General features: G+C 68.3%; 55 protein-coding genes, 3 pseudogenes and 1 riboswitch (2 of these 59 running past the window's edge). Of the genes and pseudogenes, 26 read left to right on the forward strand and 32 right to left on the reverse strand.

Features of this window, described 5'->3' with window-relative positions; translation table 11 throughout:
* On the reverse strand, positions 1-961 hold the 5' portion of the coding sequence (locus AC5WS7_RS16295) for a cytochrome P450 (protein ID WP_495955335.1). It extends 272 nt beyond the left edge of the window; 961 of the gene's 1233 nt are visible here — the first part of the coding sequence; the start codon lies at positions 959-961; its stop codon lies off the left edge, out of view.
* A gap of 129 nt (positions 962-1090) precedes the next feature.
* On the opposite strand from AC5WS7_RS16295, the gene AC5WS7_RS16300 reads away from it, so the two are divergent.
* From AC5WS7_RS16300 to AC5WS7_RS16320, 5 genes are all read left to right on the forward strand, one after another.
* Entirely contained in the window at positions 1091-1864 is a 774-nt protein-coding gene (locus AC5WS7_RS16300) for an SDR family NAD(P)-dependent oxidoreductase (RefSeq protein WP_495955336.1), read from the forward strand.
* Complete coding sequence (locus AC5WS7_RS16305; protein WP_495955337.1) at positions 1861-2742, forward strand: DUF6282 family protein; 882 nt, start codon at positions 1861-1863, stop codon at positions 2740-2742. Before AC5WS7_RS16300 ends, AC5WS7_RS16305 begins: the two co-directional genes overlap by 4 nt.
* Before the next feature lie 19 nt (positions 2743-2761).
* A complete protein-coding gene (locus AC5WS7_RS16310) occupies positions 2762-3592 on the forward strand; it encodes a mycofactocin-coupled SDR family oxidoreductase (RefSeq protein ID WP_495955338.1) in 831 nt (276 codons plus the stop codon).
* Between the two features lie 12 nt (positions 3593-3604).
* On the forward strand, positions 3605-4357 hold the full coding sequence (locus AC5WS7_RS16315) for an SDR family NAD(P)-dependent oxidoreductase (RefSeq protein WP_495955339.1): 753 nt from the start codon (positions 3605-3607) through the stop codon (positions 4355-4357).
* Positions 4358-4444: 87 nt separating this feature from the next.
* On the forward strand, positions 4445-5227 hold the full coding sequence (locus AC5WS7_RS16320; protein WP_495955340.1) for a crotonase/enoyl-CoA hydratase family protein: 783 nt from the start codon (positions 4445-4447) through the stop codon (positions 5225-5227).
* A 48-nt stretch (positions 5228-5275) separates the two neighbouring features.
* Here AC5WS7_RS16320 and AC5WS7_RS16325 read toward each other — a convergent pair whose 3' ends face one another.
* The 3 genes from AC5WS7_RS16325 to AC5WS7_RS16335 all read right to left on the reverse strand — a co-directional run bounded on the left by AC5WS7_RS16325 (position 5276) and on the right by AC5WS7_RS16335 (position 8422).
* Positions 5276-6010 carry an SDR family oxidoreductase gene (locus tag AC5WS7_RS16325; RefSeq protein ID WP_495955341.1) on the reverse strand — a complete coding sequence of 245 codons (735 nt, stop codon included), beginning with the start codon at positions 6008-6010 and terminating at the stop codon, positions 5276-5278.
* A gap of 62 nt (positions 6011-6072) precedes the next feature.
* The gene (locus AC5WS7_RS16330; protein WP_495955342.1) at positions 6073-7281 is read right to left on the reverse strand and encodes a GNAT family N-acetyltransferase; all 1209 of its coding nucleotides are present in this window, start codon (positions 7279-7281) and stop codon (positions 6073-6075) included.
* A 307-nt stretch (positions 7282-7588) separates the two neighbouring features.
* Positions 7589-8422 (reverse strand): sigma-70 family RNA polymerase sigma factor, encoded by an 834-nt coding sequence (locus AC5WS7_RS16335; RefSeq protein ID WP_495955343.1) that lies wholly within the window; start codon positions 8420-8422, stop codon positions 7589-7591.
* 183 nt (positions 8423-8605) lie between these two features.
* Here AC5WS7_RS16335 and AC5WS7_RS16340 point away from each other — a divergent pair, with 183 nt between their 5' ends.
* A complete protein-coding gene (locus AC5WS7_RS16340) occupies positions 8606-8962 on the forward strand; it encodes a DoxX family protein (RefSeq protein WP_495955344.1) in 357 nt (118 codons plus the stop codon).
* A gap of 138 nt (positions 8963-9100) precedes the next feature.
* On the opposite strand, the gene AC5WS7_RS16345 is transcribed toward AC5WS7_RS16340, so the two are convergent.
* Positions 9101-9682 (reverse strand): TetR/AcrR family transcriptional regulator, encoded by a 582-nt coding sequence (locus AC5WS7_RS16345; protein ID WP_495955345.1) that lies wholly within the window; start codon positions 9680-9682, stop codon positions 9101-9103.
* A gap of 149 nt (positions 9683-9831) precedes the next feature.
* Here AC5WS7_RS16345 and AC5WS7_RS16350 point away from each other — a divergent pair, with 149 nt between their 5' ends.
* Entirely contained in the window at positions 9832-10869 is a 1038-nt protein-coding gene (locus AC5WS7_RS16350) for an SDR family oxidoreductase (RefSeq protein WP_495955346.1), read from the forward strand.
* Here AC5WS7_RS16350 and AC5WS7_RS16355 read toward each other — a convergent pair.
* From AC5WS7_RS16355 to AC5WS7_RS16395, 9 genes and pseudogenes are all read right to left on the reverse strand, one after another.
* Positions 10853-11407, reverse strand: a complete 555-nt coding sequence (locus AC5WS7_RS16355) for a DsbA family protein (RefSeq protein WP_495955347.1) — start codon at positions 11405-11407, stop codon at positions 10853-10855. The two genes, AC5WS7_RS16350 and AC5WS7_RS16355, sit on opposite strands and share 17 nt — an antisense overlap.
* A 130-nt stretch (positions 11408-11537) precedes the next feature.
* The gene (locus AC5WS7_RS16360; RefSeq protein WP_495955348.1) at positions 11538-12668 is read right to left on the reverse strand and encodes an FAD-dependent oxidoreductase; all 1131 of its coding nucleotides are present in this window, start codon (positions 12666-12668) and stop codon (positions 11538-11540) included.
* 36 nt (positions 12669-12704) lie between these two features.
* The gene (locus AC5WS7_RS16365; RefSeq protein ID WP_495955349.1) at positions 12705-12887 is read right to left on the reverse strand and encodes a hypothetical protein; all 183 of its coding nucleotides are present in this window, start codon (positions 12885-12887) and stop codon (positions 12705-12707) included.
* A gap of 32 nt (positions 12888-12919) precedes the next feature.
* Positions 12920-13351, reverse strand: a complete 432-nt coding sequence (locus tag AC5WS7_RS16370; protein WP_495955350.1) for a hypothetical protein — start codon at positions 13349-13351, stop codon at positions 12920-12922.
* Entirely contained in the window at positions 13348-14064 is a 717-nt protein-coding gene (locus AC5WS7_RS16375; protein WP_495955351.1) for a helix-turn-helix transcriptional regulator, read from the reverse strand. Before AC5WS7_RS16375 ends, AC5WS7_RS16370 begins: the two co-directional genes overlap by 4 nt.
* A 341-nt stretch (positions 14065-14405) precedes the next feature.
* A complete protein-coding gene (locus AC5WS7_RS16380) occupies positions 14406-14915 on the reverse strand; it encodes a thioesterase family protein (RefSeq protein ID WP_495955352.1) in 510 nt (169 codons plus the stop codon).
* A 20-nt stretch (positions 14916-14935) separates the two neighbouring features.
* Positions 14936-15109, reverse strand: a complete 174-nt coding sequence (locus tag AC5WS7_RS16385) for a hypothetical protein (protein WP_495955353.1) — start codon at positions 15107-15109, stop codon at positions 14936-14938.
* Positions 15110-15628: 519 nt separating this feature from the next.
* Complete coding sequence (locus AC5WS7_RS16390; protein WP_495955354.1) at positions 15629-15979, reverse strand: hypothetical protein; 351 nt, start codon at positions 15977-15979, stop codon at positions 15629-15631.
* Between the two features lie 170 nt (positions 15980-16149).
* Positions 16150-16299, reverse strand: a pseudogene (locus AC5WS7_RS16395) (helix-turn-helix domain-containing protein); the annotation flags it as partial.
* A gap of 328 nt (positions 16300-16627) precedes the next feature.
* Between AC5WS7_RS16395 and AC5WS7_RS16400 the strand changes: the two are divergent.
* From AC5WS7_RS16400 to AC5WS7_RS16410, 3 genes and pseudogenes are all read left to right on the forward strand, one after another.
* Complete coding sequence (locus AC5WS7_RS16400) at positions 16628-17209, forward strand: dioxygenase family protein (RefSeq protein WP_495955355.1); 582 nt, start codon at positions 16628-16630, stop codon at positions 17207-17209.
* A gap of 42 nt (positions 17210-17251) precedes the next feature.
* A pseudogene (locus AC5WS7_RS16405) lies at positions 17252-17386 on the forward strand (muconolactone Delta-isomerase family protein); the annotation flags it as partial.
* Positions 17387-17434: 48 nt separating this feature from the next.
* Positions 17435-18271, forward strand: a complete 837-nt coding sequence (locus AC5WS7_RS16410; RefSeq protein ID WP_495955356.1) for an alpha/beta fold hydrolase — start codon at positions 17435-17437, stop codon at positions 18269-18271.
* 294 nt (positions 18272-18565) lie between these two features.
* Here the strand turns inward: AC5WS7_RS16410 and AC5WS7_RS16415 are convergent, their stop codons facing one another.
* Together AC5WS7_RS16415 and AC5WS7_RS16420 are read right to left on the reverse strand one after the other, a co-directional pair.
* Positions 18566-18883: a hypothetical protein gene (locus AC5WS7_RS16415; RefSeq protein ID WP_495955357.1), complete on the reverse strand. Its 318-nt coding sequence runs from the start codon at positions 18881-18883 to the stop codon at positions 18566-18568.
* 222 nt (positions 18884-19105) lie between these two features.
* Entirely contained in the window at positions 19106-20149 is a 1044-nt protein-coding gene (locus tag AC5WS7_RS16420; RefSeq protein WP_495955358.1) for an Lrp/AsnC family transcriptional regulator, read from the reverse strand.
* A gap of 157 nt (positions 20150-20306) precedes the next feature.
* Here AC5WS7_RS16420 and AC5WS7_RS16425 point away from each other — a divergent pair, with 157 nt between their 5' ends.
* From AC5WS7_RS16425 to AC5WS7_RS16450, 6 genes and pseudogenes are all read left to right on the forward strand, one after another.
* Positions 20307-21038: an MmgE/PrpD family protein gene (locus AC5WS7_RS16425; protein WP_495955359.1), complete on the forward strand. Its 732-nt coding sequence runs from the start codon at positions 20307-20309 to the stop codon at positions 21036-21038.
* Positions 21035-21922 carry an isocitrate lyase/PEP mutase family protein gene (locus AC5WS7_RS16430; RefSeq protein ID WP_495955360.1) on the forward strand — a complete coding sequence of 296 codons (888 nt, stop codon included), beginning with the start codon at positions 21035-21037 and terminating at the stop codon, positions 21920-21922. The genes AC5WS7_RS16425 and AC5WS7_RS16430 overlap by 4 nt, the downstream gene beginning before the upstream one ends.
* Positions 21913-23160, forward strand: coding sequence for a 3-isopropylmalate dehydratase large subunit (locus tag AC5WS7_RS16435; protein ID WP_495955361.1), 1248 nt, complete (start codon positions 21913-21915; stop codon positions 23158-23160). Before AC5WS7_RS16430 ends, AC5WS7_RS16435 begins: the two co-directional genes overlap by 10 nt.
* Entirely contained in the window at positions 23157-23723 is a 567-nt protein-coding gene (locus tag AC5WS7_RS16440; RefSeq protein WP_495955362.1) for a LeuD/DmdB family oxidoreductase small subunit, read from the forward strand. The genes AC5WS7_RS16435 and AC5WS7_RS16440 overlap by 4 nt, the downstream gene beginning before the upstream one ends.
* A 69-nt stretch (positions 23724-23792) precedes the next feature.
* Positions 23793-25192, forward strand: a pseudogene (gene sthA, locus AC5WS7_RS16445) (Si-specific NAD(P)(+) transhydrogenase).
* Between the two features lie 64 nt (positions 25193-25256).
* A complete protein-coding gene (locus AC5WS7_RS16450) occupies positions 25257-25553 on the forward strand; it encodes a hypothetical protein (protein WP_495955363.1) in 297 nt (98 codons plus the stop codon).
* Between the two features lie 100 nt (positions 25554-25653).
* Here AC5WS7_RS16450 and metE read toward each other — a convergent pair whose 3' ends face one another.
* Positions 25654-27924 carry a 5-methyltetrahydropteroyltriglutamate--homocysteine S-methyltransferase gene (gene metE, locus AC5WS7_RS16455; RefSeq protein ID WP_495955364.1) on the reverse strand — a complete coding sequence of 757 codons (2271 nt, stop codon included), beginning with the start codon at positions 27922-27924 and terminating at the stop codon, positions 25654-25656.
* Between the two features lie 132 nt (positions 27925-28056).
* Positions 28057-28286: riboswitch (cobalamin riboswitch) on the reverse strand.
* Positions 28287-28785: 499 nt separating this feature from the next.
* Between metE and AC5WS7_RS16460 the strand changes: the two genes are divergently transcribed.
* The gene (locus AC5WS7_RS16460; RefSeq protein WP_495955365.1) at positions 28786-29304 is read left to right on the forward strand and encodes a sigma-70 family RNA polymerase sigma factor; all 519 of its coding nucleotides are present in this window, start codon (positions 28786-28788) and stop codon (positions 29302-29304) included.
* Between the two features lie 43 nt (positions 29305-29347).
* Here the strand turns inward: AC5WS7_RS16460 and efeB are convergent, their stop codons facing one another.
* From efeB to curA, 4 genes are all read right to left on the reverse strand, one after another.
* Positions 29348-30583 (reverse strand): iron uptake transporter deferrochelatase/peroxidase subunit, encoded by a 1236-nt coding sequence (efeB, locus tag AC5WS7_RS16465; protein ID WP_495955366.1) that lies wholly within the window; start codon positions 30581-30583, stop codon positions 29348-29350.
* Positions 30584-30630: 47 nt separating this feature from the next.
* Positions 30631-32715, reverse strand: a complete 2085-nt coding sequence (efeU, locus tag AC5WS7_RS16470) for an iron uptake transporter permease EfeU (RefSeq protein WP_495955367.1) — start codon at positions 32713-32715, stop codon at positions 30631-30633.
* 385 nt (positions 32716-33100) lie between these two features.
* Positions 33101-33301 (reverse strand): hypothetical protein, encoded by a 201-nt coding sequence (locus AC5WS7_RS16475; RefSeq protein ID WP_495955368.1) that lies wholly within the window; start codon positions 33299-33301, stop codon positions 33101-33103.
* A 129-nt stretch (positions 33302-33430) separates the two neighbouring features.
* A complete protein-coding gene (gene curA, locus AC5WS7_RS16480; protein ID WP_495955369.1) occupies positions 33431-34447 on the reverse strand; it encodes an NADPH-dependent curcumin/dihydrocurcumin reductase in 1017 nt (338 codons plus the stop codon).
* A gap of 195 nt (positions 34448-34642) precedes the next feature.
* Here curA and AC5WS7_RS16485 point away from each other — a divergent pair, with 195 nt between their 5' ends.
* Both AC5WS7_RS16485 and AC5WS7_RS16490 read left to right on the forward strand, forming a co-directional pair.
* Entirely contained in the window at positions 34643-35665 is a 1023-nt protein-coding gene (locus AC5WS7_RS16485; protein WP_495955370.1) for an NAD(P)/FAD-dependent oxidoreductase, read from the forward strand.
* Between the two features lie 51 nt (positions 35666-35716).
* Complete coding sequence (locus tag AC5WS7_RS16490; RefSeq protein WP_495955371.1) at positions 35717-36484, forward strand: LysR family substrate-binding domain-containing protein; 768 nt, start codon at positions 35717-35719, stop codon at positions 36482-36484.
* Positions 36485-36569: 85 nt separating this feature from the next.
* On the opposite strand, the gene AC5WS7_RS16495 is transcribed toward AC5WS7_RS16490, so the two are convergent.
* On the reverse strand, positions 36570-36848 hold the full coding sequence (locus tag AC5WS7_RS16495) for a DUF2631 domain-containing protein (protein ID WP_495955372.1): 279 nt from the start codon (positions 36846-36848) through the stop codon (positions 36570-36572).
* A 116-nt stretch (positions 36849-36964) separates the two neighbouring features.
* Here AC5WS7_RS16495 and dxr point away from each other — a divergent pair, with 116 nt between their 5' ends.
* Complete coding sequence (gene dxr, locus AC5WS7_RS16500; RefSeq protein ID WP_495955373.1) at positions 36965-38104, forward strand: 1-deoxy-D-xylulose-5-phosphate reductoisomerase; 1140 nt, start codon at positions 36965-36967, stop codon at positions 38102-38104.
* A 21-nt stretch (positions 38105-38125) separates the two neighbouring features.
* Complete coding sequence (locus tag AC5WS7_RS16505) at positions 38126-39340, forward strand: M50 family metallopeptidase (protein ID WP_495955374.1); 1215 nt, start codon at positions 38126-38128, stop codon at positions 39338-39340.
* A gap of 43 nt (positions 39341-39383) precedes the next feature.
* On the opposite strand, the gene nfi is transcribed toward AC5WS7_RS16505, so the two are convergent.
* Together nfi and AC5WS7_RS16515 are read right to left on the reverse strand one after the other, a co-directional pair.
* Complete coding sequence (gene nfi, locus AC5WS7_RS16510) at positions 39384-40073, reverse strand: deoxyribonuclease V (RefSeq protein WP_495955375.1); 690 nt, start codon at positions 40071-40073, stop codon at positions 39384-39386.
* A 26-nt stretch (positions 40074-40099) separates the two neighbouring features.
* The gene (locus tag AC5WS7_RS16515; protein ID WP_495955376.1) at positions 40100-40975 is read right to left on the reverse strand and encodes a polysaccharide deacetylase family protein; all 876 of its coding nucleotides are present in this window, start codon (positions 40973-40975) and stop codon (positions 40100-40102) included.
* A 65-nt stretch (positions 40976-41040) separates the two neighbouring features.
* On the opposite strand from AC5WS7_RS16515, the gene AC5WS7_RS16520 reads away from it, so the two are divergent.
* Both AC5WS7_RS16520 and AC5WS7_RS16525 read left to right on the forward strand, forming a co-directional pair.
* Positions 41041-41418 carry a MerR family transcriptional regulator gene (locus AC5WS7_RS16520; protein ID WP_495955377.1) on the forward strand — a complete coding sequence of 126 codons (378 nt, stop codon included), beginning with the start codon at positions 41041-41043 and terminating at the stop codon, positions 41416-41418.
* A gap of 119 nt (positions 41419-41537) precedes the next feature.
* Positions 41538-41942: a hypothetical protein gene (locus AC5WS7_RS16525; protein WP_495955378.1), complete on the forward strand. Its 405-nt coding sequence runs from the start codon at positions 41538-41540 to the stop codon at positions 41940-41942.
* Positions 41943-41987: 45 nt separating this feature from the next.
* Here the strand turns inward: AC5WS7_RS16525 and AC5WS7_RS16530 are convergent, their stop codons facing one another.
* The 3 genes from AC5WS7_RS16530 to AC5WS7_RS16540 form a co-directional block, all read right to left on the reverse strand.
* The gene (locus AC5WS7_RS16530; protein ID WP_495955379.1) at positions 41988-43325 is read right to left on the reverse strand and encodes an MFS transporter; all 1338 of its coding nucleotides are present in this window, start codon (positions 43323-43325) and stop codon (positions 41988-41990) included.
* A gap of 315 nt (positions 43326-43640) precedes the next feature.
* Positions 43641-43859 carry a hypothetical protein gene (locus tag AC5WS7_RS16535; protein ID WP_495955380.1) on the reverse strand — a complete coding sequence of 73 codons (219 nt, stop codon included), beginning with the start codon at positions 43857-43859 and terminating at the stop codon, positions 43641-43643.
* Between the two features lie 205 nt (positions 43860-44064).
* Positions 44065-44727: a nitroreductase gene (locus tag AC5WS7_RS16540; RefSeq protein ID WP_495955381.1), complete on the reverse strand. Its 663-nt coding sequence runs from the start codon at positions 44725-44727 to the stop codon at positions 44065-44067.
* Between the two features lie 249 nt (positions 44728-44976).
* Between AC5WS7_RS16540 and AC5WS7_RS16545 the strand changes: the two genes are divergently transcribed.
* Positions 44977-48258, forward strand: coding sequence for a protein kinase domain-containing protein (locus tag AC5WS7_RS16545; RefSeq protein ID WP_495955382.1), 3282 nt, complete (start codon positions 44977-44979; stop codon positions 48256-48258).
* Positions 48259-48280: 22 nt separating this feature from the next.
* On the opposite strand, the gene AC5WS7_RS16550 is transcribed toward AC5WS7_RS16545, so the two are convergent.
* The 5 genes from AC5WS7_RS16550 to AC5WS7_RS16570 all read right to left on the reverse strand — a co-directional run bounded on the left by AC5WS7_RS16550 (position 48281) and on the right by AC5WS7_RS16570 (position 54318).
* Positions 48281-48736, reverse strand: coding sequence for a pyridoxamine 5'-phosphate oxidase family protein (locus AC5WS7_RS16550; RefSeq protein ID WP_495955383.1), 456 nt, complete (start codon positions 48734-48736; stop codon positions 48281-48283).
* Between the two features lie 179 nt (positions 48737-48915).
* A complete protein-coding gene (locus tag AC5WS7_RS16555; protein ID WP_495955384.1) occupies positions 48916-49818 on the reverse strand; it encodes an aminoglycoside phosphotransferase family protein in 903 nt (300 codons plus the stop codon).
* Positions 49819-50019: 201 nt separating this feature from the next.
* Positions 50020-51966 carry a glycoside hydrolase family 15 protein gene (locus AC5WS7_RS16560; protein ID WP_495955385.1) on the reverse strand — a complete coding sequence of 649 codons (1947 nt, stop codon included), beginning with the start codon at positions 51964-51966 and terminating at the stop codon, positions 50020-50022.
* A gap of 111 nt (positions 51967-52077) precedes the next feature.
* Positions 52078-52884 (reverse strand): methyltransferase domain-containing protein, encoded by an 807-nt coding sequence (locus AC5WS7_RS16565; RefSeq protein WP_495955386.1) that lies wholly within the window; start codon positions 52882-52884, stop codon positions 52078-52080.
* Positions 52885-52923: 39 nt separating this feature from the next.
* A complete protein-coding gene (locus AC5WS7_RS16570; RefSeq protein WP_495955387.1) occupies positions 52924-54318 on the reverse strand; it encodes a type I glutamate--ammonia ligase in 1395 nt (464 codons plus the stop codon).
* Positions 54319-54866: 548 nt separating this feature from the next.
* Here AC5WS7_RS16570 and AC5WS7_RS16575 point away from each other — a divergent pair.
* Positions 54867-55994 carry a polyprenyl synthetase family protein gene (locus tag AC5WS7_RS16575; protein ID WP_495955388.1) on the forward strand — a complete coding sequence of 376 codons (1128 nt, stop codon included), beginning with the start codon at positions 54867-54869 and terminating at the stop codon, positions 55992-55994.
* Between the two features lie 11 nt (positions 55995-56005).
* Positions 56006-56317 carry the start of a phytoene desaturase family protein gene (gene crtI, locus AC5WS7_RS16580; RefSeq protein WP_495955389.1) on the forward strand. 1227 nt of this gene lie beyond the right edge of the window, so the window shows 312 of its 1539 coding nt (coding positions 1-312); it begins with the start codon at positions 56006-56008; its stop codon lies off the right edge, out of view.

Below are 56317 nucleotides of genomic sequence, written 5' to 3' on the forward strand. Positions count from 1 at the left end.
CCAGATCGCCCTTGCGGATCGGCAGACCGTGGAAATCCATGTCGTGTGCGGCTTCCCGGCCGTCCTGGATGATCAGGCCGTAGAGCCGGATGATCTCCTCGATCGCGTTCGGCCACAACTCGGGCTCGTCGAGCAGCCGCTGCCGGTCCTGCGGATGGGTGGCCATGTGCAGGAACGTGTAGCCCAGGGCGCTGCGGGTGGTGTCGAGTCCGGCCGCCATGATCGTCATGCAGATGGTCAGGATCATCTCGTCGGGGATCGGGGCGCCCTGGTACTCCGCAGTGACCAGCCGGGTCACCAGATCGGTCGTGGGGTCGCCCGGATTCGCCCGGCGGCCGGCGATCGCCGCGGCGAAGTACGCGTCGAGTTCGCGGCGGGTCCGCGCGGCGATCTGCTGTGCCTCGGGGGACTTGTCGAAGAATCCGGTGAACTGGCCCTCCACCCAGGGCTGGAACTTCGGGCCGTCCTCGACGGGCAGGCCGAGCAGTGCCAGGAACAGTTCGGTCGGATAGGTCATGCCGAAGCCGGTCGCCATATCCTCGGACTTGCGCGGCGCGATGTGTTCGACCAGTGCGACGGCGCGCTCCTGCGCCAGATCCGCGATGCGCCGGACCAGCTTCGGCGCGAAGAACGGGTTGAGGATCCGCCGCATTTCGGCGTGCTGGGGCTGATTCAGGTTCTCCGGCAACAGAATTCCCGGTGGCGACCGGTGCAGGGAGCTGACCTGGTCGTTGGTGAAGTCGGCGTCCCGTTGCAGCGCTTCGCGCACGTCGTCGAATCGGTTGAGGACCCAGAAACCCTCCTCGGTCGAATCGTTCCAGGCGAATCGTGCGGCTTCCCGGTCGGCGTTGAGCAACCGGTGCGTTTCCAGCGCGGGGCGTTCCACGCGGTAGTCGGTGTGGAACACCGGACATCCGCCGAGATCGCGTACACCGGCGGAATTGTCGGCCACCTCGGTCATGGCATCTCCTCGTCGAGTCCTGATTTCACTGCGAATTATTAGCATGAATGTGATCTACGTCAACGATTGACATTCAAGCTAATGATGTGCATGATTCGGATGAAATCGAACGATGACAGGAGGCCGGCCATGCGCAGGCTCGAGGACACCATCGCGCTGGTGACCGGCGGAGGTTCGGGAATCGGGGCCGCGTCGGCGCGTCGGCTGGCCGCGGAAGGGGCGGCCGTGGCCGTCGTCGATCTGCACTCCGACGCCGCAGAGGAGACGGCCGAGGATATCCGGCGGGCCGGTGGGCGAGCGGCCGCCTTCGAGGCCGACGTGCGCGACCGGGTGCGGATGCAGGCGATCGTGGCCGAGGTCGTCGCGCAGTTCGGCGAGGTCGGCGTGGTGTTCACCGGAGCCGGGGTCTCGGGCGCGCGGATCGACAGTCATGAACTGTCCGAACAGGATTGGCGCGGCGTGCTCGACATCAACCTGAGCGGCACGTTCTTCACCATCCAGGCCGCGCTGCCGTCGCTGCTGCGGCGCGGTGGCGGTTCGATCGTCACCTGCGGGTCGACGTCCTCCTTCATCGCGACACAGGGCGGCCTCGCGCCGTACCGGGCGTCCAAGGGCGGAGTCAAGATGCTCACCCGGACCCTCGCGATCGAGTATGCGCCGCACGGAATTCGGGTCAACAGCGTGTGCCCGGGCGCGGTCAAGACGAACCTGAGCAGCAATACCGCCGCGATCGTCCCGACCGTCGGCGCGGTGCGCAAACCCTCCAAGCCCCTGAACGTCCCGCTGGGCCGGTACGGCGAGCCCGAGGAGATCGCCGCGGTGGTCGCATTCCTCGCGTCCACGGACGCCTCGTACGTCACGGGCCAGGCGGTCCTCGCCGACGGCGGTGTCACCGCCGAATGACGCGCGAATCCGGCCGGGCCCCGATACTTTTCGACGGCGCCATCGATATGCATTGCCATTTCGGCCCGGAGCCGCTGGTCGAGAAGCTCGCGAAACATCCGCATGCGGTGGACCCGATCCAGGCCGCCCGGGAGGCCGCGGCCGGTGGGATGCGTGCGATCGTGTTGAAGGCGCACGAGTTTCCTTCGACCGCGGTCGCCGATCTGGCGAACAAGGCCGTGCCGCAAGTCCTTTCGATCGCCGGGATGTGCTGTGACCACCCGGTCGGCGGGCTCAACTCGCGGGCGGTGGAGACCGCGCTGCGCGCGGGCGCTCGGGTGATCTGGCTGCCGACGTTGTCCTCGGCGTCGAACAGTCCGCGGGCGGTCGAGGCGGCATTCGGTGTGCGGCAGGGGATTCCGGTGCTGCGTTCGGACGGCGGACTGACCCCCGAGGTGCGCGAGATCATGGATCTGGTCGCCGCGAGCGGTGCGGTGCTGGCCACCGGGCACATCACCACCGACGAGCACTACGCGGTGGCCCGTGCGTTCTGCGGGCGCGGGAAGCTGGTCGTCACGCACGCGATGCACGCGAGCGCGGGGCCGGGGTTGTCCGTCGATCAGGTCGTGGAGCTGGCCGATCTGGGCGCGGTCATCGAGTTCGCCGCGCACACCTGTATGGGAAAGCCGTCGACATTCGGCCAGGTCGTCGCCGCGATCGGCCGGATCGGCCCGGAACGGGCGATCGTGTCCACCGATTACGGCTGGACCGACACTCTGCCGCATCCGGCGGCGGGTTTGCAGGGGTACGTGAACGCCCTGTGGGACGAAGGCGTCGACGAGCGCGATCTGCGGCTGATGGCCGGCACGGTCCCGGCGCGGCTGTTGAGTTTGGACTGAGCACATGGAGGTTGTACGGATGGGACGGGTTGCCGGGAAGGTCGCGCTCATCACCGGCGCGGCGCGGGGGCAGGGCAGAGCGCACGCGTTGCGCCTGGCGCAAGAGGGCGCGGATATCGTCGCGGTCGACTCCTGTTCGGACGTGCCCTCGCTGGAATATCCGATGGCCACGGTGGCGGATCTGCGCGAAACCGAGCAGCTGGTGCGCGCTCTGGGCCGCCGGGTGCTGGCCCGACAGGTGGACGTGCGCGATCAAGCCGGTCTCGACCGGGTGGCCGCCGACGCGGTCGAAACCCTGGGCGGCATCGACATCGTCAGCGCCAACGCGGGCGTCTGCGGCTGCCGGCCGACGTTCGACCTGTCCGAGGCCGAATGGCAGGACATGCTCGACATCAACCTGACCGGAGTTTGGCGCACGGTGAAAGCAGCTGTGCCGCATATGATCTCGGCTGGCCGGGGTGGTTCGGTGATTCTGACCAGTTCGGTGGTGACATTCGTGGGCGCGGCGAACGTCGCGCACTACAACGCATCCAAGAGCGGCGTGGTCGGGCTGATGAAAACCTTGTCGGCGGAACTGGGGAAGCACGGAATCCGCGTCAACGCGGTGCATCCCGGCAATGTCGCCACCGCCATGCTGTTCAGCGATTCCACGCTGCGGGTCTTCTGCCCCGACCTGGAGAACCCGACACCCGACGATCTGCGCGAACGTGCCCGCACGGGAGACGTTCTCGGGCAGGGCTGGGTCGAAGCGGTGGATATCAGCAACGCCGTGCTCTACCTGGCATCCGAGGAGGCGCGATTCGTGACCGGGGTATCCCTGCCGGTGGACTGCGGCCGCCGGATCGGCTGAACGGAGATGACGATGGATTACGGAAAACGGCTGAGCGACAGGCGAATTCTGATCACCGGGGGAGCGGGCGGGATCGGCGCCGCGGCGGCGCGACGACTGTCCGCCGAAGGAGCCGCGGTCGCGATTCTGGACACCGCTGTCGACGCGGCGCGGCAGCTGGCCTCCGAACTGGGTGACGCGACGTCGTTCGAATGCGATGTCACCCAGGAACAATCCCTCGACGCGGCGGTGACGGCGGCAGCGAGAGAACTCGGCGGATTGGACGGCGTGCTGACCTGCGCGGGCATCGCCCGTTCGGGGCTGCCGCACGAAATGACCTTGGACGACTGGTTTTCGGTGATCGCGGTCAATCTCAACGGCACGTTCCTCGCGATCCGGGCCGCACTGCCGTATCTGCTGGATGCGGGGACATCGAGTGTGGTGACCATCGGTTCGGTCGCCTCGCTGGTGTCCGCGAACACCAATACCCCCAGCTACGACGCGTCGAAGAGCGGGGTATTGGGGCTTACGCGTTCGATCGCGGTCGGATATGCCGATCGCGGTGTGCGCGCGAACTGCCTGTGTCCCGGAGTGGTCGACACCCCGCTCGCCCGCCGCGCCCGCGAGGTGGAGGGCGTGACGAGCAATGCGGTCGCCTCGACGCCGCTGGCCCGTCGCGCCGACCCGCAGGAGATGGCGGCCGTGATCGCCTTCCTGCTGTCCGCGGAATCGTCGTACATGACCGGTTCGGTCGTCGCCGCGGACGGCGGCCTCACCGCACGCTGATCCGGCCTGCCTGTGCGGCAACAGGATGCCATCTCATTTCAGTCTTCGAATGACAAGCGATAGAAGCGTTCCCCGGAGGTCTCGGCCATGAAAGAAGGTAGTGCTGTCAGCGATGAGGTGCTGGTGGACGTCCACGACGACGTCCTCGTCGTCACGCTCAACCGCCCGTCGGCGCGCAATGCGGTGAATCGCGCTGTGGCCGAGGCGGTCTCCGCGGCGTTGACCGAACTCGACGCCCGCGCGGATCTCACGGTCGGCGTGCTCACCGGTGCGGGCGGGACATTCTGTGCCGGAATGGATCTGAAGGCGTTCGTGCGCGGCGAATCGCCGGTGATCCCGGGACGCGGATTCCTCGGCTTGGTGGAGGCCCCGCCGGGGAAACCGCTGATCGCCGCCGTGGAGGGGTACGCACTGGCGGGCGGCTGCGAGGCGGTTCTCGCCGCGGATCTCGTAGTGGCCTCGCGCACAGCGAGTTTCGGCATTCCCGAGGTCAAGCGCGGGCTGGTGGCCGCGGCCGGCGGGCTGATGCGGCTGCCGCGGCGGATCCCGCAGGCCGTGGCGATGGAACTGGCGCTGACCGGCGAGTTGATCGGCGCCGAGCGAGCTTTCGAACTCGGCCTGGTCAATCGGCTCGCCGAGGAAGGGCATGCCCTCGACACCGCCCTCGAGCTGGCCCGCTCGATCTCGGCGAACGCCCCGCTCGCCGTGCGGGCCTCCAAACAGATCATTCAGCAGAGCGCGCAGTGGCCGCCGGACACGATGTTCGAACGGCAGCGGGCGATCACGGGTCCGGTGTTCGCCTCGGCCGACGCCCGGGAAGGCGCCCGCGCCTTCGCCGAGAAGCGACCGCCGCGCTGGCGGGGAGCGTGAAGGCCTCGTCGGGTTCGCCGGCTGCCGAGAGCAGCCGGCCGAGCCGGGTCAGTGCGACCGCAACCAGTCGCGGTAATGGGTGCCGGACAGGCGCGCGCCTGCCGGTGCGGTGAGAACATCGCCCTGGACCACGGCGAACAGGCCGGCGGTCGGGTCGGTGACGATGTGCCGGGGGTCGTCCGTGGCTTCCAGGGTGATGCGGCCCAATTCGTCGAGGGTGAAGACGTCCGGCCCGGCGATGTTGCGGATACCGCGCAGCGGTTCGCCGACGGCGACCTGTGCGATCGCGGCGGCGACGTCGGCGGAGCTGATGGGTTGTATCGGGGTTGCGGGCAGGCGCACGACATCGCCGTTGGTGGTCCATTCCATCGTCGGCGCGATGAACTCCATGAACTGGGTGGCACGCACGATCGAGTACGGGACCGGTCCGGCCTCGACGAGCTTCTCCTGAAGCGTCTTGGCCCGGTAGTAGGCCATATCGGGGACCTGGTCGACGCCGACGATCGACAGCGTCACCAGATGCGCGATACCCGCCGCCTGCGCGGCGGTCAGCAGGTTCGTCACCGAGGTGCGGAAGAAGTCCAGGGACTCCTCGTCGAAGGTGGGCGAGTTGGTCAGGTTCACCGCGACCTCCGCCCCGCGCAGCGCGTCGTCGAGGCCATCGCCGGTGAGCAGGTCGACGCCGGTGGAGCGGGAGTGTCCGGTCGCTTCGTGCCCGGCCGCGGTCAGATCGCTGACCACCTGGGAGCCGATGAGTCCGGTGCCGATAACCGAGATCTTCACGAGATTCTCCTTCGATCGACGGGATTCGAGGTGGTGCCCTACATGTGCCGATATCCAGCGGTTCAGAAATATGTGCCCGCGAACGGGGCCTCCTTCGTGCCGAACAGGTTGTCCGCGTCTTCCGATGCGCCGCTTCGCATTTCGGTCACCCGACCGGCAAGGGACAGAGCGCGCCAGCTGGTGCCCCCGAGGTATGCGGCGGACAGGGCGGAGACGTCGGTGGTGAGGTCGGCCGGGGCGTCGACGCGGGCGGCTCCCTCGGCGTGGATGCGGTAGCTGCCGGTGTTGGCTGGCAGCAGCGGATCGGTGACCGCCAGCACCACCGGGGCCGCGTCGCGGTATCCGCGCCGGGACAGAGCGGTCTGCACGTCCACCAGACGCAGCCAGGTCTCGTCGTGGACGCCGGTCACCTCGACCACCCGCTCGTTGGTGAACAGGTGTCGCAGCGGGGCGTCCAGCGGCGTGAAGGGGAATACGATCCGGTCGACGATGTCCAGCGACAGCAGGTGCCGCAGCAGACCGACGTAGGCGGCGGAGGTGGTGGCCACCCAGTCGTCGACCACGATGGTGCGCTGCGGGTTTCGCGGCCAGGCCGCGGAGTCGGCCGCGCGGTAGCGCAGGAAACCGTCTTCCTCGCCCGGCTCGCCGTGCACCACGGTCCAGCCCGCATCGCCCGCGGCCAATTCCTGCAGCCGCCACCAGTACGACGGCCGGTCGATCGCGCCGATCCACGAAACTCGGCCCAGCGCATAGATTTTCGCCAGTTTCTCCCAGCGTTCGCCGGGGGCGGGGTAGTGCACCGGCCCCGCCTGCGGCACGGTATCGCGCAGGCGAGCGCGCCGGTTGTCCAACTCCACACCGGCGTACGAACTCGCGACCCCGTAGCCGAAACGTTCGTAGATGCCGCCCTGGGTGGCGCGCAGCGTCGCGACGATCTCCCCGCGGTCGGCGATATCGGACAGTTGCCGTCGCAGCAACGCGCTCACCACACCGCGGCGCGTGTGCGTCGGCAGGACGCCGACGTGGGTGACCGCGGCGTGCGGCAGCCGCTGCCCGCCCGGCGCCACCAGCCAACTGGTGTAGGAGTCGGCGGCGCCGACCAACCGGCCGTCGAGCCGGGCGCCCAGCGTGCGGCCGGGTTCGACCAATCCGTCCGCGTCCCGCGGCAGCGGTGGCAGACCGACCATCGCGGTCCGGAAAATCGCTCCGGCGGCGCGCACATCCTCCGTGCGCGTCACCGTCTCCAGTTCGAGGGCGGGGTCGGTCGTCATTGCGTCCCTCCGGATAGCGGCTGTGGTTCGAGTTCACGGACGCCGGGTCGGCGATTCGACATTACCGGTGGTCCGGCCGGTCGGCCGGTGCGGTGCCGCGACCCGAGGTGGGCGCCGCCGGTCCGAACCGGTGCCGCATCGCGGACTGGCGAATAATGGAATCTGTTCGGGGACAACCGTTTCGGTGGCACCGTGCGGAGCCGGAGCGCGGACAGTATCCGGATCGAGAATACTGGACCCGACGATCCGGAAGTCCCCCGTCGGGTTGCGGGCTGGTGGCTCGCGAGACGAGCCGCGCAACTGCGGCTCATGAGGCCACCGTGTGCGGGCGCGCACGACCGATCTCGATCCGGCTGACGCGACCGTCCCGGGTGATGACGTCGACAACCGCGAGCAGGTGGCCGCCGGGTGCGATGACGTGGGTCGAGCGTCCGGCGACCAGCATCGCGGTGGCGGCCCGGATCCGGTCGGCGAACAGTCTCGTCTCCTCGGCGACCGCGCGGGCGCCGGTGACGACGGCCGGCGTGCCCGGCGGTACGAGGGCCGGGTCGGCGGTGCGCACACAGTCCTCGGTCATCAGCGCGAGCATGCGGTCGATGTCGCCACCGGCGGCCGCGTCGAGGAATGCGTCGACGACCGCGTTCTTCTCGACGGTGGTCGCGAGGGCCGGATCAGCCCCTTCGATCCGGCGGCGCGCCCGGCTGGCGTGCTTCTTCGCGTTGTCGGCGCTGGTGGCGAGAGTGCGCGCCACCTCCTGGAACGGGATGTCGAACAGGTCGTGCAGGACGTAGGCGACGCGTTGCGGTGGGGTCAGGCGAGCCAGGATCACCATCAGGGCCCGGGAAACGTTCTCGCGTCGCAGATAGTCCTCGTCCGCCGCGAGCGCCTCGGCGGGGAGCATGTCCGCGAGCAGCGGCTCCTCGCGGCGACGGTGTCGGGTGCGCAGCTGGTCGAGGCAGACGTGGGTGAGCACCGTGGTCAACCATGCCGCCGGGTTGCGGACCTCGGTCGCGTCGCCGGTCGATGCCCTGATCCAGGTGGTCTGCACGGCGTCCTCGGCGTCGTGCACCGACCCGAGCAACCGGAAGGCCACCGCGGTCAATCGCGGTCGGGCCGCTTCGAATTCCACATCGGATACCACCGGGTGTCACCTTTCCGAGCTGTGAGACGTCGGGATGAACGAGACCACCGAATCTCTGTTCCGAAGTTCACCACTACTGAAGGAAGCGACCTGTCGATGAGCGTATCCGAGGTCCCGTCCCGGACCCTGTTTCGTGCAATTCTCGCGGACGGTCATGTTTCACGCCGAGAGCTGGTGTGAGGCATGACCGCCCTGTTCGTCGTCACGCTCGTGTGCATCGTGGCGAATGCGGCAATCGCGCTCGCCGATTACGGCCGGGCCGGTTTCGTGCTGCGGAATTCGGCCGAGGTGCACGTTCCCGCGCGCGCCGTGCCCTACCTCGCGACATTGAAACTGGCCGGGGCCGCGGGCCTCGTCGTCGGACTGCTCGCACCGCCCTGGCTCGGTGTGGCGGCGGGCATCGGCCTGACGCTGTTCTTCGTCGGTGCGATCGCCGCCCACATCAGAGCCCGCGTTTTCCACAACATCGCCTTCCCCGGTCTCTACCTGCTTCTCGCTCTGGGCTCCGCCGCCTATCTGCTCGACGCCGCGGTTGGGTAGCGGGCATCCTCGCCGTTCGAACATGCACTGCGACAAGGCTTCTCGATGCCCGGATCGGAGGAGGTGCATGGCAGGCGGGGTGTCGCGAGCCGCCGGGCCGTTACCGGTCGGCGGGCTCGCGTCGTGCTGCGCGAATGTTCACCGACGGCGTGGGGCGCCCGCGCGGCTGCCGTCGAGGAAGAGGCCGGCAGCGGCGGCGCTGGCTTCTTCCAGGCCGAGGCGGCCCTGCCGGGTCAGTTTGACCGCGCTGAGCGCCGCGCCGCTGAGGAATTCGTCGAGGATTTCGATCGAAAGGTCGCCGCGCAGCACACCCTCCTGGATGCCGCGACCGAGCACCTCGTGGACCGGGGCGGCGAGGGTGGGCAGCACCGTTCTGACCCGCTCGTGGTCGCTGAGCAGGACGGCGTAGCGATCACCGACCGCGACCACCGCACGCAGGATGCGCTCGAGCGCCTCGACGACACCGGCGCGGGCGAGACCGGCGTCATCGAGGCGGCGGCCGAGATCGGCGGCCGCGTCGGCGACGAGGGCGTCGAGCAGGGCGTCCCGGTTCGCGTAGTACCGGTAGAGCGTGGCACGGCTGATACCTGCGGCCGACGCCACGGCGGAGAGTCCGGCGCTCGAACCCTCCTCGGAGAACACGCGGGCGGCGGCGTCCAGGATCGCGGCGGATGTGCGGTCGAAACGCGGGGATCCGCTGCCCGGGGAAGGGGCGGTCATTATCTCATCGTAGGTGGCCGTGTCGCAGATCTGGACATCGCTGTCTGCACAGTGCTGTGTACTGGTGATACATTTATGTCTCAATAGTAGACGTAAATGTCGCTCGAAGTTCTCGTTGCGAGTGGCGATCACAGTGAAGGAGTCCCGAGATGGCGCGTGTTCTGGTGACCGGTGGGAGCGGGTTTCTCGGCGCTCACTGCCTGGTTCGACTGCTGGCGGCCGGGTACGAAACGCGCACCACTGTCCGGAGTCCGGCGCGTGCGGAGGATGTGCGGGCAATGGTGCGCGCGGGCGGCGCGGGTGAGCCGGGTGGTCGCCTGGCGGTGTCCGTCGCCGACTTGACCACCGATCCGGGCTGGGCCGAGGCGGTCGAAGGCTGCGATTACGTCCTGCACGTCGCCTCGCCCTTTCCGGCCACGGTGCCGAAGGACGAGAACGAGCTGATCGTGCCGGCCCGCGACGGAGCACTGCGCGTGCTGCGAGCCGCCCGCGACGCGGGTGTCCGACGGGTGGTGCTCACCTCTTCGTTCGCCGCGATCGGTTACGGCCATGCGGAGCGGAGCACCGCGTTCACCGAAGCGGACTGGACCGACCCCGACGCGCCGGGTGTGCAGCCGTATCAGCGATCCAAGACCCTTGCCGAACGGGCGGCCTGGGACTTCATCGCGCGCGAAGCCGGCGGACTGGAACTGGCCGTGGTCAACCCGGTCGGCATCATGGGCCCGGTGCTGAGTGCCGACTACTCCACCTCGATCCAGTTGATCAAGCGCATGCTCGACGGTGCGCTTCCCGGCTGCCCCGACGTCCGCTTCGGCATCGTCGACGTACGCGATGTGGCAGACCTACATGTGCGGGCCATGACCTCCCCGGCCGCCGCGGGCGAGCGTTTCCTGGCTACCAGCGGCGACTTCATGACCAGCCGGGAGATCGCCCGAACTCTCCGGGACGGCTGCGGTGACCTGGCCCGCAAGGTGCCCACGAGAGCGATCCCGAACTGGCTCGTGCGAGCGGTGGCGCTGTTCGACCCCGCCGCGCGGCAGTTGCTACCCGAACTCGGCAAATACAAGAACGCGACCAACGACAAGGCCCGCCGCCTGCTCGGCTGGGACCCGGCAACCCCGGCGGAGGCGCTCGTCGCCACCTGCCGCAGCCTGCACGATCAGGGGCTGCTCAGCCCGCCGCGATGATCGGGGCCAGGCCGCCCGGGGACATCAGGGCGCTGCTCGCGGTGACCTGTTTGCCGTTGACGGTGACGGTGGGGGTGGAGTCCACCCCGCCGGCCAGTACCGCCTTGGTCTTCGCGCGCAGGTACCTGTCGTAGCTGCGGTTGGTGATGCATTGGGCCACAGCGTTTTCCGTATAACCGGCCGTTTCGGCGATGTCGATCAGCCGATCGTCGGCGAGGCCGTCGCTGCCTTCTTCGGGCTGCTGCGCGAACATCGCGGCCAGCCATGACTGGTAGTGGTCCAAGCCGGAATTCGTGACGCAGAACGAGGCGTTTCCGGCGCGGGAGGAGTACTGCGTGGTGCTCGCCCGGTCGAGGAAGGTTATGACGCTGTACTCGACCGCGGCGGTGTGATCGCGCACCGCGTTCTCGAGCACCGACCCGTTGTTCGCCTCGAACATCTTGCAGTACGGGCACTGCAGATCCATGACGACCCGGACCGTCACCCTCGCGTGCGGATCGCCGATCCGGACCGCGCCGTCGGCCAGTACATGCGCCACCGACGACGCCCCCGGGAACCGCGACGGCGTTTCCCGGAATCTCCTTGGCGAATGCGTTGCGGGCCAACAGTCCCGCGCCGATCGCGACGGCCAGCACCAGTTCGCATTCCCGGACGTATTCGGTTGGCTTTCAGTCCGGTTGGAAGAAGGCGAGCACTCTGCGACTGGCATCGGGTGCCATCAACATTTCCTGCAAGCGTGCGGATCGTTCCGCCACCGCGCTGGTCCGGTCGAACATCTCGCGTTCGTATTCCGCTACGGCGGTGGGGAAATCGTCCGGGTGCACGGCCAGTGCGCGGCCGAGCACAGCGCCGTCGAGCAGTGCCATGTTGGCGCCCTCGCCTACCGCCGGCATCAGGTGCGCGGCGTCGCCGACCAGCGTCACGTCCGGGGTGGTCGGCCAGGTCAGGCCGATGGGGAGGGTGGTCATCGACCGCGGCGTGATCATGTCGTCGCAGGCCGCGATCAGCGCGGTGAACTGTGGGTGCCAGCCGGGGAGCAGCTCGATCAGGCGCGCCCGGGCGGCGACCGGATCGCCGAATGGGATTCTGCTGGTCGCGAACCAGTCCTCGGCAGTGTGGTAGAAGCTGATGCCGATGCGCACGCGACCGTCGCCATTGCGTTGCGCCGCAAGCGAAATCCCGTCGCCGAGCACCCAGTAGTTGCCGCGCCCGACCATCGCCGCGAGGTCCGGGTGCGTGCGGTCGATGTCGGGAATGCCGATCTCGACGACGTTCTGGCCGATAGGCACCGGGCGCGCGTCGGTGAGCAGCGCGCGGACCCGGGACTGTGCGCCGTCCGCGCCGACAAGCAGGTCGTACGCGGCACTGCTGCCGTCGGCGAAATGCAGCCGGCCGCCGGCTCCCGGGTCCGATGTTCGCTCCGCGAAGGCGAACGCGTGCCCCCAGCGCACCATGTCCTCGGGGATGGAATTCAGTAGCAGATCGCGCAGATCGGCGCGGTCGACCTCGGGCCGCAGCAGCGGGGCGTCGTCCGGCGTGTCCTCCTGGAGCAGCAGGGTGCCGTCCGGTTCGAGCAGGCGCATGTCCTGGCCCTCGCCACGAGCGATCGCGTAGAACCCGTCGATCAGCCCGGCCTCGCGCAGCGCCGGCTGTCCGGAGTGGATGTCGAGCATGCCGCCCTGGCCGCGCGCGCCGCGCGAGGAATCACGTTCGTACACAACAGCTTCGATGCCGTTGAGGTACAGCATCCGGGCCAGCAGCAAGCCGCCCGGCCCGGCTCCGACGATGGCGATGGTCACGACTTCCTCCGATACGCCTGATAAGTACTGGACTAGTCAGTCCTTGCGACATCCCGATGTGATGAGTGCGATGAAGAGCTTGCCGTTCAGCGCGCTGGTGCGGAAGCAGACGTCGGTGTTTCCGCTATCAGCAGAAGCCGGCGTGCTGTTGGAAAGACGAGATGCCGAGAACATGGTCCGCCGGTGGCCGCGCGGCTCGGGCTTGGTGTGGTGGAACATGGTGCACTGCGGGGCAACCGGCCGGTTTCGCGTCAGGCGACGGCGTCGGTCAGCACGAGGATTCCGCCGGCCAGCAGCGCGATCGCCTTGATCACCTCCAGGGCGACGTACGCGTAGTGGGCGTTCGAGCGGGGAGCGTCCGCACCGGCCAGAACGGCGTCGCTGCGGCGGCTCAGGCCGGGACGGACGAACAGGAGTTGGCCCGCGAGCATCACCACGGCGATCACCGCCGCGACCGAGACGGCGCCGAACGGCGCGAACAGCGATGCCACCACTGTGACCACGGCGAAGACGACCTCGATCGTATTGAGCGCGCGAAACACCATGCGGCCGATGCCGAGTCCGATCGGCAGCGTCACCTGCGGTGCGCGGAATTTCAACGGCGCTTCCAGGAACGAGATCGCCAAGACCATGCCCAGCCAGACGAAAAGGACGGCGGTGATGACGGCCTCGGCGGAACTCATGGGGTGTGTCCTGTCTGTTCGGCGGCGGCGTGCTGCCCGCCGGTGGTGGCGTGCTGCCCGCCGGTGGTGGTCAGATGTGCCAGGCACAGATCGGGCCGGGCGAACGCGTCGAGCCGGTCGACGGTGACGGTTGCGCGCCGGGCGTCCAGCACGCCGCGCATCAGGCCGAGGTGCACCGCGCACACCAGTGCCGGACCTTCTTCGACCAGATCCAGAAATGGGCAGTGCCGCAGCAGGATTCGTTCCCGATCGGCCGGGTCCGGCCGTGGGTCGAAGCCGAGTTCGGCCAACGTGCCCAGCAGAGCATCGACGGCGGATTCCCCGGTATCCGGGGGCGTGAGTCCGCGGCCCCAGGCGCGCCCGGCCCGAAGCGCGTGTGCGGCCGGATCGGGTGCGGTCGCGAGGTCGGCGAGCAGAATCTGCGCGAGCAGTCGATAGTTGCGCGGGCCGGTCGGGTCCATCCCGCGATGGGCGCGAAACATCTGTGCGGGCCGCCCCGGGCCGGTGCGTTCCGGCCGTACTCGCTCGGCCTGCCCGGCCGATACCAGCGCGTCGAGATGGAAGCGCACGGTGTTGGCGTGCAGTCCCAGCCGAGCGGCCAGGTCGAGGATGCTCAACGGTTCGCGGACCGCGCGCAGCGCCGACAGTACGTCGGCGCGCCGGCCGTCCGTACGGGCCGCTCGGACGACGGGATCGGCGCGCGGCGGACTCATCGGCGGACTTCCGTCGCTGCGATGTCCCGGCAGCGCCCCGCCGCGCGCCGTCTCTGGCTCGCATATCCCATGCCTTATTTATACAACTTCGCATTGGATAAATCCGAGTGTGTCGGTCGCGGCAGGCGGGCTGATTCGACGTCTGATCGGACCGACGAAACCGGCCGCGCGGCAGACTCCCGCGGTGGACGACCGAGCAGTGCGTCCGCGGTGCGGGTGACTCCGCGCGGCGACTACTGCGGTGCGAATCGCGAAGTCTCCCTCTGCCGCTGGGGCCGAGGGAGACTTCGCGTGTCGCAGACCTCTCCGACTTCGTCTGCGTTCGCAAGTGATTCGAGCTGTCAGGCGGTTGCACAGGCCGAGGCCAGCGCGGCGCGCTTGGGCTCCAGGCGGCGGGCCTCGTAGTGGGGACGGTGGACTGCGACGAAGTCCATCCGGCCCTCACCGACGATTTCGTGCGAATCACGCACCGTCACTCGCCAACTGCTGAACCGACCACGAGCGCGGACGCATCGGGCGGTGATGGTGATCTCCGCGCCCACCGCGATCGGGCCGAGATGGCCGAGATGCTGGCGAGTGCCCAACGAGCAGAAACCCTCCGGCATCGTCTCGAGGAGTGCGACCATGCACAGTTCCTCGCAGAGCCGGATGACCGCATAGGAGGCCACGACCGGTGGTTTGTTCGACCATTCGGGGCCGGGGCCCGCCGCTTGGACGCAATCCTGTGGGCCGGTGCGGTAGCCGACGGCGCGTTCGTCGCCGACCCGGGCGAGCGTCGGGGTGCTGCGGGAACGGCGGAATCCGTTGGGGGACAGTCGCTGTCGGACAGCACTGGCGGTGGTGGGCATCATATTCACAGCGGTCCGGCCGTTCATGCCGCAACGGCCGAGGCCGGTGCGAGAGCGTCGCGCACATCGTCCAGGCTGCGGAAGTAGTCGTGGACCTGAGCCGCGTCCAGACCGGCCGTGGCCGCGATCTCGTCCATGGTGGCATCGGTGTGGGCGCTGTAGAGATCTCGGGCGATACCCAGAATATATTCGCGCATTCCTCATGCTTTCTACGGGAAAATCCGGTGGAAAAACTGGGTCGGACACGGGCCGACCTGGGCGAATCGATGCGGAGTACTCGCCGGTGAGTACCTGGCGGTTGGTACCGTAAGAGCCCCGTTCGACCGCTCGGTTGCCTCCGGGTTACACATTGCCGGGTTGCTTGCGAACGCTTGCCGTGAGCCCTGCCCGACTCGCACGTGTTCTGTATCACGCGGTGCGGCAAGCATTTTCGTCGAGTTTTCGGGTAAGTGGCGCTGGTTTCCATCCGTCGTCGACGCGGCGGCTGAAGGTCCTGCGCTCGGCGGGGCGGCGCCGTCCCGCCGACGCTGCGGTGCGCAATTGTCGAGATCGACCGAGGCGTGATCCGGGGCCGAGCGCCGAGCAGACACGAGGCGGGCGTTCCGATGCGGGTCGGCCGCTGGGCGCGATAGACATCGGCCCTATCGATCAGGCATTGCTACAGATTAGCTGCGAATCGAATGTGTAATCGCTACCCGCTCTTGTGCGCGGGTCCGTCAGTGTGTGCCCTTCGGCGGGAGCGGGGGATGGGCGGCGTGTGCGGCCGCATCGGTCACCTCGCGGATGCGGGCGGCCGCGCCGCGGAGTTGATCGCCCAGGTGGGTGGTGCTTATGGAACCCACGAAGTAGTCCACCTGCACGTCATCGGCGAAACGGACATCACAGACGAACCAGCAGCGGCCCGTGGGCGAGGTCGGTTCCAGCGCGCAGCGCACGGCCAGTTCGGTCAGTGCGGCGGCGGCTTGCGCAGGTGTGCCCGCGTTGCCGACCCGCCACCACGTCTCGCCGTAGTTGTCGGGCCGCGAGATCGTCACCTGATAGGTGAGCAACTCTCTAGCATCCGCCACTCTAGAGAACATACCGGAAGTCGGGGAATTAGTCACTAGTCAGCAAACACTCATGTGCGGCTCGGCGATTTCCTTATCCGGATGTGACAGTCTGCACATTCGGTGTACACCCATCGAGGTGTGCCCCTCGTTTGGGCAGGTACCGCCCGGTACGTGGACGTGTTATCCCGTCAGATGTCCTCGCGCAGTGCCGCCAGTCCGGCGCGGGAGCGGATGCCGAGCTCGGTATGGATGCGAGTCAAGTGGTACTGAACGGTTTTGGTGGAGATGTACAGCTCGGCCGCGACCTCGCGATTGGGCAGGCCGCAGGCGACCGGCGCGGCGAAAAGGTCACGGGCAGATACGAAGGCACCCGCACGATCTCGTAATCCTGCGGTCCCGTCGCGGCATTCCCCAGGGAGATCCGCGCCGCGTGCCGATCCCCGCGCAGGCAGTGCACGGATGTCGCGGTCCAGTGCAGCAGCGCGCCGGGCCCGACCGGTGCGATGGCCCGATCTGCCCGGTCCACCAGAGCCATTGGGCGACAACGGCACAGCGCATGCAGGACTTGGCTTTGGCAGATCGGTCCCGGTATCGCCAGGACCGTTGACCGCATCCGAAAACGTCAGCTCCACAACCGAATACAGGTCGGTTCTCGAGGAGGATCCGATGACCACCGTCAACCCGGCGCCGACCGGGGCCGATTCCGGCGCCCGCGCCACGATGCGTTTCGTCGCCGACGGCGCTTCCGAGCGCGGGGTGGGCGATTCGGTTCCGATGCGCGCGGGCGAGTCCGGCAGTTCGCTGGCGTGGACCGGCCGGGTCACCTCGATCGACGGCTCGGGCCTGGGGGATGCCACGATCGAAATCTGGCACGCCGACTCCGACGGTCTGTACTCCCAGTTCGCGCCCGGCATCCCGGAATGGAATCCGCGTGCGAGGTTCCGCGCCGACGCCGAGGGCCGCTTCGAGATCCACGCCATGCGTCCCGTGCCATATCAGAACCCCGCCGACGGCGCGTGTGGCAAACTCATCGCTGCGGCGGGCTGGCATGCCTGGCGTCCGGCCCATCTGCACGTGAAGGTTTCCGCGCCGGCACACGAGTTGCTCACCGCGCAGCTGTATTTCCCGAACGACCAGCACAACGACGACGACATCGCCGCGGCGGTCGAGCCCGAGCTGATCCTCGACCCCCGGCCGCTGCCCGGCGGCGACGCCGCCGTCTACGACTTCGTACTCGACCGTGCCTGAACTCCTCACGGTCCGAACGCCTTTCGAGTCCAGGAGGACGACTTGCTGTTCCACGTGCGGATGGATGTCCAGCTGCCCAGTGATCTCGCCCCCGAGGCCCGCGCGCAGATCGTGGCCCGCGAGAAGGCGTACAGCCAGCGGCTGCAGCGCGCGGGCAAGTGGCCGCAGCTGTGGCGGACGACACCGCTGGCCGCCCACCCGTCCAAGATCTGAGCGGGAGCCGACGTGTCGATACTGGCCACCGAATTCGGGCCCGTCGGATATTCCGATCACGGCAGTGGGCCGGCCCTGGTCTTCGTCCACGGCTTCCTGTTCGACAAGCGGATGTGGCGGCCGCAGATCGAGTACTTCGTCTCGATCGGGTGCCGGGTGATCTGCGTCGATATGGTCGGATTCGGCGAGAGCGCCGTGGCCTGCGGCCTTATCGACATGGCCGCGCAGTCCCGGGCGGTGCTCGCGGTTCTGGACGATCGCGGCATCGTTGCGCCGGTGCTGATCGGATATTCGATGGGCGGGCAAGTGGTGCTGGACCTGCTCGACCGCCACCCCGGAAGAGTAAGGGCCGCAGTGTTTTCCGACACCTTCGCCGGACTGGACACGGCCGCCGCCGGCGCGGCGCGACTGGCCCTGGCCGATCGGCTCGAGTACGAGGGGGTGCGCGACTACGCGGAAGAGTTCCTGCCGCTGGTATTGAGCGAACGCACCGTGCGCGAGCGTCCGGCGGTTGCGGCGCACGCCCGGGCAATGATGATCGCCGCCCATCCGAATACCGCCGCGGCCGCGCTGCGGGGCCGTGCGGCGCGGCCGGATTACACCGAAACCGCACGGGGACTGGATATTCCGACGCTCGTGCTGGCCGGCGCCGAGGACGCCTTCGATCGCGGCGTACTGGCCGCCGAACTGGCGGATCTGATTCCGGACGCCCGGCTCGCGATCATCCCCGAGGCCGGTCACACCCCCAGCATGGAGACGCCCGCCGCGTTCGATGCCGTCGTGCGGGAATTCCTGCAGCGTATTTTTCGGGGAGTGCGGCAGCAGGGCCACGATTTCGTCCCGGGCTGAGGCGCCTCGGCGGGGCCCGCGATCGGCCGTGGTCGCAAAACTCCCGGGCTGCCCGGCGACCGGCCGGGCAGCCCGGGAACGAGGTCGAGGTTGGTGCTGCTGCCCACCGGGCATCCGCTCGGCGCGCCGGGCGAGCGACTGCTCGGGGCCCGCTCGCGAGCTGCGCCGTCACGGCACTCGGTGGGAATGGCCGCGCTCTGCTTCGGCGTCGGCCGCGATTCGTTCTCGGCGGCGGAGGGAACGTCCGCTCGCTGTTCGAAAAGCGCTGGAGCGCAGTAGAATCCGCGCTACGGGCTAGATCTGCGGCGCGTTCTGGTCCGTCTGGTTCTGGCCCTGCGGCGCCACGACGAAGGTGCTCTGCCCGGAGTCGTCCAAGCCGGTGTCGAGAATCTTGTCGTCGAGGAAGGCAGCGGCCTTCTCGTCCAGGAAGATGCGGGAGCCCTCGGCGCTGAGTACCTGGTCCTGTTCGGCCGGGGACGCGGCGACCGCGAGCTGGAGTGCCTGGTTGTTCTCGGTCGCGGAGAAGATCCGCAGGCCCGCCTCCGCGGGCGCGCCATCACCGGAGGTGATCGTGCGTACGGCCTCGATGGCTGTGGGGGTGAGCATGAGCATATTTCTGGTTCCTTCCGCTGTCGGACGGACGGCCACGGGCGTGGCCGGTCTTCGATTGCGTGGGCCAGTCTTCGAACCCGATCATCGACGCCGACCGCGTCGTCGGCGTTCCTCCCCGGGTAACCGTGCGTGCTGCGGTGAAACATCTTTTCCGGCATTCGCCCTCTCACCTGGGCGATGGTTCCGAGGCCGGAACTCGCGCACCGCGCTGTCGCGGCGCGGTCACCACGACGCCCACGGATCCACCGGGACGAGCCCGGCGGCACGGCCGCGTTCGTCCAGCAGACGACCCCAGGACTTGACCGCGCTCAGTACGAGCCGATGGTCGAGGACCTCGGCCTCGGGGGTGCCGGACCGGATGCGGTCGAACAGGCCGGTGAGGTCGCCGGTGTGATGGACCTGCGCCATGACCAGCAGGTTCGCCGGGCCGGTGGTGGCCGCGCAGATGCGGGTCTGCGGCCATCGCCCGATCTGCGCGCCGACCTCGGCCAGAGCGTGGTGCGGCACCGAGATCCGCAGCGCGTATTCGGTCGGCCAGCCGCCCTCGGACCGGGTGAAATCGGTGCGGAAGCCGAGTACGCCGCGTCGCACGAGCGCATCCAGACGCCGTCGTATCTGCTGTTCGGCCATGCCCAGCTGGGCTGCGAGATCGCGGTACCGGGCGCGCCCGTCCTGCTGCAGGGCCAGGAACAGCGCGCGATCCTCGGGGTCGAGCGTCCGATCGCGGAAGGCGGGTCGCCTGCCGGCCGCGGGTGGGCGATCGCCGGGGTCGTCGGTCACCGACCGTTGCTGGGCGGGATCGATCGCTCCGAGCCGCCAGCGGGTGCCGCTGTACCACTCCAGGCATACGTGGCTCTGCGCGGTGGCGATTCCCGGAATGCCGGTGAGTCGTTCGAGCAGCAGTCGGCTCAGCGACGTCACGGTCTCGGTGATCACCAAGGCTTGCAGGTCGAATGCGCCGTCGGTGGCGTAGACGCTCATCACCTGCGGGACGGCCGCCAGTGCGCGGGCGACCTCGAGGGCGCGTCCGGGCCGGGCGCGAACCTCGAGCGATGCCCCGGCCAGGGCGAGGTGCGGGCCCGGCACCGAGGCCACCCAGGCGCGCCCGGATTCGGCGAGGCGCTGCCAGCGCCGGGCCGCGGTGACCGCGGAAATTCCCAGCGCGGGCCCGAGCCGTTCGAAACTGGCCCGGGGATTGGCGTGCAGGGCATCGAGCAGTTGAATGTCGGTCTCGTCGAACGCGCGCGAGAGCGGTTCCGGCGGCATGGTTCCTTCCCGGGAGGCGTCGCTACGGGTGCGGTGAGATTACGAATTCCTGCGTGCAACCACGTCGATTCGTTGAATTCTCACGATCACAGTCCATTATCGCGCTGTTTCCGGCGATCCAGCGGAGCGGCATCGCGCCGGGCGTTCACTGGGACGCATGACGGAAACGACGACATCGGGCGTAACCGTTCCGCTGGTCCGCTGGGTCGACCAACTGACCCCCGAGCAGATCCCCGAGGCGGTGCGCTCCCGGGCCCGGCATCTGCTGCTCGACGGCGTGGCCTGCGGACTGGCCGGCGCGCAACTGCCGTGGTCCCGGGTCGCCACCCGCGTGGTGCTGGACCTGGAAGGCGCCGGCGACGCGGCGGTGATCGGCACCGGCGCGACCACCAGCGCGCCCGCGGCGGTACTGCTCAACAGCACGTTCATGCAGGGTTTCGAACTCGACGACTTCCATCCGCTGGCTCCGCTGCACAGCAATTCGCTCGTGCTGCCGGTGCTGCCGGCAACGGCTCACCACCTCGGCGGCGTATCCGGACGTGACGCGCTGACGGCGGCGATCGCGGGTTTCGAGGTCGGCCCGCGCGTGGGCGCGGCATTGCACGGCACGCAGATGCTCTCGCGCGGCTGGCACAGCGGACCCGTCTTCGGAAGCACACCGCCGCGGCGGATCACCGAACCGCACGGCGGTCCCTCGGACCCGGTCACCGGCGCCGAACTGGTCGCGAAATACCGCTCCCTGGCCGGTCCGCTGATGCCCGCCGGCCGGCTCGACGCGATCCAGCGGGCCGTGCTGGGCATCGACGAGTTGGCCGATATCCGCGAGCTGACCGAATTGCCGGCCGCGCCCGTGGCCGGTGCGTTGGATGGAAAGGAAGGTGGGCGATGACGGCCCACGAAGCCCGGCGCAGGCTCCGCACCGCGCTCGATTCCGGTGAGTTCATCACCGCCCCAGGCATTTTCGATGGGATCTCGGCCTCGCTCGCCGCGCGTACCGGATTCCCCGCGGCCTATCTGACCGGCGCGGGTGTGGCTGCGTCGGGATTCGGGTTGCCCGATATCGGGCTGGTCACCCAGACCGAGATGACCGAGCGCGCCCGGATGATGACCCGCGTACTCGGTGACATCCCGCTGATCGCCGACGCCGACACCGGATACGGCGCGACACTCAACGTGATTCGCACCGTGCTCGAATACGAGGCAGCCGGGGTCGCCGCGATTCAGCTCGAGGACCAGGCTTTTCCCAAGAAATGCGGTCATCTGCCCGACAAGGAGCTCATCGACGCCGACGAGTTCGTCATCCGGCTGACCGCCGCGCTCGAGGCCTGCACCGACCCGGGCACGGTGCTCATCGCGCGGACCGACGCGCGGGGACCACTGGGGCTGGACGCCGCGATCGATCGCGCCAACGCGTATGCGGCCGCGGGCGCGGACGTGATCTTCGTGGAGGCGCCGCACAGCGTCGAGGAGATCGAGCGCATCAGCAAGGAGGTCTCCGCACCGCTGTTGATCAATCTGGTGATCGGCGGCCTGACGCCGATCGAATCCGCCACGCGCCTGCGCGAACTCGGGTACGCGATCGCCATCCACCCCTCGCTGCCGCTGGCCGCGGCCGCCTACGCCATGCTCACCGGTCTCGGCGAGCTGGCCGGCCGCGAGGTGGCCGACCTGCTGCCGTCCGGCCCCGCAGGCTTCTTCGAACTCGTCGGGCTGGCCGAATGGTCCGAGCTGGGCGAGCGCTACCGCACGGGAGGACCACACCGATGGGCATGACCATGATCGAGAACCTGCTCGCGCGCAAGGGCGGCGTCGAGCGGGTCCGGCCCGGTGACATCGTCACCGTCGAGGTCGACATGTGCGTCCTGATCGATTTGCAATTCGCCACGCAGTGGATGAGCCCGAACCGGATCCACGACCCGGACAAGGTCGCGGTCGTCATGGACCACGCGGTTCCCGCCCCCACCCTGAAGGACGCCGCGGGCGGGCCTCGGGCGCGAAAGTTCGTCGCGGACTTCGGGATCGAGAAGTTCTACGATGTCGGACGGCACGGCATCTGCCATCAGGTGATCGCCGAGAACGGGCTCGCCCGGCCCGGAGAAGTCCTGGCCTGCACCGACTCGCACACCTGCGCGGGCGGCGCGTACAACACCGCCGCGCGCGGTCTGGGCCCGGCGGAGGTCTATTCGATCATGTGCACCGGTTCGACGTGGTACCAGATCGCGCCGACCGTGCGTTACGAACTGATCGGCGCGCTGCCGCCCGAAATCAGCGGCAAGGACGTATTTCTCGCGCTGGCCGCCACCTACGGCGACGCCACGAATCAGAACCTCGAATTCGCCGGACCTGGCCTGGCGACCGTACCGCTCAATGACCGCCGGACCATCGCCACCCAGGCCGCCGAAATCTCCGCCGACTTCGCCACTTTCGCGGCCGACGAGGTCCTCGCGGACTTCCTGGCCGAGCGCGGCGTGCGTGACTACGAACCCGCAGTGGCCGATCCGGACGCCGAGTACGCGCAGGTGCGCACGATCGATCTCGGCGCGCTCGAACCGTACGTCGCGCGGCCGGGAACGGTGAGCCGCAACGGAATTCCGGTCTCCCGGATCGAAGAACGCCGAATCGACCAGGCGTTCATCGGTTCCTGCGCCAACGGGCAGCTCGAGGATCTGCGCATCGCGGCGGAGATCCTGCGCGGCCGCAGCGTCGCGGCGGGCGTACGGCTGCTGGTCACCCCGGCCTCACAGCAGGTCTACCGCGATGCCCTGCGCCTGGGTTACCTGCAGGACATCGCCGATTCCGGTGCGGTGGTGACGAATTCGACCTGCGGCGCGTGCTTCGGATATCACATGGGCGTCCTCGGACCCGGCGAGGTCTGCCTGACCTCGAGTACCCGCAACTTCACCGGCCGCATGGGCAGTACCGAGGCCGAGATCTACATGGCATCCCCGGCCACGGTCGCCGCCTCGGCGATCACCGGCCGGATCACCGACCCCCGGAGTGTGACCCGATGACCGCGCGATCGACCATCATCTCCGGCCGAGTCTGGGTGTTCGGCGACTCGATCGACACCGATGCGATGTATCCGGCGTTCGCGATGAAAATGGATGTCCCAGAGGCCGCCCGGCATGTGTTCCACCAGCTGCGGCCGGGGTGGACCGATCAGGTGCGGCCCGGTGACATCGTCGTCGCGGGAAGGAATTTCGGCGTCGGATCCTCCCGCCCGGTCGCCACCCTGTTCCGCACGCTCGGTGTCGCCGCGTTGCTGGCCGAGGATTTCAACTCGCTGTTCTTCCGCAACGCGGTCAATGCCGGACTGCCCGCGCTCACCGTTCCGGGCGCGCGCGGCGTCTTTCGCGACGGCGACCAGGTCACCGTCGACATCGCCACCGGCGACTATCGCAACGACACCACGGCGGCCACCGGTCATACCACGCCGCTACCCTGGCTGATCCTGGAGATCCTGGCCAGTGGCGGCGTGCTCGCCCGGCTGGCCGAGCGGGGATATCTGCCGATCGAACTGCTGGATGTGCTGCGTTCGGGGGCGGTGCCCGTGGAGGGCGGGTCGGGGGCGTAGCGCCCCGCCGATCGATGTCGACTCCGATTGCGCCTGTGGATTTCATCTTTCGCTGTCAGACTGGGCCGCATGTACGACTACGACGTTCTGGTTCTCGGATCGGGTCCCGGCGGTCAGAAGGCGGCGATCGCCACCGCGAAACTGGGTAGACGAGCCGCCGTGGTGGAACGGCGGGACATGATCGGCGGGGTGTGCATCAACACCGGCACGATCCCGTCCAAAACCTTGCGCGAGGCGGTGCTGTACCTGACCGGCCTGAGTCAGCGTGAGATGTACGGGCAGAGCTATCGGGTGAAGGAGGACATCACCGTCACCGATCTGCTCTCCCGTGCCCAGCACGTCATCGGCCGCGAGGTCGATGTGATCCGGAATCAGTTGTCCCGCAACCACGTCACGATGCTGCCGGGAATGGGGTCGTTCCTGGACGCGCATACGATCGAGGTGATGGACGGCACCGGCCGGGAGACCCGGGTCACCGCCGAGAACATCGTCATCGCCACCGGAACCCAGCCCGCGCGTCCGGAATCGGTGGACTTCGACGGGAAGACCATCATCGATTCGGACGGAATCCTGCAGCTCGAACGGGTGCCGCAGTCGATGATCGTGGTGGGGGCGGGCGTCATCGGGTCGAGTACGCCTCCATGTTCGCCGCGCTGGGATGCAAAGTGACGGTGGTGGAGTCGCGCGAGCGGATGCTGGACTTCTGCGATATCGAGGTGGTCGAGGCACTGAAATACCATCTGCGCGATCTCGCGGTGACCTTCCGCTTCCGCGAGACGGTCGCCGCGGTCGAGCGGCATCCGCGCGGCGCGATCGCGATCATGGAGAGCGGCAAGCGAATTCCCGCCGAGGTCGTGATGTATTCGGCCGGGCGGCAGGGCATGACCGAGACCCTGCGCCTGGAGAAGGCCGGTCTGAGCGCGGACAAGCGCGGCCGCGTTTCGGTGGACGAGTACTTCCGCACCGAGGCGCCGAACATCTACGCGGTCGGCGACGTCATCGGCTTCCCGGCGCTGGCCGCGACCTCCATGGAGCAGGGCCGTCTGGCCGCGCATCACGCCTGCGGCGAACCCGTGCAGGCGTTGTCCGCACTGCAGCCGATCGGCATCTACACCATTCCGGAGATCAGTTTCATCGGCCGGACCGAGGATCAGTTGACCGCCGACCGCAAACCGTACGAGGTCGGCGTCTCGCGCTACCGGGAACTGGCCCGCGGCCAGATCATCGGCGACTCCTACGGCGTGCTGAAACTCCTGGTCTGCAGCGAAACCCGCGAACTGCTCGGCGTCCACGTATTCGGCACCGGCGCAACCGAACTCGTCCACATCGGCCAGGCCGTCATGGGCTGCGGCGGCACCGTCGACTACCTGGTCGACGCCGTCTTCAACTACCCCACCCTCGCCGAGTCCTACAAGGTCGCCGCCCTCGACGCCATGAACAAGATCCGCCAGATCGAACACATGGACTGAGCGTTCGTGCGCTTCGGTGTTGCGACCAGGTTCCGGCATCGGCGCGAACGCTAGGTCGGCGGGCATGGGCGAGGCCGTCGACCGGTCGTCCCGCGTACTACGATCCGTCGTGGACATGGCGATGTACCTGGATATGCCCGAGGACATCGCCCGCACCGTGGAGATCTACTACTGGATCGTGCGGATGGTTCAGGACGATGGCCCGGCGGCATCGATCGAGATGCTGCGCCTCACCGCGGATGGCACCTACGTTCGAGAGAACATGTCGCTGCGTGCCCGCGGGGATGTCGCGGTCGTCGATGTGGTCGATCCGCTCGACGTGACCGTCAGTTGGAACCAGCTGGATATGGGACTGGACTGAAACCACTCGGAAGTGTCCGCCGCGAGGAGATTCGGGCCGGTCGCCGAAGATGAATCGAACCGTGCGCCGGCCGGTGCCGGGGGCACCGGCCGGCGGTGGGTCATGCCTGGCGCAGGTTCGCGGCGGCGGCAACCATGTTGCGGAGCGCGGCGATGACCTCGTCGCGGGCGCGGGTTTTCAGGCCGCAGTCGGGGTTGACCCAGAGGCGTTGGGCGGGAACGGCTTTGAGGGCCCGGGTCAGGGATTCGGTGATCTCCTCCGAGGTGGGGACGCGGGGGGAGTGGATATCGTAGACGCCGGGGCCCACGCCGAGGTCGAAGCCCGCGGCGTTGAGGTCGTCCAGGACTTCCATATGTGAGCGGGCGGCCTCGACGGAGGTGACGTCGGCGTCGAGTTCGGCTATGGCACCGATGATTTCGCCGAATTCCGAATAGCACAGGTGGGTGTGCACCTGGGTGGCATCGGCCACGCCGGAGGTCGCCAGACGGAACGCGGCCACCGCCCACGCGAGGTATTCGGCCTGATCGGCCCGGCGCAGCGGGAGCAACTCGCGCAGGGCGGGCTCGTCGACCTGGATGATCGCGGTGCCCGCGGCCTCCAGATCGATCGTCTCGTCCCGGATGGCCAGGGCGATCTGCCGCGCGGTGTCGGATTCCGGTTGATCGTCGCGCACGAACGACCAGGCCAGGATGGTTACCGGGCCGGTCAGCATGCCCTTGACCGGTTTACCGGTCAGGGACTGCGCGTACGAGATCCACTCGACGGTCATCGCCGCGGGCCGCGCGACATCGCCGTAGATGATCGGCGGACGTACGCAGCGGGTGCCGTAGGACTGCACCCAGCCATTGGACGTCGCGGCGAACCCGTCCAGTTGCTCGGCGAAATACTGCACCATGTCGTTGCGTTCGGGCTCGCCGTGCACCAGTACGTCCAGGCCGATTTCCTCTTGCAGCGCAACGACTTCGGCGATCTCCGCGCGCATCCGGGCGGCGTACTCGGCCGCGTCGATCGCCCCGCGGCGCAGCTGCGCGCGGGCCTGCCGGATCCGGCCGGTCTGCGGATACGAGCCGATCGTGGTGGTCGGCAACTCCGGCAGACCCAGCCGGGCCTGCTGGAGTTCGCGGCGCTGATCGGCCGGGGCGCGCCGGGTGCCGGTGGAGTCGAGCCCGGCCAGCCGGGTGCGGACCCGCTCGACGTGCAGGCGCGGGTCGCTACGGCGATCCCGCAACGCCGTGCGGGCGACCTCGAGCTGTTCGGCCACCGCGCCGGGTCCCTCGTGCAGGGCGGTCGCCAGCGTGACGATCTCCGCGACCTTCTCCGCACCGAACGCCAGCCACGACGCCAGTCGCGGCTCCAGACCGCTCTCCGGCTCGAGCGAATACGGCACGTGCAGCAGCGAACACGAACTCGACACCGCTACCTTCGCGCCACCCTCGGAAAGCCACGCGAGCGTGGCCAGAGCCGCGTCCGGGTCGGTGCGCCAGACATTGCGTCCGTCGACCACACCGGCCACGATCAGAATCTCGGTCAGCGTGCGTGCCACCGGCAGGTCGGCATCCCCACCGGCGACCAGATCCACCGCGATCGCGTCCACGCCGGTGCGCGCCAGCGCCCGCAATGCTTCGCCGAGACGGCCGAAATATCCGGCGACCAGGATCTTCGGTCGCGAGGACGTCCCGGCCAGACGCCGGTACACCGTATCGATGGCGGCCGATTCGGCCGGGGTGAGGTCGGTGACCAGCGACGGCTCGTCCACCTGAACCCAGTCCGCGCCCGCCTCGGCGAACAACCCGAGCAGCCGCTCGTAGAGCGGAAGCAGATCCGCCAGCCTGTTGAGCGGGTCGGTGCCGTCGATCGCCTTGGCCAACTTCAGGAACGTGATCGGGCCGAGCACGACCGGACGGGCCGGGATCCCCAGCGCCCGCGCCTCGCGCAGTTCGGCCAGCGGCTTGTCCGGATGCAGTGAGAATCGCGTCGCCGCACCGATTTCCGGCACCAGATAGTGGTAGTTGGTGTCGAACCACTTGGTCATCTCCAGCGGGGCGACGGTGTCGGTGCCGCGCGCCGCCGCGAAATACCGGTCCAACTCGTCCTCGATGCCCTGAACGCGTTCGGGCAGCGCGCCCAGCAGTACCGCGGTGTCCAGGACGTGGTCGTAGTAGGAGAAGGTGCCCACGGGCACCGAATCCAGCCCGGCCGCGTGCAGTGCGGTCAGTTGCGCGGTGCGCAGGTCGGCAGCGACGCGATGCAGTTCGGCGGCGTCGACGCGCCCGGCCCAGTAGGCTTCGACGGCCCGCTTGAGCTCCCGGTTCGGGCCGATGCGCGGCGCGCCCAGCACCGTCGCGGTGAATGTGGTGTTCGTATCAGGCACGGTTGTGCTCCTGTTCGACAGTGGACGACCGCCACCCGTCGAACGTGCGCTGATGGAGCCCTCACAGCATGACACCGTGCCCGGTTCCACTCGGCGCACGCCCTCTCCGCGGGGCGACGGCCGCCGGATACGGCGTATCCGGCACAGACGGCAGGTCTTCGGACTCACGGGCGCCGATTCTCCTGAATCGACCGCGGCAGACAGTGCTGCCCGGCTGGTCCTACCGGCCGTCGCTTCCCAGGTCGTGACCCAGTGCTCGGGACGGCGGTCGTTCCCGTTCACCGCTGCGGGACAGTCCCGGATTCCCACCGGGTTCCCTCTCACCCGGGCCGGGGCACGAAACCGTCGGCGGCCGGGCTTCGACGCCGGAGGGTGAGTTCGGGGCTCCTCAGCTTCACCACGGCGAACCAGCTGCACGCTCCAGCATACGATGTCGGCGCCCGCGGACGTGCGGCTCGGTCGGCACACACGGATCGCGGCCGTCGCGGCCGCCGGACATCTGCGCGCGGCATATCGCTCGTCCTCGCCTGCCGATGATCGTGCGAGTGAAACGGGCGTGGGCGGGTAGAGCCCGGACAGTACCGAGATGCGACCCGGGCTCCAGCTTCGACAAGAGGTGTTGCGGCGCAAGCCTTTCAAGTCCGATCGGCCGTGAAGCCATGCGGCCGGTATTGCGAATACCCGATTCGTTCCGATGCTGTTCGGAGGATTGCTGTGGTGCGAGCGTTATGAGAACAGAGAATCCGCCCTCCGGTTCGCGAGCGCGAACCATCGACGAGTCCGTCCTCGAACCGGTCCCCGGCGCCGCCCGGCCGGAAACAGGACATCGAGCGGCGTCGCCTGGCCGAACTGCTACACGCCGTGAGCGGCGGCGACCGTGCGGCGTTCACGGCGTTGTACCGGCAGACCAGCCATCGAGCGTTCGGGCACGCGCTGCGGTTACTGCACAACCGCGCGCTGGCCGAGGAGATCGCCCAGGAGGTGTACCTGCAGGTGTGGCTGCACGCAGGACGCTACGACGAACGGCTCTCCACCCCGTTGAACTGGCTCAGGACGCTGACCCATCGCCGCTCGGTCGACCGGATCCGCGCCGAGTCCTCCGGCATCGGCCGCGACGCGGATTTCGGCAGGCTCAATCGTCCCCAAGACCACGACGCGGTCGCCGAAACGGTCGAGCAGACGATGGACGAACGGGCGGTGGTGCACGGTTTGCGCGAGCTGACGCCGTTGCAGCGCGAGACTATCGTGCTCGCCTACTACGGCGGACTCAGCTACCCAGAGGTTGCCGAGCGGCTGAGAAAACCGCTGGCCACGGTGAAATCCCGCATCCGTGACGGCCTGCGGAATCCGGCGGTCCGCCTCGCGGACGAAACGTGCTGAGCGGCACCGGTTTCGGGCCGTTCCCAGGCGCGCACGGGTGTGGTCAGGCGAGCATCCCGTGGCCGTACCAGTCGTTCTTGTCCGCGACGCCCGGCAGCGCGAAGAAGTAGCCGCCACCGAACGGCTGCACGTAGTCGGTCAGCGGTTCGTCGATCAGGCGGGTCTGGATGGCCTCGAACTGGCGTTTCACATCCTGCTGATAGCAGGAGAAGATGTGGCCCGTCGCGAGGTTGCCGTTCGGGTCCACGCCGAGGTCGTAGTTGTAGGACCGGCGGATCAACTGCTGGCGCGCGGTGTCGGGGGTGCGCGGATTGGCAAGGCGGATATGCGAATCCAACGGGATGACCGAACCCTTGGGGTCCGCGGCGTAGTTCGGGGTGTCGAACTCCTGGTTGCCGTCCAGCGGAGCGCCCGAATCGCGGCGGCGGCCGAACATGTTCTCCTGTTCGGTGATCGAGACGCGGTCCCAGAACTCCACCAGCATGCGGATCAGCCGCACCACGTGGTAGGTGCCCCCGCGGGTCCAGGCAGGTTCGTCCGCGGCGTCGGTCCAGATCAGCGATTCGGCGTCCGAACCGGTCGGATTGGCGGTGCCGTCCTTGAATCCCAGCAGGTTTCGGCCGGTGCCGGACGGGCGCGGCGGGGAGTTGTAGCCCTCGATCTTCCAGCGCAACTGGAGCGCGCCGCGCGTGTGCCGGGTGATGTCGCGGATCGTGTGGTGGACCGTATCGGGATGATTCGCGCACAGCTGCACCAGCAGATCGCCGTGCGTCCACGCCGGTTCGGGGGCGTCGTTGGGGAAGGTGCGCATCGGGGTCAGCTTGGCGGGCTTGAGTTTCGCCAGCCCGAACCGGTCGTCGAACAGGCTCGCGCCGACGCCGGTGGTGACGGTCAGGCCGTCGGCGGGGATGTCGGCGCCCAGCACCGCACTGTCCGAAGGTGGTTGTCCCACACCGAGATCCGGGGCGGCGCCGCCTGCGGTCAGGAAGCGCGCACGGCCGGTGAGCGTCTTGAACAGATCGACCAACTCGGCCTTGTTCGCGACGGTGACGTCGAATGCGGCGAAACAGGCGGCGTTCTGCTTGCTCGCGGGGCCCGGGGTCAGAATTCCGGCCTGATGAGCGCCGTGGAACGGATACGACGACGCCATCGCGCTCTGCCCGGTGCCGGCCGCGGCGGCGTCCACGCGGGCGCCCTCGGCGAGCACTCCGGCGGTCAGCGCGGTCCCGGCCGCACCCGCGACAGCGCCCGAGAAGAATCGGCGGCGACTGACATCCATCGTGAGGTCCTACTTACTGTGTCGGGGTTGAGGTCTGGGGCCGGAGTTCAGTGCGCGAGTGGAACTTCGAGCAATCGCGGCACCCGGGCGAGGTCTTCCAGCGCGGCGCCGAGCGCGGAGCGTACGGCCTGCTGCTGCGCCTGCGGAGTCTGCGCGGGCGCACGCCACCGGCCGTTGTCCTGGGTGGCCAGCAGGGCGGCGTGCAGGGTGTCCAGGTGGGCGGTCAACTCGGTGCGCAGGCCGGGGGCGCGGGCATCCAGCAGCGGGCCGAGTTCGTCGAGCACCGTGCGGGTGACGTCGATATCGGCGTCGGTCAGCGGATAGGCCGCGCCGGACCCCTGATCGTCGATGCCGGACAGGTGATCGCGCAGCGCGTCCTCGAGGATCTCGTGCGCGCGGATCGGCAGTTTCGTCGGATCGCCCGCGAGATCGTCGCTGCTCAGATTCTTCTGGATGGCGGCGATATCGCCGCCGAGCCGGCCGATCACCGGCATCAGCTGATCGGGGCCCTGACCGTGCCACAGGCCGTACTCGATCCGGTGCAGGCCGGTGAAACCCTCGTCGGCGGGGCCGCCGGGCAGGCCGTTGGGCAACCCGTCCACAGCCGTCCCCGCATCGCCGAAGCTGTTGTAGGACGCGCCGACACGTTCCCATTCCATCTGCGCGGTGAGCCAATCGGCTTGCGCGGCAGCGATGTTGCCGGCCTGCACATCGTTGCCGATCGCGGTGACCGCGCCCGCGAGCCTGCTCAATGCCTGATCGGTATAAGCCTGGTAGGCGTCGTTGGCCGGGGCCAGGTCCTGCGCGGCGACCGGCTGGATCGCGGGCGGAGTAGTGCCGGACGCGCCGCTGACGTGCACCGTCGGCGAGGTGGTCCTGGGCTTGCCGGACATCAGGCAGGTGATGGTGTAGCTGCCGTTGCCCAGCGTCGCGGTCATATCCGCGGTGGTGGCCGGGCCGATGGTCTCGATCTCGCCGACGATCGCGCCGCCCGCGTCGAGCAGGTTGATCTCGCCCGCCTTGCTCGTCTTGTTCTGGATCGCGAAGGTCTGCGTGCCGGACTTGCCGGACTTCCACTCGGGTGCGCACGAGCCGTCGCTGATCGACACCGCCTGGACCGAGCCGTTGCTGCTGGAGGGCAGCAGTGCGATCGCGATGCCCGCGGCCACGACCGGGACCAGGACCAGTGCGGCGGCGACGAGCGGCAGGCGTGGTCCGGCCACCCGCTCCCACCAGTCGGGGGCGGGCTCGGCGTCCTGCGTGGCCGAAGCGGTTGCGGCGGTTGCGGTCTCGGCGGCAGCTGCCGCGGCCGGGCGGCCGGCCCGCACGAACAGCGGGATCACCACCGCCAGATACACCACCCACGCGACGACCTGCAGCACCCGCATCTTGGGCGTGAGTTCGGTGATGCCGGAGATGACCGCGACCCACCACGAGTTCGGGTCCGCGTGCGCGCTGATATCGAAGGCGATCCAGTTCCCGCCGGGCAGCCATCCCGCGTCCTGCAGATCGCCCAGACCGTATGCGAGCACACCGGCCGCGATGACGATCAGCAGCACCGCGGTCCGGTTGAAGAACACCCCGAGGTTGAACCGCACGCTCTGCCGGTACAGCAGCCAGCACAGTGCGACGGCGATGATCAGGCCGAGCGCCGCGCCGATCAGCGGTGCCACCGTGGCGCCGGACGCCTTGACGGCGGTCCAGACGAACAGCGTGGTCTCCAGCCCCTCACGGCCTACCGCGAGGAATCCGGTCAGCGCCAGCGCGCCCGCGCCCAGGGCGGCGGCGCGCACGACCTCGCCGCGCAGCTGTTTGGACAGCGTCGCCGCCGTGCGCCGCATCCAGAAGATCATCGCGGTCACCATGATCACGGCGAGCACGCTCAGGACGCCGCCGACCGCTTGCTGCGCCGAACTGGACAGCACGCTGGTCGAGTAGGTCAGCACGGCCGCGAAACTGCCCGCCACCGAGATCGCGCCGAGCAGGCCGAGCCAGATCGGTGCGGTGGAGACCGGACGCTCGGCGGTTGCCGCCTTGCGCACCGCGGCCAGGAGGATGGTCACGACGAGACCGGCCTCGAGACCTTCCCGAAGGCAGATCAGCAGGTTCGGTACAGCCTCAGCCCAGTTCACCCTGCCAAAGGTAAGGCATACCTATATGCCAGGTCCAATCATTCGTCACCGAATTTGCGAATTGCCTGATCGCCGAGGCGGAGAAGTCTGTGCAGCGGACTCTTACGGCAGGGTATCCGGCGGCTCGCCGAACGCGATGCCTCCGGCAGCCGATCACGTGCGAATGTCGGGTCGGACTCGCCGGGTGTGCGTGTGGCTGATCTCGTGTGGGGGACTCGTCGGGTGTGCGCGGGGCTGATCCCGTGTGGGGGACTTGTCGGGTGTGCGTGTGGCTGATCCCGTGTGGGGGACTCGTCCGGTGCGACATTGCGGCTGATCCGGCGAGGGGTCCGTGCTCCGGGGCGCGGGTGCCGCAGAACAGGATCGCGACCGATCGGTACGGCGATCAGGCCGGTCGGCGGGTCGCGGTACCGGCCAGATCGACGACGAGTTCGCCGACCAGGTCGCGAGTGGCGCGGGCTCGGGCCAGGGCGGGGTCACGGGGATCGACGTCCAGCAGATCGATCAGATCGTTCATCGAGCCGAAGATGGCGACGAGCCGTCGCACCGCAGCGCGCCGTTCGGCCGGCGCGAGGGGCAATGACATGGTGCTCACATGACAGGTATCGCCGTGCTGCGACACATGTTTCACATCCGGAAGTAAATTGCCGCCCGAATTCGGCACAGCGGCCCGCGGCCGGCCGGCCGGTCGGCGCGCGGCCCGCAGCCCGAGCCCTCAGTCTGCTACGTGCACAACGAGTTTGCCGAGGTTCTTGCCGACCAGCAGGCCGCGGAACGCCTCGATCGTGCCGTCGAACCCCTCGACCACGTCCTCCAGGTAGCGGACCCGGTCCTGGGCGATCCACTGCGGCATCTGCTCGAGGAAGGCGGGCATCTGCTCACCGGCGAATTCGGTCTGGATGAAGCCGCGGATGGTCAGGCTCTTGCGCAGCACCACCGACATGAGCAGCCCGAGCCGGTCCGGCCCCTCGGGCAGGTCGGTCGCGTTGTAATCGGCGACCAAGCCGCACACCGGGATTCGGGCGAACGAGTTGAGCCGCGGGAACACCGCGTCGAAGACCGCGCCACCGACGTTCTCGAAGTAGACGTCGATGCCGTCCGGCACCGCGGCGGCGAGCTGGTCGGCGAAATCCGGTGCGCGATGGTCGATCGCGGCGTCGAATCCGAGGCGTTCGCGCAGCAGCGCGACCTTCTGCGGACCACCGGCGATGCCGACCGCGCGGGCGCCGTGGATCTTCGCGATCTGCCCGACCGCGGAGCCGACCGGTCCGGTGGCCGCCGCGACGACCACCGTCTCACCGGGCTGCGGACGGCCGATGGTGAGCAGCCCGGAATAAGCGGTGAATCCGGGCATTCCGAGTACGCCCAGCGCGGTGCTCACCGGCGCCGCGTCCGGGTCGAGCCGGCGCAGATACCGCACCGGCTCCACCGAATGCGTCTGCCAGCCACCGTAACCCAGTACGATGTCACCGGAACGCGCTGCGGCATCACGGGATTCGAGGACGCGCGAGACCGTTGCGCCGACCATGGTCTGGCCGAGCTGCACCGGGGGCGCGTAGGACGGCGCATCGCTCATCCGTCCGCGCATGTACGGGTCGAGCGAGAGGTAGAGCGTTTCCAGCAGAGCCTGACCCGAATCGGGTTCGGGCAGCTCGACGGTTTCGGTCCGGAAATTCTCGGGTTCGGGCATGCCGACCGGGCGTGAGGCCAGGACGATCCGGGTGCTCTTCATCGGTGCTGCCACCTCCGGTGAGTCGGAATCGGTACGCGGACGAGTCTCCCACGTATCGCCGCGGCGTCGGCGCGGACCCGCTGCGTGGGGCAGCCGACGTGCGCGACGACGAGTCCAGCGACTGTTTGCTGATTCAGCAAAATTACTTGCCGAAAGTGGATACGAGCCGGAGGGTGGTGTGTCGAGGAGGTGGTCATGGTGACCGGACAATTGCAGGACGGCTACGACGTGGTCGTGGTGGGTGGCGGTGCGGCCGGGCTGAACGGGGCGCTGATGCTGGGCCGATCGCGGCGATCGGTGGCGGTGATCGATTCGGGCGCGCCGCGCAACGCACCCGCCGACGGGGTGCACGGGCTGCTGGCGCGCGAGGGCATGCCGCCCGGCGAACTGCTGGCCCGAGGTCGCGCCGAGGTCGCCGGCTACGGCGGAGTGGTGGTGACCGGCGAGGTCGCCGAAATCGCGCGGGACGCTGCGGGATTCGAGGTGCGGCTCGGTGACGGCAGGTCGGTGCGGGCGCGCCGGCTGCTGGTCACGACCGGTGTGGTCGATGAGCTGCCCGATATTCCCGGACTGCGCGAGCAGTGGGGACGCGATGTGGTGCACTGCCCGTACTGCCACGGCTGGGAGATCCGCGACCGGGCCATCGGCGTGCTCGGCACCGGACCCATGTCGATCCATCAGGCGCAGATGTTCCGGCAGCTCAGCGATGACGTCGTCTACTTCGCGCACACCGCACCCGCGTTGTCCGCCGAGCAGGCGGTACAGCTCGCCGCCCGCGGCATCCGGGTGGTGGAGGGGCAGGTGGCCGCGGTGGAGGTCACCGAAGAGCACATCACCGGTGTGCGCCTGGCCGACGGCACACTCGTCCCGCGAACCGCGCTGGCAGTCGCCTCGCGGATGGCCGCCCGCGCCGGATTCCTCACCGGCATCGGCCTGCACCCGATCGAGCATCCCAGCGGCGCAGGCGATTACGTCCCGTCCGATCCGGTCGGACGGTCCGAGGTCGCGGGAGTGTGGTTGGCGGGCAACGTCACCGACCCCTTCGCGCAGGTCGGTGCGGCCGCCGCGGCCGGAGCCATGGCAGGCGCGCAGATCAACGCCGATCTCATCCTCGAGGAGACCGAACTGGCCGTGGCCGCCTACGAATCGCCGTTCTCGGCGGCGATGGAGGCCGAGGTCGCGGCCGTGGCGGGCGGCGAGTCGGGGCGCGGACTCTAGTGCGCGGACAGCGGCGCATCGGTGGCGTCATCGCCCGATACCCTTGGTCGGGTGAACGAGTGTGCTCCTGATGCGCTGCGCGTCGGATATGTGCCGGGCGTGACGGTCGCCAAGTGGGCCAGGATCTGGGCGGAGCGGTTCGCGGACGATTCGCTCGCCGTGGTCGGCGTCTCGCAGGCGCGGCAGGAGTCCGCGCTGCGGGACGGGGAGGTAGACATGTGTTTCGTCCGCCTGCCCATCGACCGTGAGGGGCTGCACGCGATTCCGCTGTACCGGGAGTTGCCGGTCGTGGTGGTGCCGAAGGACCATCCGATCGCGCTGTTCGAGGAGGTCGCCACCACCGACCTCACCGACGAGCGCATGCAGGACACCGACGACCTGGACGCCCTGTCCGGCACGGTCGAACTCGTCGCGGCGGTGGGCGGCGCGGCGATCATGCCGCATTCCCTGGCCCGCCTGCACCACCGCAAGGATCTCGTCTACCGCACCGTCACCGACCTGCCCCCGACCGAGATCGCCCTGGCCTGGCCGATCGACCAGGACAATCCGGCGGTGGAGGATTTCATCGGCGTCGTCCGCGGCCGCACCGCTCGCAGCACGCGCGGCAGCCAGCAGGACGCGTCGCCGGAGCGCGGGAGCAGGACCGGCACGGCCGACGACAGGGGAGCGCGGTCCGGGCGAGCGCGTTCGGGCGGCGGCACAGCGAGCGGTAGGGCCCGCACCGGATCGGGTGGCGCGAAGACCGGCGGCGCGAAAGCGAAGGGCACACGGTCGAGCAGGGCGGGGCAGCGCGACGCTCGCGGTCGGCGTGGTCGATAACCGTTCTCGGACAACAGAAAACCGCCCGGCGAGGATTCCTCGTCATGCCCCGTGCGGGGCTCCGGGCGGCCGCTCGACCCAAGTTCTACTTGGGCTTGTTCTTCAGGACCGTGTCGCGGACCAGAATGCCGAGGATGGTCGCGGCGAACAGGATCAGGTAGATGTAACCGGTCCAGCCGGTGGACGCCCCCTGCTGGTTCTCGTACAGCATGGCGAGCAGGATCAGGGCCACGACGACGCCCGCGACCTTGAAGGTCGTCCGGGATTCACCGCTCCAGCCGAAGGCGGCGGAGGGAACCTCGGCGGGGTCGACCTTGGTGACGACGCCGCTGTTCTCGGCGTGCTCCATTTCCTTGCCGGCCACTGCTCGCTCCCATCGGTTACAGGTAGAACTGTCGGTCATCATCGTGACATACGACTGCCCGTCGTAGCCAGTGGGGTGAGCGGGTGTCAGCTTCCATTGTGCGGAACAATGAAGTGGTGTCCGACATAGTGAGAGTCCTGCTCCTGGGCAGCACCGGTTCCATTGGTACGCAAGCGCTCGAGGTGATCGCCGAGAACCCGGACCGGTTCCAGGTGGTCGGACTGGCCGCACGGGGCGGCAACACCGACCTGCTGGCGCAGCAGATCCGGGCCACCGGCACCACCGAGGTCGCCGTCGCCGATCCGGCCGCCGCCGCGAAACTCGGTGTGGCCCTTGCCGGTCCGGACGCGGTCACCGAGCTGGTGCGCCGGACCGAGGCCGACGTCGTGCTCAACGCCCTGGTCGGCTCGCTCGGACTCGAACCGACCCTGGCCACCCTGGAATCGGGCCGCCGCCTGGCGCTGGCGAATAAGGAATCGCTGGTCGCGGGCGGTTCGCTGGTGACTCGGGCGGCCAAACCAGGCCAGATCGTCCCGGTGGACTCGGAGCATTCGGCGATGGCGCAATGCCTGCGCGGCGGACGTGCGCAGGAGGTGGACAGGTTCGTGCTCACCGCCTCGGGCGGCCCGTTCCGCGGCTGGACCGCCGAGATGCTCGAATCGGTGAACCCGGACGAGGCCAAGGCACATCCGACCTGGTCGATGGGCCTGATGAACACCCTCAACTCGGCCACCCTGGTCAACAAGGGGCTCGAGCTGATCGAGGCGCACATGCTGTTCGGCATCCCGTACGACCGCATCGATGTGACCGTGCACCCGCAGTCGATCGTGCACTCCATGGTCACCTTCGCCGACGGCTCGACGATCGCCCAGGCCAGCCCGCCGGATATGAAACTGCCGATCGCGCTGGCCCTGGGCTGGCCGGACCGGGTGCCCGGCGTCCTCGTGCCACTGGATTTCACGCGGTCGCACACCTGGGAGTTCGAGCCCGTCGATACCGCGGTGTTCCCGGCGGTCGAACTCGCCAGGCAGGCAGGTCAGGCGGGGGGAACGGTGACCGCGACCTACAATGCGGCCAACGAGATCGCCGTGCAGGCATTCCTCGACGGGCGGATCGGCTTCCCGGGTATCGTGCGCACGGTCGCGGCTGTGGTCGAGTCGGCCGACCAGTGGCGCGCGGAACCCAGTACCTTGGACGAGGTGCTCGCGGCGGACGCGTGGGCGAGACAGCGTGCGCGCACGTACGTAGGCAACTGACGCAGGAGGGTTCGACACCGCATGGGGTTCGCGATCGGGTTCGTGCTGTTCGCCCTCGGTATCACGGCGTCGGTGGCGCTGCACGAATGCGGGCATATGTGGGCCGCCCAGGCCACCGGCATGAAAGTGCGCCGCTATTTCATCGGATTCGGCCCGAAGGTGTTCTCCTTCCGCCGCGGTGAGACCGAGTACGGGCTCAAGGCCCTGCCGCTGGGCGGCTTCTGCGATATCGCCGGGATGACCGCGCTGGACGAGATCGATCCGGCGGACCTGGATCGCGCGATGTACCGCCAGAAGACCTGGAAGCGCCTGGTGGTGATGGTCGGCGGCATCCTGATGAACTTCCTGCTCGGCTTCATCCTGATCGTCATCCTGGCGGTCGGCTGGGGTCTGCCGCGCCTGGATTCGCCGCCGGCCAACCAGATCGCGGTGGCCTGCGTGGGCGCGGACAACGCCGACGGCACCCATCAGAAGTGCAGCGGTGCGGGCCCGGCCCAGCTGGCGGGTATGCGCCGCGGCGACAAGATCGTCGCGGTGGGCGGTACGCCGGTGCAGAACATCGAACAGATCGCGGCGGAAACCAAGGACCGCACCGGACCGATCGTCTATACCGTCGAGCGGGACGGCAAGACCTTGCAGATCACGGTCGACCCCGTGCGGGTGAAGAGCTACCCGATCGATCCGAAGACGAACAAGCCTGCCGCCACGCCGGTGGAGGCCAGCAAGATCGGCGTCCTGCAGGATTATTACGACACCTCGCACTACAACGTCCTCACGGCCATCCCCGCCTCGATCGGGTTCACCGGCGATATGTTCGGCAAGACGTTCGAATCGCTGGCACAGATGCCGACCAAGGTCGTGAACCTGTGGCACGCGGTCACCGGCGGCGTGCGCGACCCGAACACCCCGGTCAGCGTGTACGGGGCCAGCAAGATCGGCGGCGAGACCGTTGAGCACGGCCTGTGGAACGTGTTCATCCTCGTGCTGGCGAGCCTGAACTTCTTCCTGGGCGCGTTCAACATCCTGCCGCTGCTGCCGCTGGACGGCGGGCACATCGCGGTGGTGCTCTACGAGAAGGTCCGTAACCTGCTGCGCGGGCGGCGCGGTCTGGAGGCGGGCGGCCCGGTCGACTACATGAAGCTGCTACCGGCCACGTACGTGGTCGTCGTCATCGGCGGGGCGTACATGATCCTGGTGCTGGCCGCGGACATCGTGAACCCGATCAAACTGTTCTGAGATCGGGCTCCGATCGGGCATGCGGCGCGGCCCGGTGCGCGAGCTATCGGGGCACGGCTCGGCTCTGCTCGCGCAGCAGGGTGCGGCACAGCTGGTCGGCCCGGCGCGTGGTCTCTGGCTGGCGGTAGCGCGGGGCCAGAGCCAGGGTGGTCGCGCAGGCGGTATCGAGTGCAATGCGATGCCCGACCGAGACGAAGACGGGTTTGACCCTGGGCCGGGTGCGCACGGCCCGGCCGACGACCTCGTCGTCCAGGAGGATGTCGCTCATCGCGCCGCGTTCGGGCCCGGGCTCGGAAGCGTTGCCCCACAACGACTTCGCGACGCCCATCGTGGGCAGGCCGGTCAGCAGGCCCAGATGGCAGGCCAGGCCGAAGCGGCGTGGGTGCGCCAGGCCCTGTCCGTCGCACACCATCAGATCCGGTGTCGTCTCCAGCTTTTCGAGTGCGGTGAGGATGGTCGGCAGCTCTCGGAACGCGAGTAATCCTGGGATGTACGGGAATTGGGTTGTTCCCCGCGCGGTCGCCCGATCGACCGGCTCGAGCGTCGCGGCGTCCAGCACGACCACGACTGCGACGACATTGCCCTGCTCGTCGTAGGCCGAATCCAGTCCGGCCACGGTCTCGAACCGCGGCGCGGCCGGATCGGTCGGGTCCACCTGTCCGCGGAGCCGATCCTGCAGCGCCGCAGCCGCTTCCGGGTCATCCGGAAGTTCCGCCGTCATCGCCATCCGCATCGGCTCAAACTACCGGTTCGTGCCGGCTATTGCCTGTTCAGGGCTGTCCTGCGATAGTGCGCGGCGATCTCGTCGCTGGTCGTGACCCAGACGCCCGGATGATTGGTGACGTACTCCAGAGCCTCGTCCAGATAGTGGCGGCGGAACGCCTGGCCGGTGACGAACGGATGCAGCGCCAAGGGCAGCACGCGGCCGCTGTCGGCGGAATCCTCGTAGAGCTGGTCGAGTTGATCGACGACCATCCGGACGAAATCGGGCCCGGTGAGTCCCTTGCTCACGAAGATCCCGATGTCGTTGAGCTCCACCGAATACGGGACGCTCAGCATCCCCGGGACGTTCAGCGGATAGGGCTGGTCGTCGTTGGTCCAGTCCAGGACGTAATCAACGCCCAGCTCGGCCAGCAGCCGTGGCGTGTCGAAGGTTTCGGTGAGGCCGGGCCCCATCCAGCCGCGCGGCCGCTGCCCGGTGCTGCGCTCGATGGTTGTGACGATATCGCGCAAGGCGATTCGCTCCTGTTCGACGGACAGCCCGCTGTGCATGTGACTGTTGCTGCTGCCGTGCGCCAGCCACGCCCACCCGCGCTCCACGCCCGCGCGAATGATCTGCGGATACCTTTGCCCCACATCGGAATTCAGCAGTGCACTGGCCCGGATGCCGTACTTGTCCAACGTGTCGATCAGTCGCCAGATGCCCACGCGCGGGCCGTAGTCCCGCCAGCCGTAGTTGAGCGAGTCCGGCGTCAGCGCGGTGGTGCCCGGATAGGTCGCGGTACCGGGCAGATCGACGTAGAAGTGCTCGATATTGAGCCCGACGTAGAAGGCCACACGCTTGCCGCCGGGCCAGTGGATCGGCGCGCGATCGACGATCGGGCTGTAGTCGAAGAGGGTGATGTCTGTGCTCATATCGCTATGCTCGAACCCTCACACATATGTGAGAGTCAATCGGAAGTTCTTGTGAGGAGCGGCATATGCGGATCGGGGAGTTGGCGGAGCGCACGCGGACCTCGCCCCGCCTGCTGCGTTATTACGAGGAGCAGGGCCTCATTCGCGTCGAGCGCGCGGCCAACGGCTACCGCGATTACGACGAGCGGCTCGTCGATCAAGTGGTGCACATCCGGGGATTGCTGGAGGCGGGCCTGCCGACGCGAATCATCAAACAGATTTTGCCGTGCCTGCGAGACCCGAGTGACATCCACTTCGCCGACGCCACACCGGAGATCATCGCCGTACTGGAAGATCAGCGCGACCGCCTGACCGACCGAGTCGATCTGCTCACCCGCAATCGCGACGCCATGTCCGCCTACATCGACTCCCTGCGCGGCTGTATGCGTCCTGCCGCGAGTTGATCGGCCGGGGCGGGTAGCGGGGCCGGGACGGGGTGGGGGACCATGGTCCTGCGGCGCGCAGCCAGCGTCGCGATGCGTTCTGAGTGTGTCCAGCGATCCATGTCCGCTACACAGGAGGAATGACGACTATGGCGATTTTCGGCACGTTCCGGCACACCGCCCGGTTGACCACCGTCGCCGCCGGGGTGGGTGCTGCCGTGGCATTGGCCGCGGGGACCGCGTTCGCGGCCAACGGTATCGATGTCACGGGCATCGGGCCCACCAATGTCATGGTGAACTACAGCTGCGATCCCTCTGCCGGAGTGACCGCGGTCAAGGTGATGGCGGGTGCGCCGGATGCCGACCACCCGTCGGCGACCGGCACGCAGACCGCGTTCACCTGTGACGGCGCTCAGCACTCGGCCGTGGTGGTGCTGCAGGGGACGCCGATGGCCAGAGGCCAGCGCGTACAGGTCCGCGCCGCGCTGGTGACCCGCGACGACACCGTCGTGAAGGGGACGGCCAAGGTGGCCACCCTCGGGTGATGCCCCCGCATCCGGCCCCGGGACCGGTTCCCGCGGGCCGGATGCTCAGGCGGTGAGCCGGTCGTCCTCATCGATGAACCGGGTCGCCACGACGCTGATCACCGCGGTCGCCGCGAGATATCCGCAGGCCAGCCAGGGGGAACCCGATGTGGCCGCGATGAGTGCGGTGACGATCATGGGCGTGATGCCCGAGGCGTAGATGCCCGAGACCTGATAGACGAACGACAGTCCGGTGTACCGCACCTGCGGCGGGTACAGGCCCGCGTAGAGGGTGCCCTGCGCGCCGTAGAACAGCGCGTGCGCGCCGCCGAAAACCACGATGATCGCGAGCGCGAACAGCACGATGTTGCGCGTCTGGAACACCGCGAACACCGGGTACACCAGCAGCCCGTATGCGGCGATGCCGGCGATATAGACCCGGCGTGGACCGAATCGGTCGGCGAGCAGCCCCGAGACCGGGATCAGCGCGGCCATCACCAGCGCCGCGATGGTCACCGAGACCAGCACCGGAACCTGTCGCAGCCCCAGATGGCCGGTAGCGAAGGTGATCGCGAACACGCCCCAGGTATTGAAGGCCGCGCCCTCACCCCACCGCGAGAGCAGCCCGAGGACGGTGTTGCGCCGCGTGCGCACGTTGCGAAACAGTTCCAGCACAGGCACTTTGGAGATCCGGTTGAGCCGATCGATCTCCCGGAACGCGGGCGTCTCGTCGATCCGCAGCCGCACGATCAGACCGATCGCGACCAGCACCACGCTCGCGCCGAACGCGATTCGCCACCCGTAGCTCAGGAACGCCGGCTCGCTCAGCGTCGAGCGCAGCAGCGCGAACACCCCGGTGCCCAGTGCGAGCCCCAGCGCCAGCCCGACCTGCGGATAACTGCCGAAGATCCCGACCTTGCGGCGCGGACTGTATTCCACCGCCAACAGCACCGCACCGGCCCACTCGCCGCCGAGCGCGAATCCCTGCAGAATTCGCAAGAGCAGCAACAGAATCGGCGCGGCGATCCCGATCGCGCTCGCGGTGGGCAACACCCCCATCAGCGCGGTGGACCCGCCCATGAGCGCCATCGTCAGCGCGAGTGTCCCTTTACGCCCGATCCGATCGCCGATATGCCCGAACACCAACCCGCCGACGGGCCGCATCACGAATCCGACCGCGAATGTCGCGAACGACAACATCGTCCCGACGAAACTGCTCGAATGCGGAAAGAACAGTTTGCCGAAAACGATTCCGGCGGCGGTGGAATAGAGAAAGAAGTCGTACCATTCGACGGTGGTCCCGATCAGGCTCGCCGCGATCGCGGTGCGCGTATCGGCGACCGTCAGGTGTCGGTCATCCTCGGTTGCGCGCTCGTTCACCGACGCGGATTCCAGCAACGACATGGGCGATCCTCTTCTTTCCAGCGTCGACTCGACCAGCCAGGCTAGGGGCAGCCGGGAACGCCGAGAAGGGTTCTGCTCACCGAGATTCCAGCCGGAGTCGTTATCGCAGAACCGGTTCGGGCCCCCGGCACACCTGCTGTTGCCGGCACGCAGTGCGGCGTCCGCTCAGAAGACCAGCTCGGACCAGGGAATACTGATCGGGAACGGATGATCGATGCGCACTGCGCCGGCGTCGCCCGGAGACCAGGCTCCGGCCAGGACGTAGTTCGCGGTGCAGCACCGTGATGCCGGGGTCCGCGGGCTTCACTTCGGGGATCAGTGTGAAGGCATGAATATGCGCGATCTCGCTGCGTTGGGTGGCGAGAGTGACTTCCCAATACCACGGAATTCCGGCTCGCGCGGGCCGCGTCGCAACCACACCACGCGCCCCTCCCAGAGTTCGATGTGCTCGGCGATCTCATCCGGAAGCGCCGACAGTTCTTCCCAGGTCATGTACTCCGGGAGTTCGGGTCGCTTCGCCTCTGGGGCGGCCATGCGGTCATGGTAGTTCACCCACCCGGTGCTGGTCCGGCGAGATTTCCAGCGCGGTCTTCGGCGAATCGCACGTAGCTGGCGCGGCTGCTCGGGGCGCAATCGCCCTCGGGGCAGCGAGCTTCGCGCGCCGACATGATTTTCGATGTGTCGCAACGTTTCCGTAGGCCCGCACGGTACCTGGTCGCGGCCCGCGAATCGCCGGCGCTCAGTCGAGGAACGTCACGGTTTCCGACAGCGGGGCCCGGACGCTGTACGGGTGCGGGGCCTCGGGGTCGGGATGGCCGATGGACATGCCGCAGAACAGGATTCGCTCGGGCGGGGGCGCGATCGTCTCGGCCACGGTGCGGTGGTATTCGGACCAGGAGATCTGGGCGCAGCTGTGCAGGCCCTCCTGGCGCAGGAGCAGCATCACCGTTTGCAGGTACATGCCCGCATCGGCCCACTGCGGTGCGGGCATGTCTCGGTCCAGGTAGCAGAACAGCGCGGTGGACGCGCCGAAGCAGTTCCAGTTCTCGGCCCTGGCGCGGGCTCGCCCGGCGGCGTCGTCGCGGTCGATGCCGATCGCGCCGTAGCGGCGCGCGCCCATATCGGCCATGCGTTCGCGATACGGCGAGCCCAGATCGGGCGGGTGAACCGCGAATTCCGGTTCGTCCCCGGAATCGCCCGCCGCGATCCGCTCGCCGATTCGTTTCTTCAACTCCGCCAGCCGATCACCGCCCAGCACGTAAATGTGCCAGGGCTGCATATTGCCCCCGGAAGGTGTGCGGGCGGCCACGCCGAGCACCCGTTGCAGGACCGCTCGATCCACCGGCTCCGCGGTGAAGGCACGAATCGATTGTCTGGTCTGCACCGCGCGGTAGACGTCCACCCGGCCATCGTACGTACCCGTCGGCTCGCATGATCCCTTGAGTAACAGAGGTTTTCGACCGAGGCGAGCCGTCGGCGGCAGCTGCGTGCCCGGCTACCTCGAGGTGTGTGCGGCCGCCCGATGCGCGCTCGTGCGCACGTGATTCCGCCACCCGCGCTGGGATGCGATTTCAGGCGATAAACTGGGCTCGGCGAATGATGAGCAAAGGATGCCCGGTGCCCGCCGACCCGCTGGATGCCCAAATGGCCGATGAGTGACGACGAACCGCTTCAGACGCGTCGTGAGGTTCTCACACCTCTCGCGGCGGAGCTGGAAGCTGCGGGTTTCGAGGACGCGGTGGAGATCGGCCGCGGTGGTTTCGGCGTGGTGTACCGGTGTTGGCAACCGGCGCTGGACAGGACCGTCGCGGTGAAGGTGTCGAGCGGCGACCTGGATGCCGACAGCAAGGCGCGCTTCTTGCGCGAACAACGGGCAATGGGCCGGTTGACCGGGCATCCGAACATCGTCACCGTCCTCGAGGTCGGCTCCATCGCCGACGGGCGCCCCTATCTGGTGATGCCGTTCCACTCGGCCGATTCCTTGGATGTGTGGATCCGCAAACACGGACCGCTTTCTCTGGAACGGACGCTGGTGGTGGGGGTGAAGATCGCCGGAGCGCTCGAGACCGCACACCGTCTCGGCATCGTGCACCGCGATGTGAAGCCGGGAAATATTCTGCTCACCGAATACGGCGAACCGGCGCTGACGGACTTCGGGATAGCGCACATCATCGATGGTTTCCGCACCTCCGAGGGCACGCTGACGGGATCGCCGGCATATACCGCCCCGGAGGTTCTCGAAGGTGACACACCGGGCCCCGCCTCGGATGTGTACGGACTCGGCGCCACGCTGTTCAGCGCCCTCACCGGCCACGCGCCGTACGAGCGCCGCGAGGGGGAGAACGTGATCACGCAATTCCTGCGGATCACCACCGAGCCGGTACCGCGTTTGCACATCAGCGGCCTGCCCGAGGATGTGGTGGCACTGGTGGGGGCGGCGATGAGCCGCGATCCGAGCGCCCGGCCGACCGCCACCGCCTTCGGCAGCTCGCTGCGCCGGATCCAGCGGCAGCACGGATTTCCGGTGGACGATATGGCGCTGCCCGCCGAGGCGGGCCGGACAGCGCACGATCCGAAGGTCCCGATCCCGCCACAGCACCTGGCGGCCATAGGAGAGCCGGGCAGCGGCCGGGGGAGCGGCAATCTGCCGTCGGAACTGACCAGCTTCATCAACCGCCGCAGCGAATTGGCCGACCTCAAGAACATGCTGACCACCTCCAGGCTGGTGACGCTGACCGGTATCGGCGGTGTCGGGAAGACACGTTTGGCGCTGCGCGCCGCGTCGGCCCAGCAACGCGACTTCGCCGATGGCACGTGGCTCGTCGAACTCGCCGACGTCGCCGATCCCGCACTCGTGGTCGACGCGGTCGCGGCCGTTCTCGGCCTGCGAGATGTGCCGGGCGCATCACTGCTCGAGGTGGTGATCCATTTCTCGGCCTCGCGGGACATGCTGCTGATTCTGGATAATTGCGAGCACCTCGTGGATGCGGCGGCGAAACTGGCCGACACGATGCTGCGCAGTTGTCCGGAGCTGCGAATCCTCGCCACCAGCCGGGAGGCGCTCAATATCTCCGGAGAATCGGTGGTCCGGGTGCCGCCGTTGACGATTCCGGACCAGGATCACGAACCCAGTCTGCAGCGGATGCCCCGTTTCGACGCGGTGACGCTGTTCACCGATCGTGCCGTCGCAGCCGTACCCGGATTCCGGCTCGATGAGAAGAATCGATCGGCCATAGCGCAGATCTGTGCCCGGCTCGACGGCCTGCCTCTCGCGATCGAGCTCGCGGCGGCCCGGCTCCGTTCGATGTCGCCGGTGCAGATCCTGGAGAATCTGGACAACAGCGACTCGTTGCTGACCCACGGCAGCCGGACCGCGCCGACGCGGCAGCAAGCGTTGCGGTCGTGTATCGACTGGAGTTACGACCTGTGTACGGCGGCCGAGCGACAGCTGTGGGCGCGTTTGACGATCTTCGCCGGCACCTTCGAGTTCGACGCCGCCGCGCAGGTGGCCGGGCTGGCGGTGACACCGGAGAGCGTGCTCGACGTGCTGTCCTCCCTGGTGGACAAATCCATTCTGGTCCGCGAAGACGCCGATACCGTCGTACGTTTCCGGATGCTCGAAACGCTCCGTGAATACGGGCGGCAGAAGTTGCGGGAATCGGGCGAATACGAGGAACTGCGACACCGGCACCGGAAGTGGTACAGGCAGTTGGTGCTGACGGCCGAAGCCGAGTGGCTCAGCCACCGGCAGCCGTATTGGTTCGCCCGGCTCGATCGAGAGAAACCGAACCTGCGCGAGGCACTCGATTCCCTGATGGGCGACGAGAGCGCCGAAGCGGGCCACGCGGCTGTGCAGACCGCTGCTGCACTGCACGGGTTCTGGTTCTTCGGTGGCCTCTACGGCGAAGGCCGGTCCTGGATCGAGCGCGCGCTCGCCCGCTGCGACGACGGGTCGATACCCGACTGCGTTCATGCGCTGTGGGTCGACATTCAACTTGCCGCCGCACATGGTGACTTGCGTACCGCTGAAACATCTCTGGCGAGAATTCGGTCGCTCGCGGAGCGGGATCACAGCCCCGTCGTCCAAGCCTACGTGGATCATGCCACCGGTACATGCGCTCTTCTGAGCGGCGACACCGCCCGCGCGCGGTCCAGTCTCGAGAGCGCCGTGCAGAGAATGAGTGCGCAGCAGGAAACTGGTCTGTATATCAGCGCCCTGACTTATCTCGGGTGGGCTTGCGAGGGGAACGGTGACCGGGAGCGGGCAGATGAATACTGCCGGCAGTTACTGGCTCTCACCGAGGCGTCCGGCGAGCTGGCCTATCGCTGTGCGGCTCTACGGGGAATGGCCGTCGCCGCGTGGCAGCGGGGCGACCGAGACCGCGCACAGCAGCTGATCCAGACCGCGCTGCGTCTCAACAGCGAGTTCAACAGCCCGGTCACCGCGTCATTCATACTTCAGTCCCTGGCATGGATCGTCGCGGATGTCGATGCCGAACGGGCCACGGTTTTGATGGGCGCCACCGACACCATCTGGCCGGCCGCCAGCAGCGCCACGAGCATCTCTCCGGATATGTCGCCGTTGCACAGAGAATGTGAGCAGACAGCACGCCGAGCGCTCGGCAACCAGAAATTCACCACCGCGTTTCGGCGTGGCCAGTCGATGAGCATGGATGCCGCACTCACCTTCGCGTTCGGAAAGGGCAGCGCCACCACGGTCACCGGGCCCGCCGAGGTCTTGACCAATCGTGAGCGACAAGTCGCCGATCTGGTCGCGCAGGGCCTGAGCAACAAGCAGATCGCCGCGAAACTCGTGATATCCCAACGCACAGCGCAGGGGCACGTCGAACACATCCTCACCAAGCTCGGATTCAGCTCCCGGGTGCAGATCGCCGCCTGGGTGATCGGCGATCCGGGCAGCCAGAGCACGTGACGCGCCGCGCGCCGGTCATGGCTCAGTGCCTGCGGGTCACGGTGACTCCGCGTCCTGGCCGCCAGAGCTGCACGATCAGTAGTTGCTCCTCCTGATCGACCGTTACGAGCACCGCTTCGGTGAGATCGAGCCGGAAGGCATGGAAGTCGCCCGGCGGTTCGCTTCCGGTCGTCAGCGCTGCCTTGCCGGCGGCGTCGGTGACCTCGACAGCCACACCCGCTACCTTGGCGTCGCCGTCGGACGGGTGCGCGTGGACCGCGCACCGGCCATCACGTTGCAGGTCACGGGCTTTCATCGCGCCGAGCATCGAACCGAAGGTCAGATCGGGGCCGCGGAAGTCCACCTCCGAACCGCTGACTCGCGGACTGCCGTCGCGCCGCAGCGTGGCCAGCACGTGCGTCTCATGTGCTTCGAATCGGCGCTTCACCTGCGCCGCGAGCTCCGGGGCCTCGTCCTCGAACTGATGCCAAGTAGTCACGGGCCAATGGTGCCATCGGGCACCGACATCGAACGGGAACGAACGGCGCTCAGCCGCGCTCGGCCAGTTCTCGCCGATCGTCTCGGCCCGCGGTCGGCGCGGTGGTCGGCGAATACGAGCTGGTTGCGCCGCGGGCGGTGGTGTACCTGCCGGCCAGCCACGGCAGCACGTTCGCATGTTCAGGTGAGGGCCCGGGCGAGTTGGTCGGTGGCGTGGACGAGCTGATCGGGGTCGCCGTGGCGCCGTCCCCACATCGCTTCCCGCACCGCGCCGAGCTGAGTCCAGCGGCGCACTCGATCGGTGCCGAGTTCGGCTGCGTCGCAATAGATGTCGAGGTAGTGCAGCACGAGCGGCCGCATGTTCGCGGAGTAGAGGACCTCGGCGAAGCGGGGGCTGCGAATCACGTTGAGGGCTTCGTGGGCCGGGTCGCCGACCCAGGTCTTGGGGTCGATGGCCAGCCAGGGTTCGCGATCGGACGCCAGGATGTTGGCATCGTGCAGGTCGCCGTGGACCAGCGAATCGGGTTGGCCGGGCCCCAGCTCGCGCAATGTGGCAACGGCGGCCTCGAGCACCTCGCCCGGCAGCGGATTACCGAAAGCCGCTGCGGTGGTGACGATTTGGTTTTCCCAGTGGTCGATCCGCTCGGACAGCCGGGGTAGCTGCGGTGGGGCAGGAACGGCCAAGCGGCGTGACAGCCTGCCCTGGATCGTGAGGGCCTGCTCATGGTCGGTGACGTCGGCAAGGGTGCGCTGCGACGCCAGTTCCAGCAGCATGGCGAAGTTGTCGTCGTCACGCGCGAGCATTCGCACGGCACCGTTCCCGTCCCAGGTCGCGTACGCATCCGGGTCGTGGACGTTGCCCGGATGCGGAAACGACACCTTGACCACCGCGGGCGCGCGGTTCGCACACCGCACCGGAACCACGATCCCGACCTGGCCGTACATCACCGGGCCCGAGGGCGTGCACGACCAACGCTCCAGCAGCACGTCCACCAAGCCCGGCAGGGCCGCGACCCACGCCCGCCCGCGTTCGCCTTCGTTCGCCGACTTGATCCGGACGAATGCCTCCGGGACCTCGATCATGAGACGACCCTACGTCTTTCGTGCCGGCTACTCGCACCGTCGGCTACCCGCGTATCGGTCGGTTCGGATCGCCTGCCCCACAGCGCATCCGGATGTCGTGGGCGATTCCCGACGATGCGGATGTCGGCTCACCGGTGAGACATCCACCGCCCGAACGGTTCTCGGGCGCGAGCGCGCATCAGCACGCCCGGCATCGCGTCCTCAGATGTGGATGTATCCGCCGATGAGCGCGGCATCGTCGAGGCGAGGCGCGATGGATTCACCGCCGAGCGCGCTGCGTAGTTCGATCTGTTCGTCCCTGACCACGTGCATGACGGCATTGATCAGGGCGAGGTGAGTGAACGCCTGCGGATAGTTGCCCCAGTGCCGGCCGGTTCGCGGGGCGATCTCCTCGGCGTAGAGGCCCAGCGGGCTGGCATAGCCGAGCAGTCTTTCGCACAACTGCTTGGCCCGGTGCTTCTCGCCGATTTCCGACAACGCGGACACCAGCCAGAACGAGCAGATCGTGAAAGTGCCTTCCTCCCCGGCACATCCGTCGTCGGTTTCGTCGACGCGGTAGCGCAGCACGAGTCCGTCGCTGGTGAGTTCGTCGGCGATGGCGAGCACGGTCTTGCGCACCCGTTCGTCGTCGGGTGGCAGGAAACGAACCAGCGGGATGAGCAGGGTCGAGGCGTCGAGCGCGGTGCCGCCGTAGTACTGGGTGAACACGCCGCGCGAGTCGACCGCATTGGCGCAGATGTCGGCATGGATGTCCGCCGCCGCCTGTTGCCAGCGGGCGGCGCGTTGGAAATCCTGATGAATCCGGGCCAGGCGCGCGCCGCGGTCGGCGGCGACCCAGCACATGACCTTGCTGGAGGTGAAGTGTTGCGGCTTTCCGCGCACCTCCCATATGCCCTGATCGGGTTCGGACCATACCGACAGCGCACTTTTGACCGCCCACCGCAGCAGCGGCCAGGTGCGGGCGTCGATCTGGTCCTGATGACGCGCGTAGAGGTAGACCGCGTCCAGCGCCGTGCCCCAGACGTCGTGCTGGCGTTGGCGATAGGCGTCGTTGCCGATCCGCACCGGGGCGGCGTTCTCGTACCCGCGAAGGTGGTCCAGCGTCTGCTCGCGCAGGTCGGTCTCGCCGCCGATGCCGTAGACGATCTGCATGTCCTCGGCGCCCTCGGCCAGGTTGATGATGTGCGAGAAGTAGTCGTTGGCCTCCCAGTTGAAGCCCAGGGTGTACAGGCCCCACAGCGCGAAGGCCGAGTCCCGGATCCACATGTACCGGTAGTCCCAATTGCGTTCTCCGCCAGGGGTTTCCGGTAGCGACGTGGTGGGTGCGGCGACGATGGCGCCGGTCGGCGCGAAGGTCAGGCCCTTCAGGGTCAGCGCGCTGCGGGTGAGCTGGGCGCTCCACGGGTGGTCCGGAAAGCGGCCGCCGGCCAGCCAGTGCCGCCAGTGATGCTCGGTCCGCACGAGCCGTTCCTTGGCCTCCTCGACGTTCTCGGGAGCCGCCCGGCTTCCCCACGACAGCGCGCAGAAGCGGGTGTCACCGCGTTGGAGCAGGGTGCGGGCGAGCGCGCGGCCGTCCTCGATGCCGAGGCGCAGATCGGTGGTCAGCCGCAGCGGCAGGTCGACGCCCTCGGCACTGGCCTCGGCGAGGTGGTAACTGTCCAGATACTCCCAGCGGGCGCGAGTTCGGCCGTAATCGAAGGCCGGCTGACAATCGAGAACGAACGGGATCTGGCCGTTCTCGCAGTGCACGATGCGCAGCAGGATGTGTTCGGCGTCGTAGTCGGTCGGCGCGCGGCGGTGCGCACTGCGGCCGGGCTGCTGGTGCCGCCACGGGCCGACCAGCAGGACATCGCGGACGGTCGCCCACCCTTCGCCGCTACGCCAGCTCGTCTCCATGACCATTGTCCCGGGGATGTATCGGCGATCGGCCGGAGTCGAGATGTCGGCGGGAGCGAAGCGGAACGACCCGGCCGACCGGTCCAGAATGGCTCCGAACACGCTGGGCGAATCCATCCGGGGCAGGCACATCCACTCGACCGCGCCGTTGGGCGCGATGAGGGCGGTGACCTCGGAATCGGAGATGAACGCGTAGTCGTCGATGCGCGGAAAGGCCGTGACCCGCGGCGTATGGTCCGGATGATCGTTCATGCGGTGCTCCCGTTCGTCACCTGCTCGGTCCGCTCGGATGCTGGTTCGATCGTATGACCGGTCTCGCACGCTTTCCATCGGCCCGGCGCGGCGAATGTATCCGAGTGCGGATCAGGGCTTGTGCGCCACCACCGCGAACATGGTCACCGAGAAGTGAAAGTCGCCGGTCTTGGCGCCGCGTTCGATATCGGCGAGGACGCGGTCGCGCTGGCCGGCGGTGATCGACCCGTCGGCGACACCGCGTTCGGTGATCACGGCGCACATCGCGAGTATCGACTCCGGCTCCCAGATCACGGCCTCGGACCCGACATCGTCGATCACCAGGCCCGCCGCGACCAGTTGGCCGCGCAAATGCCTGCCGGAGTTGCGATTCGGACTGTTGCTCGCCATTCGGCGCTGCAACGCGGCGATGACCTCCGGATCGCCGGGGTGGAAGATCGCGGTGGACCAGTCGCTGTCGATCAGCACCACTCGTCCGCCCGGTCGCAGCACCCGCGCGATCTCGGCGGTGGCCTTGGCCGGATCGTCGAGGTGCTGATAGACGCGCTCACAGCGAACCGCGTCGACAGATGCGTCCGGCAGTGGCAGATCGTAGGCCGATCCCTCGATGAATTCGGCCTTCACATCCGCGGCGCGCTCGCGCGATGCGGCGAGCATCGCCGGATTCGGATCGATGCCGATGGCCCGTCCGGCGTCGCCCACCAGGGCGGCCAGTTCCATCACCTCGGTTCCGGTACCGGAGCCCAGGTCCAGGGCCGTTTCGCCGGGCCGCAGGGCCAGGGCGGCACGCGCCCACTCGCGCATTCGCACCACACTCGGCAAAGCGGCCTGCTCGTCGAGTATCCGGACGATCAGGTCCTGCTCCGGATGGTCGATCCGGTCGATGTGGAAGGACGGAACGTCTCGTTGGTCGCTCACTCCGCCCAGTATGCTCGCGCGCTCGGCCGAACCGCAGAATCAGTACCTCCACCGGGACGCGTCGACGATCTGTTCGGGGGTGGCGTCGGCGAACAGTGCCATCTCGCCGCGCCGCACGCTGCCGATGGTGTCGGCCAGTTCGTCGCCGAAGGCCGCGCACAGCACGTCGTCGGAGTCGAAGGCAGCCACCGCGTCCGCGAGCGTGGTCGGCAACTGCGTGATACCCCGTGCGGCACGGGTGTCCGGGTCCAGCCGGGCCGGGTCTCCGGCCACGGGTTCGGGCAGCCGCGCGCCCGTCCGCAGGCCCGCGCGGCCGGCCGCCAGCAGGCCCGCGGATGCCAGGTAGGGGTTCGCGGCGGCGTCGAACGTCTTGATCTCGAGATTGGCCGCGCGAGCGCGTTCCCCCTCGCTTCCGGTGACGTAGCGCAGGGCTGCCTCCCGATTCTCCAGGCCCCAGCATCGGAAGACACCGGCCCAGTGGCTCGGCCGCAGCCGCAGATAGCTCGCCTCCGCCGGGCAGCCGAGGGCGAGCAGTGCGGGCAGATGGTCCAGGATCCCGGCGGCGAAGTTCTCCCCCTCCCGGCCGATACCGAAAGGGCCTGGGCCGCCGCACATTCGGTTCACACCCTCGCGCCACAGACTCAGGTGAACGTGGCCGCCGTTGCCGACGCCGCCGGGCACGACCATCGGACCGAACGCGGCCCGCAGCCCGTGCAGCCCGCTGACCGCTCGGACGCTCTCGCGCACCAGTACGGCGGTATCGGCCGTGTCGACGGGATCGCTTGCGGCAATGGATAATTCGAACTGGCTCAGCTCGTATTCGGGATGTATCTGCTCGACGGTGACGCCGCTGTCCCGCAACCTCGAGACCACGTCGCGCAGATACGGGGCCAGTTCGCTCACACGGGCCATGCCGTACGCGGGCCCCGAGGTCGCGGGGCGGAACGTATCGGGCTCGAACGGGTCGGTGCGCGAGACCATCCATTCGAACTCGATCGCGGTGCGCAGTTCGTATCCGTCGTCGGCCAGTTCGCCGACGAGGCGGCGTAGTGCCAACCGGGAATCGCGCGGATGCGGCGCGCCGTTCTGCGCGTAGCGGTCCGCGGGCGCCCATGCCCAGCCCGGGAGGGCGGCGAACGCGGTCACCCGCTCGACATCGGGATGCAGCCGCAGGTCGCCGGTCGGACCTCCCGCGACGTGGTCGGTCAGGATGGAATCGTCGGCCAGGAAGGCGTCGAAGACCGGAGAGGCGCCGATGCCCCATGCCGCGGCATGCGAGAACCGTTCCACCGGCACGGCTTTCATCCGGACGATGCCACTGGTGTCGACCCAGGTGACCGCTACGACGTCGATATCCCGAGCGCTCAGTGTGGCGGCAACGGCGCTCGCCCGATCCGCGCGGTCACGTCGCGATTCCTCGGTCAGTGGTTCCACATCGACTCCCGGAGGCTCGAGGGAAGCCGGCGCAACCAGACACTCTCGCCGGCGGGTTGCCGCATTCGAGACTACGCGACGGCGCCCGAATCACTCCCGTTCCGGGCCGGATCTCACCGGTCGCGCCGCCGGGCAGCCCGGGCCCGCGATGTCATCGCATGGACACAACAGCCCTGCAAGGTCTGAAAATCACCCGCGAAACTCACTGGCGCCTCCTTTGGTGGGTCCGTCTCTGCCATCATACCCGCAATTCGATGCGTGAACGATGCGTATCGCGGCTTCGGCGGCGGACTGCCGCGGATCGGCGTTGCTGGTCGGAAATCCGCTTGTCAGTGCGATTTCTCGCAGGCCATCCGTATCGTGTGTCGCCGACTGTCGTAGATCGAATTCGACATCCATGCATCATTGGTGCATCGATTGCTGTAGTCTTGGGCTTGGACGTGGAGGGAGGAACCGTGGGCGGCCCGAGGTATCCGGCCGCCCCGACCCCTGCCTCACCGATCTGCCCGGCATCCCATGCCGTCGCATCGCCGAACCGAGGAGTGGACGTGACCGCCACCATCGACAACTCACACCGATCGCGTTCCCCCGCGGCAAGTCTCGCCGAGTGTTCGGTGAACACGATGGAATCGGTCGCCGCATGGCACGCCGCCGTACGAGACGAAGTGCTGACCGAGCTGGATGCCTTCCTGCGCCGGAACCGGATCGGCGCCGTGCACGGGATCGCCGTCGACGATATCGCCCGCCGGTACGTCGCGGGCGGCAAATGTCTGCGCTCCACCTTCATGTACGTGGGCTGGTTGTGCGGCGGAGCGCCCGATGCGGCCGCCCTGCGGGCCGCTGCCGCGCTGGAACTGGTCCACGCCTTCGCGATGATCCAGGACGATGTGATGGACGAATCGGCGCTGCGCCGCGGCGCGCCGACCGGCCACGCCGCCTTCGCCGCCGCGCACCGGGCCCGGCGGATGCCGGGCGACGCCGGGCGTTTCGGCGAGTCGGCGGCCGTGCTGCTCGGCGATATCTGCCTGGTGTGGGCGGACAAGATGTTGCGCGACAGCGGAATTCCCTCAGCGAGCCTGGACCGGGTGTGGCCTCGTTTCGACGCGATGCGGATCGAGCTCGCGGTCGGTCAATTCGGCGATCTGCTCAACGACGTGCGCACCGAACCCGACCTCGGACAGGTGTTGGCGTTGGCACGAGCGAAGTCCGGCAACTACACCGTGCGCCGCCCGCTCGTGCTCGGCGCGGCGATGGCCGGATGTGCCGAGCCCGTCCTGTCGGCGCTGAGCCGGTACGGGCATGCGGTGGGCGAGGCATTCCAGATGCGCGACGACCTGCTGGGCGTATTCGGAACCGCCGACGCCACAGGCAAACCCGGTGACGGGGATCTGACCCAGCACAAGGCCACCACCGTGGTGATCGCCGCCCAGCAGCTCGCCGGACCGGCCGCCCGCCGCGAACTCGGCACGTTGCTGTCCGCGCCGGTCGTCGACGCGGACGCCACCGAACGACTGCGGGCGCTGATCACCGCCTCCGGAGCGCCCGCCCGAATCGAGGCGATGATCGGCGACCGGATCGGCGAGGCGCGGCGGATCGTCGAGACCGCGGCCGTGCCCGAACCGATGCGGTGCGTACTCGGCGGCATGGCACACATCTGCACCACCTCGCGGCCATGAGGAGGAAAACCATGCGCACGACCACCGGTCGCAGCGACCACGTCGTCGTGGTCGGAGCGGGCCTGGCCGGACTCTCGGCGGCACTGCATCTGGCCGGTCGTGGCCGGAAAGTCACAGTGCTGGAACGTGATTCGGTTCCCGGTGGCCGCGCCGGTCGCGCCGACGTGGACGGCTATCGCCTCGACACCGGTCCGACCGTGCTGACGATGCCGCATCTCGTCGAGGAGGCGTTCGCGGCGGTCGGCCAGGACATGCGCGGCCGCCTGTCGCTGGTACCCGTGGATCCGGCCTATCGCGCCCATTTCGCCGACGGCCGCCAACTC

The sequence above is a fragment of the Nocardia sp. PLKS1-43 genome (genome assembly GCF_059510335.1).

Coding starts and splice junctions, on each gene's coding strand:
- AC5WS7_RS16300 (WP_495955336.1), top strand. CDS start 1,091: ATGCGCAGGCTCGAGGACACCATCGCGCTGGTGACCGGCGGAGGTTCG.
- AC5WS7_RS16305 (WP_495955337.1), top strand. CDS start 1,861: ATGACGCGCGAATCCGGCCGGGCCCCGATACTTTTCGACGGCGCCATC.
- AC5WS7_RS16310 (WP_495955338.1), top strand. CDS start 2,762: ATGGGACGGGTTGCCGGGAAGGTCGCGCTCATCACCGGCGCGGCGCGG.
- AC5WS7_RS16315 (WP_495955339.1), top strand. CDS start 3,605: ATGGATTACGGAAAACGGCTGAGCGACAGGCGAATTCTGATCACCGGG.
- AC5WS7_RS16320 (WP_495955340.1), top strand. CDS start 4,445: ATGAAAGAAGGTAGTGCTGTCAGCGATGAGGTGCTGGTGGACGTCCAC.
- AC5WS7_RS16330 (WP_495955342.1), bottom strand. CDS start 7,281: ATGACGACCGACCCCGCCCTCGAACTGGAGACGGTGACGCGCACGGAG.
- AC5WS7_RS16340 (WP_495955344.1), top strand. CDS start 8,606: ATGACCGCCCTGTTCGTCGTCACGCTCGTGTGCATCGTGGCGAATGCG.
- AC5WS7_RS16345 (WP_495955345.1), bottom strand. CDS start 9,682: ATGACCGCCCCTTCCCCGGGCAGCGGATCCCCGCGTTTCGACCGCACA.
- AC5WS7_RS16350 (WP_495955346.1), top strand. CDS start 9,832: ATGGCGCGTGTTCTGGTGACCGGTGGGAGCGGGTTTCTCGGCGCTCAC.
- AC5WS7_RS16365 (WP_495955349.1), bottom strand. CDS start 12,887: ATGTTCCACCACACCAAGCCCGAGCCGCGCGGCCACCGGCGGACCATG.
- AC5WS7_RS16370 (WP_495955350.1), bottom strand. CDS start 13,351: ATGAGTTCCGCCGAGGCCGTCATCACCGCCGTCCTTTTCGTCTGGCTG.
- AC5WS7_RS16375 (WP_495955351.1), bottom strand. CDS start 14,064: ATGAGTCCGCCGCGCGCCGATCCCGTCGTCCGAGCGGCCCGTACGGAC.
- AC5WS7_RS16380 (WP_495955352.1), bottom strand. CDS start 14,915: ATGATGCCCACCACCGCCAGTGCTGTCCGACAGCGACTGTCCCCCAAC.
- AC5WS7_RS16385 (WP_495955353.1), bottom strand. CDS start 15,109: ATGCGCGAATATATTCTGGGTATCGCCCGAGATCTCTACAGCGCCCAC.
- AC5WS7_RS16400 (WP_495955355.1), top strand. CDS start 16,628: ATGACCACCGTCAACCCGGCGCCGACCGGGGCCGATTCCGGCGCCCGC.
- AC5WS7_RS16415 (WP_495955357.1), bottom strand. CDS start 18,883: ATGCTCATGCTCACCCCCACAGCCATCGAGGCCGTACGCACGATCACC.
- AC5WS7_RS16420 (WP_495955358.1), bottom strand. CDS start 20,149: ATGCCGCCGGAACCGCTCTCGCGCGCGTTCGACGAGACCGACATTCAA.
- AC5WS7_RS16425 (WP_495955359.1), top strand. CDS start 20,307: ATGACGGAAACGACGACATCGGGCGTAACCGTTCCGCTGGTCCGCTGG.
- AC5WS7_RS16430 (WP_495955360.1), top strand. CDS start 21,035: ATGACGGCCCACGAAGCCCGGCGCAGGCTCCGCACCGCGCTCGATTCC.
- AC5WS7_RS16435 (WP_495955361.1), top strand. CDS start 21,913: ATGGGCATGACCATGATCGAGAACCTGCTCGCGCGCAAGGGCGGCGTC.
- AC5WS7_RS16440 (WP_495955362.1), top strand. CDS start 23,157: ATGACCGCGCGATCGACCATCATCTCCGGCCGAGTCTGGGTGTTCGGC.
- AC5WS7_RS16450 (WP_495955363.1), top strand. CDS start 25,257: ATGGGCGAGGCCGTCGACCGGTCGTCCCGCGTACTACGATCCGTCGTG.
- efeB (WP_495955366.1), bottom strand. CDS start 30,583: ATGGATGTCAGTCGCCGCCGATTCTTCTCGGGCGCTGTCGCGGGTGCG.
- AC5WS7_RS16475 (WP_495955368.1), bottom strand. CDS start 33,301: ATGTCATTGCCCCTCGCGCCGGCCGAACGGCGCGCTGCGGTGCGACGG.
- curA (WP_495955369.1), bottom strand. CDS start 34,447: ATGAAGAGCACCCGGATCGTCCTGGCCTCACGCCCGGTCGGCATGCCC.
- AC5WS7_RS16485 (WP_495955370.1), top strand. CDS start 34,643: ATGGTGACCGGACAATTGCAGGACGGCTACGACGTGGTCGTGGTGGGT.
- AC5WS7_RS16505 (WP_495955374.1), top strand. CDS start 38,126: ATGGGGTTCGCGATCGGGTTCGTGCTGTTCGCCCTCGGTATCACGGCG.
- nfi (WP_495955375.1), bottom strand. CDS start 40,073: ATGCGGATGGCGATGACGGCGGAACTTCCGGATGACCCGGAAGCGGCT.
- AC5WS7_RS16515 (WP_495955376.1), bottom strand. CDS start 40,975: ATGAGCACAGACATCACCCTCTTCGACTACAGCCCGATCGTCGATCGC.
- AC5WS7_RS16520 (WP_495955377.1), top strand. CDS start 41,041: ATGCGGATCGGGGAGTTGGCGGAGCGCACGCGGACCTCGCCCCGCCTG.
- AC5WS7_RS16525 (WP_495955378.1), top strand. CDS start 41,538: ATGACGACTATGGCGATTTTCGGCACGTTCCGGCACACCGCCCGGTTG.
- AC5WS7_RS16530 (WP_495955379.1), bottom strand. CDS start 43,325: ATGTCGTTGCTGGAATCCGCGTCGGTGAACGAGCGCGCAACCGAGGAT.
- AC5WS7_RS16535 (WP_495955380.1), bottom strand. CDS start 43,859: ATGGCCGCCCCAGAGGCGAAGCGACCCGAACTCCCGGAGTACATGACC.
- AC5WS7_RS16545 (WP_495955382.1), top strand. CDS start 44,977: ATGAGTGACGACGAACCGCTTCAGACGCGTCGTGAGGTTCTCACACCT.
- AC5WS7_RS16555 (WP_495955384.1), bottom strand. CDS start 49,818: ATGATCGAGGTCCCGGAGGCATTCGTCCGGATCAAGTCGGCGAACGAA.
- AC5WS7_RS16560 (WP_495955385.1), bottom strand. CDS start 51,966: ATGAACGATCATCCGGACCATACGCCGCGGGTCACGGCCTTTCCGCGC.